Source organism: Rubidibacter lacunae KORDI 51-2 (genome assembly GCF_000473895.1).
Classification (GTDB): domain Bacteria; phylum Cyanobacteriota; class Cyanobacteriia; order Cyanobacteriales; family Rubidibacteraceae; genus Rubidibacter; species Rubidibacter lacunae.
Window position 1 is genome coordinate 1 of the sequence record NZ_ASSJ01000053.1, and the last position, 54,603, is coordinate 54,603.

Here is a 54,603-nt window from a genome sequence, read left to right on the forward strand (position 1 = left end):
CTATCGATGCAGTTCGCGATGTCATTTTGACGGGGGCTGGAGCAGATGACATCGACACCGCTCTGGCTTCTTCCACCGTTGCTGGGGGAAATATCATTCTCTCCGGTAGCGGTGATGACGCCATTGCCATCGGTCGCCGCGACCGGGTCTTCGCCGGTCGCGGCGACGACATAATCACCGCCTTTGAGAGCCAAGGAGGTAATCGCGCCTCAGGTGGTGCTGGACGTGACACCTTTTTTACGGGCGATACCAATGGCTTGGGCGACCGTTTCCTAGGCGGCACCGGCGAAGATACGTTCTTCGTCGGTGCGGGCGGTGGTAATTTGTTTTCTGGCGGGGCTGATGCGGACACCTTCGTTGTCGTCACCGGTGACAACCCGGGGTCGGCCAACACTATCAGCGACTTTACGAGTGGTGAAGACGTGCTCGAAATTGCGGCATCGGCGTTGGGTGCAGGCGACTTGGACCTTACTGATGGCAGCAACGTGATTTTGGGTGGAGATACAATTGCCGTTCTGATCGGAGTATTGGCAGCCGATCTGACCGTCGGGAGTGATATTGTCTTCGTCTAAGCCGCCATATTGACCCGATCCAATCCCTGGAGCAAGTGCTCGAGGCATGTATAATTCGAGATGCTTCGAGCACTGTCCCGGTTGATAGGTATAAGCAGAAAGCCTTTCAATTTAAAGGTTTAAATGGTTTAGATAAAGCGTTGCTGCCTCCACGTCCAGAGCAACCAGGGGGTTCATAAAGAATTCTCCCCCTGCCATGATGGCACCCTGCGACAACGCGCTCGCTGACGCATCTGAAATCGAAAGTTCGGCGAAGGGACGAATACGTTCATAGTCCTGTTGCGTAATTCTTTCATACATGAAGCAAAGGTTTTGCACCGCCGCATTGAGGGCTCGGCGATCGCGCTACCGGTAGAGCGAACAGAAATTTTTCACAAACCCTATAGAAGAATTGAAGAAACATAGGTCAATTTCATACCCTGCCTGCTGTGGAGCCATTCTTTGATTCTCGCTGATGCCACCAGAGCAGTAGCGAGGAAGAGCAGGGAATCCCTTGACAAAGGGGCTTGGGAGCTTCTTAAGGTATAGCTGCTTTTGTCCTTCAGACCCATCCGAACTCAAGCTTATTGCAAAGTCACTGAAGCATGTGTGCCCTCGTAATGTTCGCTGCAGAATCATTGGGTAGCGCAACAATCGCCTCCGTGCATACCGAACTGCTGGCATGAATGCTGTTGGGATCGCTCGGTGACAGAAGTCGAGTGGTTTCAAAGGCTATGCCAACCGAAGGGAGCGTCCGAACAGTCTCCAGTCCGAAAGTCGAGTCTAAATACAACGTCCTTTAAGCATTGAAATGCTCGATGCAGTTCCGCAAAGGTTGAGTATTGTATCGGTTGTGGATTGCCGGGCGGGCAAGCAACCGCATTGAAACCATTCGGAAACAAATTGACGATATTGCTGAAGCTTTTGCAGGTGTGTTTCTTAAGGTCAATTAATTAAGCTAATTAAGCGAGTAAATTGGGTCAGCTCGCGATTGTTCCAAGCAAACAAGCTCGTTCTAAATTAGCTCCATCGAGATCTGCCCCATCGAGATCCGCACAAAGCAGATTGGCTCCCGCCATGTTCGCACCGGTCAGGTTTGCCCCCCGCAGGTCGGCTTCCTCGAAATTGGCCGCATCCAGACCTGCTCCTTGAAGGTTGGCTTGGTAAAGGTTTGCGCCCTTGAGGTTTGCTCCATTCAGATTGGCACCGCGCAAGTCCGCACCGCGCAAATCCACTCCCTGCAAGTTGACGCTGTTGAGGTTGGCCCCATTCAAAAACGCTCCTGCCAGCGACACCTGAAACAAGCGCGCGCCCATCAAGCTCGCACCCCGTAGGTTGCTTCCGCGCAGGTCTGCACCCCTGAGATCTGCCTGCAGCAGGCTCGCCCCTAGCAAGCTCGCTCGCAAGTCAGCAGCCATGAGCTGTGCGCCCAGCAAATTGGCCCCGTCCAGCCGCGCGCCCTTGAGATTGGCGTTAGCGAGATTAACGCCGACCAGCGACGCACCGGCTAGATTGGCCCGCTCCAACTGCGCCCCCGTCAGATTTTCGTCCTCAAGATCGGCTCCTGGCAGCTGCTTGCACTGTCCGGCGCGCACTGCATCTATATCAATTCCCATCGCCGCGATCGCCGTCCTTTCCTGCAATTGTTCTCTTACCATCGCATTTCACCACCGCATCGCTAATGTACTGTGCTCTCAACTGCTGCAGCGGTCGTCCGCCCGTCAAGCAGCCACATGCCAGCCGCGATTTTCGGCTGCGGTGCGTGCAAACTCATCCCCTGCTGCATGCCGAGCACTAAAACTTCCAGTGCCTCGACCAGTTTTGGATCGAACTGCGTGTTGGCTTGCTCCTTGCACTCTGCCAACACGTGTGCCAATACTCGTTGGCGATCGGACGGGTCGCCATTCGCCTGCATCCGCAGTTCATTAACGCGGTGCTGGAAAAATGCAGCGACTTTCAACACCCGCGACTCCAGTGGAATTGCATCGTAGCCGAGTCCGCCGGGTCCGCCGCCGCCGTCCCAACACTCGGTTTGATGGGTAACGATGCGCGCGATCGCGCCCATAGGCGGCATCGCGCGCAGGGACTGCACGCTCGGGACCAAATCGCAGTGGGGTGCTGGTGTATGCTCGGGCACGGTCCGCTGCACGGCGGCAATCCCCAACCCCGTCGGTGCGAGGCGGTGGAGTAAGCTTGCCAGTCGCAGGCGCGTCTGCTGCCATGCCGGCACATCCAGAAGTTGTGCCATGGCTTCAGCCAAGGTCGCAACCTCCGCCGCCGCATTTGGGTTGTTCGCGTCCGCCGCATCGATGAGCTGAGCCATCCGCAAGAATGCTTGCATCTCGTTGGAAACTAAGTTTTCGTCGAGCTTCTGCAGTTGCGGCAAATAGGAATCGCGCGCGTCCTCGCGGAGGCGGGTGCTGGTTGCGTCTTGGTTTTGGCGGAGATATTCGACCACTTGCGACACCACCACGCCGGCGTCCTCGCGCTCTCGACCCAAATCCGTAGCGATCGCCGCCCGCTCGCGCTGCAGCAACGCGGATAAGTCGGTGTCGTATTGGGCAACGTGCGCGATCGCCAAATCTACGGTCTCCAATACCAAGTCAGGCTCGAACGTCCAGAACCCGTAAAACTTGCGCTCTAGATCGGCATCCGGTCGTCCGGTCTCTCCGTAGTCGGCATCGGACAGTTCCTGACACAGAACCATGGCCGTGTATGTCGGTGCGAGGATGACCAAGTGCCACTCCTGGGCAACGGGATCGCTCGGCTTGAGGTCGAGCAAGTGGACGTTATCCCGCTGTCCGGTTGGATGCTCGCGAAACCCTGCATTGGGTGCTGCCATGATTGCAATCTGCCGCGATCGCTCGGCAATCTTGCCGTAGCGATCGGCTTCTTGTAGGTACCACTTCCCCTGCTGAAACGCCGAGATGACTAGCGGTTGGCTCCGTGCGTCCAGAATGAAATCCTCCAATGCATGGCAGAGCGACACCAGGGTGTTTTTGTAGTACACGCCAAGGTTGAGCGGGCGAGGGCCGCCGCGATGGGCGGACTCGAGCTTTTGGAGGATAGAGCCTTCAATCATGGCAGGTGGCAACGAACGGAGTTGTTAAACAGCAGCAAGATTGTGAGAGGCAGACGCAATCGGGGCGGCTAACGCTTCTTCAAGGTCGGCACGGCCGAGATCGGCTTCAAGTAGCCGCAGCACCTCGCGCCCGAAGTCGTTGGGAGCGCGTTCCCACGCCCGCAAGCAAACCTCGCCGAAATACGAACCCAATGGTTCCGGATTCCACAGCAGCTTTTTAGCCGTCCAGGGCATCAAGCTCATAGGGTCGTAGCCGGACTTTAGGATTCCGCGCTCCAGCGCGTAGTCCTCTAGGTGCGTGTGCGGTTGCAGTCCGATAAAGAAAATAGCGGGTTCCACCTTCTCCTCGCCAAAGATGGACTCCAGCGCGCGGTGATAGGCGATCGTTTGGCGGATTGTGTCCGGCCGTTCGTCGAGGACGTTAAAAGAGTAGTTTACCGACACGAGGTGCTTGTAGCCAGCGGCGCAGAGATCGCGGCAGTTTTGCAATACGTTGCGCAGATTGTAACCCATGCGCATTTTGCGAACGAGTTCCTGGGAACCGCTACTGATACCAATTTCGAAGTAGTCCATCCCGGTCGCAACCATCAACTCGCAAATCTTCGGGGTAAGGTTATCGGCACGGATGTAGGCTGCCCAGTGAATGTCGGTCATGCCGGAGTTTGCAATCTTCTGGAGCAACTCCACGACATCGTCGGCAAACTTCTTGGCGGGAATGAACTGCGCATCCGTGAACCAGAACTTACGGATACCGCACTCGTAGAGCTGGCGCATCTCGGCAACCACCTCGTCGGCGGGATTGATGCGAACCTGCTTGCCCTCGATAACGGTATAGATGCAGTAGTAGCAGTTGTGCGGACAGCCACGCTTGGTCTGGACGCCAATGTAAAAGTCGTTCTCCTGCAGGTAATATCTGAACTCCGGCCACATAAGTGCGATGTAGCCGTAGTCGCAAGCCGTCTTCTCGACGGGCGTTGGCGGCTCGTGGATCAGCCCATGGCGTGGATTTGTCTCGCCAACTACGTAGCAGCGCTGGTTGGAAAAGTCTTGTCCGCGCAACATCCGCTCCAAAAGAACTTCACCCTCGCCGACTGAGACAACGGTACCGTGCGGTAACTTGCCAGCCAGCTGTTCGTAAAACACGCTCACTGCCCCGCCACCGACAACGATGCGCGCATCTGGTACGAAGCGTCTCGCCCGCTGCAAGCCGCGCTCGATCAACCCGAGGTTGCGCCACAGCTCGGCATAGTAAGCTACTGTCACGCGCAAGCCGCCGAGAGCCCCACGCAGGCGCCGAAACGGGTTCTTCGCATAATAAAACTCAAAGGCGTACTGCAACGGGTTACCACCGCGCCCACCAACCGGCGCATAAATTTGAATGTCGCGCCACGAAAAGACTAAGAGCGTGGGGCGGTATGCATCAATGCAGGCATCGAGCGAGCGCCCGAAGTCAAGTGGTGCAATAGTTCCCATATCAAAAATGCGCTGTTCGACTTGCGGCAACAATTTATGAACGCCGTCGGCCAAGTAGACGATTCCGATTGGAAATATCGGGTTGCACGGCAGGCGAACATACAAAACTCTTTGGGGCATGGTCTCTGGCACTCACAGAAGAGGAATATATCTATTACGATCGGGGAATCCTTAAGAATTAATTAAGAATTTAAGTTTACTCATGGAGATTTTGATTGATAATTACACCGATTCAACCTAAGCAAGGATGCAGAGTCTGCACGACAGAAAACTGCGGATTGAATTGCAGTTTTCCATGAGTCGATCTTAAGACTATGAACTAAACTTCACATAACTTAACTTTAGCTGGATCCCTAGCATCTGACAATTTCCTGCAGCGGGTTTGGGGCAACGATCGGGGTTGAGTGCGGCTGGCTAAATAAGCCCGAGCTCGAGCGAGTGCTCGCTATCCTCTGCTTAGGTGCTGGCAATCGCCGGGGGTGCCCAGTCTCCCCGCGGGGATCGCCGGGATCGCCTAAGGTGGCGGATCTGATGACAGGGTTGCCGGGGAGTAAAAGATTTGTAGTGGGATTGACAGCTACCCAGGATCGGGAAGTGTTAGCTTGGATAGCGTAACGATAAGTAAATCTTACTGGTGCCCAGTTGTCATGGCTCAGCTCTTAGACTCCGTTCCAAGCAACACCCCAGAGCCGATTTTTTGCTGCTACGTTAATGCAACTAGCAGTATGCAGGTTGCTCGAGTTGCAAATGTCCCGAACTGGTACTTCGAGCGCGTTGTCTTTCCTGGACAACGTTTGGTCTTCGAGGCATTGCCGGACGCGCTGCTCGAGATTCATTCGAGCATGATGGCTAGTGCGATTCTCTCCGACACGATCCCTTGCAATCGCTTGCGAGTGGATGCCGACGGCGGTACCGTAACCCCAGCATATGACTCGGCGCCGGCAGAGTCCAAAATTCCAGCCGCTGCAGCTGTAGATGTCTAATGCATCCCATTCGATAAAAAAATATGATATTTAGCTGTCATTGCTGGGCGATGGCAGCTTTTTCAGCAACACCTGCGGGTTGCGGCCAGGCCGACTGATGGAGCAGCTGCACGATGTGCGTTTTCGCAGTAGTGCACGATCGATGCGATCGCTACGTACATTTCCTGTTTCCGTCACAGCTAAGAAGCCGCGCAATTGATGGACTCTTTCCTTGCTCGGTAGCACCCATGTCGAAGGACCGGAAAGTAAGCGCGTTGCAGATCGCTTTGCCAAAGCTTTCCTCAATCGTCTGACGACGGAGATGTTTTTTGCGGTCGTGCGCCTTAAACTTCACGAAATCCAGCTAAAACCCGGCAGGCGATCGTTTTAATATCTATGGGCAAAGTAAAGCTCGTTGGTTGCGAAAGCAGGCTTGGTATCTCCAGCCACGAAAGGCTGTAAGGCAAGTGAGAGGCGGGTCGAACTCGTTCCTATCCGCAGATGCTGCGCCAGCTGGTGCCTTTCCATCTAAACGATTAAATGTCGGCCTTGCTTTAAAACGCTCTCGAGATCGACGGTCTCGCCGATGATGACATCGCCCGGCACCCATTTCTAAAGCGTCTCGGACCTGGCGTACTCAACAACGCGATCGCACTGACAGATATGCGGGATCCTCTTGACGCTAAAACTTTCCGCCGTCATAGCTCGAGCGAATTGCTGCTCGCTCGGGGATTTATTACTGTTTTGGCAATTACTTGCGCGGTGAGGTGCCGTTCGCTGCTGGTATTGACCCGCTGGGCGGTCGCTCGACTGTCCCCTGGACTAGTTACTGAGACTGTCAGCCCCCGCGAGCTAGCTTCGGCGGCATTCCTATCGCCACTGCGTCATCCCTATCGACCTCGAACGCACGGCGGGAATGCGCTCCAAAAGCTATAGTTCCAAGGGATACAGAAAGTAGCATGAGCCTATAGACACCGCTGCGCGTGGGCTTGCTAATGCACAAGCCCGCCGTTCCATTGCGTCTATGCCTCACTACTCGTTGCTATACAATCACCAGGAGTACCTCCTTAAGTTTTTCAGCGGTCGTACCTACCGTGCTTCCAGTGCGGCAGCAAATCGTTAAGCACTAGGGTGGTCGGCGTTATTAGTTTGTCCGACGTAACACCCCGCACCCTAGCGTTCGTTAATGGGGCAGATGGTGTTCGAGTGCCGTCGACCTTGCACAACCCAGCAACTTCATTGCTGGTTAATCGCTGGCGCGATCGCTTCCCCAAACGGCTTGCAACTTCCGGACGAACTGATAGATTTCGGGTAGCTTCTTGTGGATAGCAGCTGCCTGCAGGTGCAATTGGTGCGAAATTGCCGGATAGCCCGACACTGTTGCCCCCGCTACAACGGATTTTTGTACGCCCGACTTCGCCGTCACGATCGCGCCGTCGCCGACTTCAATCTGGTTACTGATCCCGACTTGCCCTGCCAGCAACACGCCGTTGCCAACGCGGACGCCACCTGCCAACCCAGTTTGCCCCGCGATCGCGCAGTTGGCTCCGATGTGGCAGCCGTGACCGATTTGAACGAGGTTGTCGATTTTCGTGTTTTGGCCGATACGCGTCTCGCCGACTGCCGGGCGGTCGATCGCGCTGTTGCTGCCGACTTCCACGCCGGTCTCGAGGACAACGCGCCCGGATTGCTCCATCTTGATCCAACCCTTAGCGCTGGGCACGAATCCGAACCCTTCCCCACCGATGGCAGCACCGCTGTGGATGATGCAGTCATCGCCAATCCACGTGCGTTCGTTGATGGTGCAGTTGGCGTGGAGGGTGACGCGATCGCCGATCGTGACGTCGGGATAGATCGTGACGTTGGGATGCACGCAGGTGCGATCGCCGAGCACCGTGCGAGCGCCGAGGACAGCATGGGCGCCGATCGAGACGTCCGCTCCGAGCTTCACCGTTGGGTCGATAACGGCAGTCGGGTGTATGCCAGGAGCGGGTCGATAAGGTTGGTAAAACAGCGAGATCGCCTGTGCAAAGGTCAGGCGCGGATTGTGGCAAGCAACCCAGGCAATAGCGCGGGCCGAGGCGCGTGCTTGCATTCGCGCGTCGTCCGGCAAAATCAGCGCGCTTGCTGGGGTGCGCTCGATCCAGTCGGCATACTTACTACTTTCGACATAGCTGAGCGTGTCCGGTGCAGCAGTCCGAATGTCGGCAACGCCTGAAATCTCGGGGTTGCTGCTGAGATCGGTTGCGAGGCAGTTGTCGGCAGTGAATTGCGCGATCGCGTCACTAAACTTCATAGCGGTTCGGAGGCAAATTGGGGGCGCGTGCCCGGTCCTTACCGGTTTCTCAGGGAAATGTCAGAGGTTCATCGTACTCCCTTCAACCAGTATGGCGACTCTAAAACCGATCCCTATCAAGATGTTGTTCCCTTACGATTTGTTGAGAACTTTCAGAGGCTTAGCGAAAGAGCAGTTGCGTTGCCCTGTGGACCGCCCGCGGATCGTTGAATAAGGCCGCTTGCCTCGCGGATCGACTCATATCAAATCCAGGTAATCAATCTCAATTATTAGTTCCTCAAAATAATTAAACTTCTCCCCGCCCGATTATGCAGAACTTGCAACACTCTGGTTGGGATGATGTTCCTCAGAGTTTGGTATCATCCTGTTCCCCATAGCGCCCCATGCGAGACGACATCGTCCTTGTATGCGGGCGCTTTCTTTAATGTTGTTTCGCGGTGGATAGTTGGCTCTGCCTGGTGCACGGTTTCGGACGTTTTGCCCGGGTGATGTGCACATAAATGCTCGGCCAGCAACACTATTGGGTTCCAAAGCGTTGGGGACTGTATCGGACCAAGTCTGGGAGGCTGCTCTCCGGACCTCACTCCTCGTCGCGCAACACATCACAGTTTTGGCATATGGGTCGCGCGCTTGCTGGTGAGTATGACATCAAGCCGGGCTGCGCGCGCTGCTCTCGAGCTGCTTGGCACTGACCCGAATGATGTGCGCAGGTAACTTGGTTCTATCGATGCCAAAAGTTCCAATATTCCAGGGCTTGCCCTATTCGGTGCGCCAACAAATCCAGTCTCCTGCCACTTCTGCCCAAGCGCGTCCGTAGTTGGTGGCCATCGTGGACGAGCGCGTGCGTTGGGGAGCATTAATGGCGCTGACGACGGCATCGATTTGTGCAAAGGTCGGGGCCCGAGCCAGTTCTGTCTGCAGCCACTGCCGCACGACGCGTCGCTGCAATGCCAGCGGTTCTCCCCGCAGGCGCGATCGCCGCAACCCTTCTGGCGCGATCGCCGCGTTCGCGATGTCTGCAGCTTGTGCTTCGAGATAATCCACATCCGCCCGCAGAACTTCCGCTGTCTGTGCCAAGACCGACTCCACTTGAGGGTTGAAGTGCTCGCTGAGATATGGCAGCAGTTCGTGTCGGATACGGGCGCGCGCGAACCGTAACTCGCGATTGGTAGCATCTTCCCAGACGGGCAGTTGGAACTCCTGGCAAAAAGCTTTGATTTCCGTTCGCGTTGCGGTTAACAGCGGTCGCACTAATCGCACGTTCGGGACTAGCGGGCGCTGCCACACCAACGCCTGTAGCCCGTCTGCTCCTGCCCCGCGCATGAAGTTATACAGCAGCGTTTCAGCCCGATCGCTAGCCGTGTGCCCTGTTGCAAGCGCTGCGAAGCCGCGTTCTCGTGCGAGATCGCCCAAAACGCGGTAACGCCACGCTCGCGCTGCTGCCTCGGTTTCCTCAACGCGATCGGCAACTATTAGCCAAAAGGGCAGCCCGAATTCCCGCGCCACGCGCTCGACATGTGTGGCAATGCCGGGGTCGGTAGGCCAGCGGTGGTCGCAATGGGCGATTGCCAGCGTCCAGTTCCACTTGGGCTGCAAGTCCCGGCAGAGCTTCAGCAAGCAGATTGAATCTTGTCCGCCGGATACTGCCAGCAACACCCGAGCGCCGCGAACAAGCAACTGTCGTCGGCGTAATTCCTGATGCACGCGCGCGTGCAGCGGCGTCCAGTCCCGCGACTCATCCCTCACGACCGTCCGCTCAGGTGGTACCCAGATCCTTCCACGTGCCTTCCAGAGAATCCTCGTCGAGATCGACACCGACGGCTATGGTTGCAGGATTATCAGAGGCTAACACGCGATCTAGATCGCCCGGGTCTTCGTTTGCAAAGTTAGTGGGGAATTCAGGAGTGGCAGCAGTTTCGACCGCAGATCCCGACTTATCAGCTCGTTCGAAGCGGCTGAACACGTCGGCCAGACTCAGCTCGGTCTCGGTGTCACGATCGTCGCTTGCGTTGGAATCACTTGTGTTGATGTTGGATGCGTTGGGGTCGGGTACTGGAGTTGCAGGCATCGGCCATCTGCCGAAGACTTCGCTCAGTTCGGTCGTTAAGGTCTGGGCCTCGCTTGCATCGCCACCTGCGAAAGCATCGGCCTCATAGCCGGCAAAACTGTTATCCAAGCCGGGGTTGCTGGAGTCCTCGCTGAAGGGAAATGGATCGACACTTGGCTCCACCTCGGTGTCCGCGTCATCCAATCCCGGAATGGTCTCGGGTAGCTGTCCCCAGGCCGGATAGGTGCTGGTTGCCATCCTTGATGCGGATAGGCCGTCGTCAAAGTCTCGAACTAACTCCAGGTTGAATCCCGTTTCGGACATCCCGGGTCCCTCTGCGTCGGTAACTAGATCCGGAATACCACCAAACGATTGTCCCCAAGCAACATCGCTTGGCTGAGGCGAGATTAACGCTGCAGCCTCACCATCAACATCAAGCACGGCTTGCTCGTCGCAGGTCCGGGCAGCGATCGCGTCGAAGGTCTCACTGAAGGTCACACTAGCCGTCGCAACGCCAGCGCCGTAGCTCAGGTGCACGTGCAGCCGGCCGGATTCCCAAGCATCTGCCCCAACGCGCAGCACAGCCCCGTCAACGCCATCGGCATCGAACCACGCGGCAATCGCGCCCAGTCCGCCGTCGAGCAGGCGACGCTGCAGGATGCTTGCCAATTCGCCAACGCGGAAGGTCCGACAGTCGCCAATACCCGGCACGCTCCCAGCTAGTGAAAAGACATCCACAGCAGCGAGAACGTCATGGCTATCGGCCGGCGGGGTTGCGTTCCTAGCAGCACTCATGACAGATAACTCCAGCGTTCGAGCGGACTCTAATCTAGTACTCGAATCGTGTGGCTGCGATCGCTGAGGATCGAATCCAAAATCGATCCGGTGTCTCGGAATCGGGAGCTGGCTATCGCGCGAAAGCCGAGAGACAGCTAGTGGTTGGAAGGGCGCGCCAGCAAGCGAAGACCTCAGAGAAACCAGCCGTATGAATGCAGGCCACTTCCGAGAAGATTAACCCCAAGATAGCAAACCCAGACCACGACAAAACCCGCGCCGGCGAGAATTGCCGGGCGGCGCCCCTGCCAGCCGCGCGTGATGCGCGCGTGTAAATACGCCGCAAAAACCAGCCAGGTAATCAGCGCCCAGGTTTCTTTAGGATCCCAGCTCCAATAAGTCCCCCAAGCTTCATTGGCCCACACCGCACCGGCAATAATACCGATGGTGAGCAGTGGAAATCCCAGACCAATGATGCGGTAGCTGATGTTATCCAGAGTATCAGCTAGGCTCAAGCGCTGCGGTGACAGGACCGGCTGTTCGGTTGCGACGGTCAGCACTGCCGTCCCGCCGCCCGACTCGATCGCCGGTTGAGCTGAGGTAACCGTCCCGATGCGTCGAAACGAGGCGCGCTCGCTCCCCGTACCGAAGGAACTGCCGCGCAGTTCTACTGCTTGACCGCGCGTCACGATCAAAAACGCGATCGCCAGCAACGAGCCAACGAGCAAGGTTGCATAGCTCAGCATCATGACGCTGACATGCATCATCAACCAATTGGATTTCAGGGCGGGGACCAGCGGGGCGGACGCGCGCATTTCAGGTGGTAGCGTTAGCGCAGCGAACGCGGTGATGCCCATGGCTAGGGGTGTGGCAAACGCGCCGACCAAGCGACTGCGGCTCCACACCTCTACCAATAAGTGAATGGCTGTGACACCCCATGCCAGGAAGAACAGCGATTCATACAGGTTGCTAATCGGGAAATATCCCGCCGACAACCAGCGAGCGGCAAGCAATGCGGCAATGGTTAGATTGGCGATCGCCGTTCCCGCCGTCCCGAGTCCCGGCAACAGCGAGCGTCCAGGAAATGCAACGCTCGACCAATAAACCAGCATAGTCGTGAAAAGTACGAGAAATGCGGCATTGTCCAGATTGCCTTGTAAAGTGACTAAGTCCATGCTAATTAGGTTGAGTCCGTTCGCTTCGTTATTGAATGTGCCGAAATAAAGGGTGTGTTACCTGCCTAGTCGGCAGCAATTCGATCTCCGAAAGGTTGCTCAGCCGTGTAGATTTGGTTGATTAGATTGTATCCATGCCGTCAGCAACCTGTTTGCAAGGTCCTGAGAGGTGAGGGGTGCATGCGGTGACTTTGACTAATAATGGTGCAACCCAGTATTGGGGCTGACAGAACCTCCGGTGCGATCTCCTTAACTCCCAGTTGTTTCGCTCTTCCAGTTGAGGGCTGCGGGCAAAAGACTAGCGAGCTTGCCATTAGATGCTGCGCTCGTTCGGCGCGATCGGCGGGGGCTCGCGTCCTTCAGGTGGGTCGGTCAGTCCCAGGTAACCGAGCAATACAATCAGCCCCCACGCCAGCAAAATCCCTCCAACTATTCCGATGACAGTTAGCCCGATTAAGAACCGCCGAATGGATATCAGGGTTTTGCGAGTCTGCGGACTGTAAGGCGCGGCCGGCACCTCGCGTTCTGCGCGGTCGCGGACGGGCGAATGGGGAGTGTAGCCGTTCTGCCAGTCGTTGTTTTCGGACATCGCATCACAGACCAATTAGTGACCCGTTCCGCCCTTAGCTTACAGCACCAGCTGCGACCGAATGCTCGTCGCTCCTGTCGTTGTCCAGTAGCCTATACAGCGTGTCCCGCTGCCGGTATGGGCGCTGGGTTTGCGCGATCGCCTGCCGTAAAGCTTCTGCGGTCATGCAGGTGCCGCCGCGCGCGCCGGCCATCGACGTGATGTGCTCTTCCATCAGGGTGCCGCCGAGGTCATTGCACCCCCAGGTGAGCGCCTCGGCAGCACCGTCGAGTCCGAGCTTGACCCAGCTCGGCTGGTGGTTGGGAATCCAGTTGCCGAGGTAAATGCGGGCAACCGCGGTCAACAATAACGCATCGGCTAACACCGGCTGGTCTCGCCCGACGCGCTTGCGTAGAGGTGCCGGTGCCTGCTCGCCAACGTAGGGGAGTGCAATGAACTCCGAGATACGAGCGGGGAAGTTGCCGCGCACGGCTGCTTGCTGGAGCGATCGCAAGTGTTCTAGGTGCGAGATTTGCTGGGCGGCCGTTTCGATGTGGCCGCAGAGCATGGTGCTTGTCGTCGAGACGCCGGAGCGGTGAGCCGTGCCGACGATTTCGAGCCAAGTGGCAGTGTCGATCTTTTCCGGGCAAAGGATGCGGCGCACCGCATCGTCAAGGATTTCTGCTGCTGTACCGGGTAGCGACCCGACGCCGGCTGCTTTGAGAGCGGCGATCGTCGCTGCATAACTCAGACCGTCTTCGCGCGCGATAAACTGCACTTCCTGGGGCGAGAAGGCGTGCAGGTGCAAGAACGGAAACTCTGACACGATCGCCTCGACCAATCCTACGTAGTATTGCAGCGAGGAGCTGCCGCGCTTGGCGTAAGGATTCAATCCGCCCTGCATGCAGATTTCCGTCGCGCCGCGGCGAACGGCATCGGTTACTTTTTCGAGGATTTGCGGTAGCTCCAGCCAGTAAGCATCCTCAGCGCCAGCATCGCGGCGGAAGGCGCAGAAACTACAGTGTTGCTCGCAAATATTGGTGAAGTTGACGTTGCGGTTGATGACGTAGGTGACGTTGTCGCCAACTTGCTGGTAGCGCAAGACATCGGCTGTCCTGCGGATTGCCGCGATCGCTTCGGGTTTCTGTTGCTGGAGGAGAACGATGCCATCTTCCGGCGTCAGGTCGTTACCTGCCAGGGCACGCTGCAAAATAGCCGCTAGCTTCCCAAGCAAATGCTCAGCCACGAATTACTCCACTTACCAGGGACCGCACCGCATAACCTTACGTTGCTCTCATCATATCGAGCACGCCGAGCAGATTGCGTCAGGGATGACGAAGAATGGACTTGACAGGCAACTCGGATCCAAGGTGCTAAGAGCGATTGGACATACTTACTAGGTTTCAGCCGTACATGTACTGTCAGTGCCTTAGCAGTATCAAGGATGGGCAACTGGGATGCAGCGCAATGATGTAGGCGCTAAGTATGTCAGCGCGGCAGTTGTGGTAACTGGTTACGGGTCTGGCTGCGCGATCGCCGCGGTTGGTTCTCGAGCAAGTATTACCAATTTTTGTAGATCCGTTCGATCCCAACCGTATTCTTGTCGGAGGTGCGACAGACTTGGGGATATTAATAGTTGGTTTCTTCTTCGTATTCGGGCGTCTTGGCTTTCTCCGGCAACTCGACGGGCTTGGGCTCGTAAGGACCGTCGTCCCACAAATCTGCCTCGACATCGTGATCTCGATAACCCGGTGCAGGCTCGGTCGCTTCGTAACTTGCTTCGGGTACGTCGCTCCAGTTGTCCTCTTCAAGGACGGCTCGCTGTTCGTAGCGTTGGGGTTCGCGGCGCTGGACTAGTGGCTCGGGTTCTGGTTCCCAACCGTCTTCTTCGGTCCAAGCCTCTTGGTATGCCGGTTCTTGCGTCTCAACCGGACGCGCGGTCACGCGCGGTCGGTCGGGAATGCCGGTTCCGAGTTGGTTTTCCGGACGTGCGGTTGGCGTTAAATAATAATCTTCTTCCTCGCGCTCCCAGGGTGGCTTACTAATACCGACGCGTTCCAATATGCCTACGGACAGCTGACGCAAGTGCTCTTCAGCACCCTCAAACACGATGATGCGATCGGGGCTGCTGCTGACGATGTCTTCTACAGGCAGCTCGTAGGTGCTGAGGATTTGATCGGGAATCTGCGGCAATCCGAGCGACGCGATCGTCAAAGACAGCACCTTGCCGTCTTCAAGGCTGAACTGGAAATCGCGGACGCGACCCAGGCGCTGTTCCGATTCGGTTACGACTTCGCAGTTGATCAGGCGGCTGAGAGTGCTGACGTTAACGTCCTCGATAACATCTTCGTTGGCGACGAGGATAACATCGCCGATTTTCTCGATCTCGCTGAGATACATGTAGCGAGGCATTCCGGCAACCGACAGGAGATTGTCTCGCAGCCCCAGTGCCACAACTTCCCGGCGATCGATATCAACTAGTAGTTCCTTGACGACTCCCAGGCGAAAGCCGCTGCTGCGGGCGATGACCTGAGTGTTGAGGAATTCGGAGCGAAGGCGAAGGGGTTCGGTTGTCATCGCAATGGTTCGTACTCGGCTCGCACTCGGCTGTAATAGCTCTCGAAAAGTTTTAGGCTTAACTCCGGTCTCGGGTGCGCAATAGAAGTTGGTTGCGAGCGGCACCGGCACCAACTCGAATGCGACAATCGCCGCACACCTCCATAAGTCACTTCGATAATAGCGTGGCGATAGGCGGGCAACGGCTAGAGGCAGCGGCTAGAGTTTGAGTCCCAGAACCTGGGTGTGTGCCCCACGAGCTTGCGTGACGCCGATGGTGCGGTTGGCAGACTCGATGGTCGGGCGGCGCAAGCTGACGACAATGAACTGTGCCTGCTGCGCTTGATGTCTCATCATTTTAGCCAACCGCTCTACGTTTGCTCCGTCGAGGAACATGTCTACTTCATCGAAGGCGTAGAAGGGTGAAGGGCGATAGCGCTGGAGGGCAAAAATAAAGCTCAGCGCGGTGAGAGATTTCTCACCGCCGGACATGGAATGCAATCTGCGAACCGGTTTGCCTTTAGGGTGGGCCACGAGGGTGAGGCCGGCTCGGCTGCTATCTTCCGACTCTTCAATTTGTAAATAACCGTCGCCGTCTGAGAGGGCGGCAAATATCGTTTGGAAGTTAGCGTTAACGGCATCGAACGCTTCTTGAAAGGCGTGCTGCCGCCGGGTAGTAAATGTTTCGATCCGCAGCAATAACTCGGTGCGTTCGGCTTCAAGCGTGGCGAGTTTGCCGGACAGTTCGTCCAGGCGAGCTTGCGTCCGTTCGAAGTCCTCGATCGCCAGCATATTAACCGGCTCCATGGCCTGCAGGTGTTTTTGGTTGCTGCGGATTTGCTCTTGCAGGGCCGCGAGGCGAGCAGGCACATTCTCGGTCGCGATCGCGGTGCCGGCTGCGTCGGCGATCGGTGGAACCTCCGGTAGCGGGTCGGGCAGTTCGGCAGCACGTGCCTGCAGTTGCTCGCCCAGTCCGACGCGGGCGGCACGATGGGCATCGAGGGTTTCGAGACACTTCTCGCGCTCCCAGGTAAGCTGACGTTCGCGTTGCTGCACGGTCGCGAGTGCAGCTTCAGCGCGATCGCGCTCTTGCTTTGCAGTCCAGAGTTCTTGCGACAGCCGTTTGAGATCGGCTTGAGTTTGGGCGATCTGCTCCTGTAGCTCGCTTTGCTGATGTTGCAAAGTAACTTGTTGCTGCTGGAGGTGTTGTTGCTGCTGCTGCTGGTTGGTGAGGCGATCGCGGGCTTCCTGCAATTTCTCTTGCTGGTGTTCGGTGGCGGTGTGGCGGGCTTGAATTTGTTGGTCGGCAGAGTAAAGCGCCTGCTCGCGTTCCTGCAGCCGAGCTTCCCCGGCGCGAATTTGCCCCTGTAGGGTTTGCCATTCGGTATGGCTGTGAGCGCGTTCGAGAGCCGTCAGTTCGCGGTTGCGGCGCTCGAGGTCGGCTTCTTGAGGCGGGAGTGTTGCGGCAATTGCTTCCAAGCGTGCGGTAACGTCGGTTCGTTCGGCGCGACTGCGATCGCGCTGGGGGACGAGCTGCTGTTGCTGGGCGTCGAGGCGATCGCAGTCCTGACGCAATTGCTGGAGCTGCCAGACTTGCTCTTGGCGGATTTGGCGGGCGCTCCCCAGGGCGTGGGCAAGTTGCTGGCAGAGGGCTTCGGCCTGCTGCAAGCGAACTACCGAGGCGGAGTAGACGCGATCGATTTCCTCCAGACGGCGCTTGAGATCGGCAATTTCGCGCGACTCCTGAGCCGAGGTTTTGCCAAAATGCAGTCCGGTCGAGCGCATTGAGCGACTGCCGCCGCTCATGGCACCACTCGCTTCAAGCAGTTCGCCGTCGAGGGTGACGATGCGCGTGCGTCCGAGGTGCGACCGGGCGGAGGTTAGGGTTTCGAACACCGCCGTGCTGCCGAAGACGTAGCTGAAGATCGCGTCGAAGCGCGAGTCGCAATCGACCAAATTGACGGCGTAATCAACGAAACCCGTTGCGGACTCGATCGCGCGGACGGCGGAAAACCGGGGTTGGTGGATCTTGTTGAGCGGCAAAAAGGTTGCGCGACCGGCACGCTCGCGTTTGAGAATCTCGATGCCGGCAGCGGCAACGCCGTCGTCTTCCACCACAATGCAAGCCAAGCGGCCGCCAGCAGCAGTTTCTAAGGCCACCTGAAAGCGCGGCGCGACTTCCCCGAGTTGGGCGACCAGACCGCATACGCCGGGAATGTCGGCTTGCAAAATTGCCTGGGTCGCATAGGTACCCTGCATCTCGCGCTGGGTTTGGAGGGCAGCTTCGAGTTTGTCGAGCTGGCGCTGCTTGTCGCGTTGCTCTCGCTGGAGGCGCGCTTGGGTGTCTTGCTGGAGGCGGCGCTCGCGTTCGGCAGCGGCGAGGCGTTCGGCGCAATCTCCGATCTCTTGCTCAGTATCGGCAGCGGCAGCTTCCAGACGCGCGATCTCGGCTTGCTTATCGCCCAATTCTGGTACGAGGGTGGTTAGCTGTTCGTCTTGCTCGGTTAACTTGCCCTGCAACTGGGTGGCGCGTTCCTGCAAGCGGGCACGCTCGGCACGCAGAGGTTCTAGTTCTGCTTGCAATGCAGCCGCCTCGCGGCTGAGAGCGGCGTGCTGCTGCATCCAGGTCTCGGAAGCCGAGGCAAGCTCGTCGGCGCGGGCTTTGCTTTCGGCCAGTGCCGCTGCAGCGCGCTCGCGTTCGCCGCTCAAAGCAAGGCGCGTGCGCTCGAGTGCGGCACGCTCGTGACCGAGACGTTCAATTGCCTGTTCGTTCTGGGCAATCTCGGTGCGCGTGCGGTCGGCAGCAGCAGCATTTGCGTGCTTGGCGGCAACGAGTTCGGACGCGCGCGCCTGCAGCTGCTCCAAAGAGGCTTCACGCTTGGCGAGCTCGGAGGCAATCGCGAGTTGTTCGTCTTCGCCGAGGGCTTTGACGCGTGCGTTCAGACGCTCCAGTGTTTCAGTCGCGGCTTGAATTTCGCCAGTGGCATCTCGGATCTTTTCGGCAAGGCGCTCGGCTTGGGCTTCGCCGGCAGCAATTTTCTGGTGGAGCTGGGTTTCCTGCTGCTGCAGCGCTTGCCAGGCGAGCACGAGTTCCCACTGCTGCTGATGTTCGATCTGTTGCTTGAGCTGGCGATATTGTTCGGCTTTGCGACTTTCCGCCGCGGCGCGATCGCGCGCGCGCGCCAGCTCCTGCTCGATGATGTGACAGCGCTCTTCGCGATCGCGGACGGCTTCAAGTGTCTCCTTGGCACGCTCGATCTTGCGATCGTACTCGGCAACGCCGGCAAGCTCGTCGATGATCGTCCGGCGCTCGCGGGAGCTCATGGTAATGATGCGGGTTACGTCCCCCTGCAGCACGACGTTATATCCCTCGGGATAAATCCGCAGCCGCTGCATTTGTTCGTGCAGCTCAGCTTGAGTGCAGGTGCGACCGTTGATGGAGTAAGTCGAGGCGTAATTTCCTTCCTTGGTAACTCGCAAGCGCCGAGTCACACTCCATTCAATTTCGGGGCGATCGCCGTTCCCGCCGGCTAACCCGTGGGCGCGAGCGCCAGCATCCTCGTTGTTGGCATGTCCGTTGTTTGGGTGACTGTTGTTCGCAAGCGCCTCGCGATTGCTGCTGTGCCCGTTCTCATGGGTGTGCCCGTTGCTGTCAGAGCCTTCGTTGGTATGTCTGTGGTTGTTGCTATTGCCATTGCCATTGGCGTGCCCAGTATTACTAGCAACGAGGTGCCCGTCATTCCTGTTGGGATCGGGATCGATTTCAACTACCTCCACACCCTCAAGATCCTCGGCATCCGAAAGATCGAACCACACTGTCACGGTGGTTTCTTGGGTGCGGCGGCCTTTCCCACTGCGATCGTGATTGATCAAATCGGGCAGGCGTTCGGCTCTCATTCCCCGGGAACTCGCCAATCCCAGGGCAAATAACAAGGCGTCGAGAATATTCGACTTTCCCGAACCATTCGGTCCCGAAACCACTGTAAATCCCGGCAAGAATGGAATCTGCGTCGTGCTGCCAAAGGATTTGAAGTGCGAAAGCTCCAGGCGCTTGATATGGACCATGGGCGCTGGCAAAAAGGTTTCTGGTTAGTATAGCTGTATCATGTCGGATGTGCATTCCCACCTGTCGTTCCCAAAGACGGCGATCGAGCGATTGCCCGGTCATTTATTGTTCCGCCACTCGTTATGTGAATTCGAGGTGGCTACTTCGGGCTATGGCAGCACTTCCTAAGTAAAGCTAGGGATCGGTGAAGACAGTTGCAGACACGCTAACAGATACAGACTGCCAGAAGGCAGAATAGTTGCGAAATGTGCACCCAAAATTTTGAAGATATTGAGGCGGGGTGTTTTGATTCATGCGATCGAGCTGATTGAAGCGACCGAGCGTCGGACGGACTGCTCCAGTTGTGCGCAATCAATAAGTTAGGTCCTGCCTGTCTTGCATTAAGGGCTTGTTAGCTGGCTCTAGAAATGTCGGCGATTGGCATCTGCGCGATCGGAGCAGCTCGTCTGGTGTGGCGTAGGCAACAGGTCCAAAGGCAGAGCTTTGATAGCAATCGCGCGGCCGTTTTGCCGTTTCTTGTGAAAATGCTTTAAATCTTCTATGAAAACTCGTAAAGCTGGCTCGATCCCAACCGAGTGCTCTTAAAGTTCTACTATCGACTGAGAAAATGCAAGCATATACAGAAACTTCGCCCATCATGGAAACAGGATGGTGCAACTGGAGACGAGAATGGATAGCGGCAAATCGGCGAAGCTCCTTGCATTGGAGGCAGCTACTTCGGAGCCGCAGGCTGCAGCTGAAGAGGGTTTCAAAGCCGCCAGCTTTCTTAAGAAAGTTCGGCGTGTTGCCGGTTATGTCCCCTTTACGCGCGACGCCATGGCAATGTACTACTGCGCGCTCGACGCGCGCACCCCGGCTTATGCAAAGGGAGTGGCTGCGGCGGCGCTGGCGTATTTCGTGTTACCGACAGATGCTGTTCCCGACTTTATCGTTGGCATGGGTTTCACCGATGATGCCAGCGCGATCGCGGCAGCCTTGGGGGCGATAGGCGCTCACATCAACGAAGATCACCACAATCGAGCCGAACGGTTCTTTGTTGAGGAGGCAACGACACCTCTGGAACACCCCGACTGAGCGGATCCAATACGTCGGGGGAGCGCGCAATTTCTTGATTGCGGCTATTTGGGACTTATCCGGAGGAATCAAAAATATCTTGCAATTTGCCGTTCGGAACTCAATAGTGAGTCCTGGCGCTGCGCTTGCCGAAGGAGCACGATCTACCGAGGTGCATCTTGGCAGCAGGCATGTTTAATGTTTTGAATCTCCACTTTCGCGGGCGAGTGCGCTCCATCAAATAGCAATAATGGACATTGGCGTACCTAAGGAAATAAAAGACCAAGAATATCGCGTCGGGCTGAGTCCCAGTAGCGTGCGAGCGCTTTGCGAGCGCGGCCACCGCGTATCTGTACAGACTAATGCCGGCGCCGGCGCGGGTTTTGAGGATGCGGATTACGAGCGCGCTGGAGCGGCGATCGCTTCGGCGGCAGATGTTTGGGACCGCGAACTTGTAGTCAAAGTTAAGGAGCCGCTGCCGGAGGAGTACGACCGGCTGCAACCCCAGCAACTGTTGTTTACATTTCTGCACCTTGCTGCCGACCGCGGCTTGACGGCTGCGCTGATGGCGTCGGGTGTGACGGCAGTCGCCTACGAAACGGTGGAGCTGCCGAGTGGTAAGCTCCCCCTGCTAATGCCAATGAGCGTGATTGCCGGCCGATTGGCGGTACAGTTTGGCGCGCATTTCCTGGAGCGAGCGCAAGGGGGACGGGGCGTATTGCTTGGCGGTGTGCCGGGCGTTGCGCCAGGGCAAGTTGTGGTGCTCGGCGGTGGCACGGTCGGGACGGAAGCAGCACGGATCGCGCTCGGGCTGGGCGCTCGAGTACAAATCCTCGACGTCAACATCGAGCGCTTATCTGAGTTGGAAACCCTGTTCGGGTCGCGAGCAGAGTTGCTGTATAGTACCTCGGCACAGCTCGAAGCCGTTCTTCCGGCAGCGGACTTGGTCGTCGGAGCCGTGCTTGCTCCTGGCAAGCGTCCGCCCACGCTTCTAACCCGCGATCGCGTTCGCCTGATGCCGCCAGGTACAGCAATCGTCGACGTGGCAGTCGATCAAGGTGGCTGCGTTGAGAACCTGCGTCTCACATCGCACTCGCATCCCACCTACCGCGAAGACGACGTGTTGCATTGCGGCGTCCCCAATTTACCTGGAGCTGTTCCCCGCACGGCAACGCAGGCGCTCAATAACAGCACGCTGCCGTATGTGCTGAGGCTGGCGCAACATGGTTATGAAGCGCTGAAACTCGATCTAGCGCTTGGGAAAGGTCTCAACGTACGGGAAGGTCGCCTCGTGCATCCCGCCGTAAAGGAAACGTTCCCAGACCTGTAATCCGGGCGTCGGGCACACTGCGCGCCACACCACTCAGTCAAGTACTCGGTCGATAGGCTGGGGTGTGCTTCCACGCTCTCGTGTACCCCAATCCGGGAGTCTTTACCATCACTAAACTCCTCCAAACCTATCCTGCGGGACTTTCAGCAGTTTGCTTAAAACGACCTTTCCTCAAATTTGTTTATGACGTTTTGTATCGCGACTGCACTATCGTCTCAAAACCGGCCGACAGCCGGCCGGTTCTAGATTTCCAAACCAATTGCCTAGCGATCGCGCGAGTCGGTCCGAACGCGCCCCAAACCCTAAAGTCCTGGCAATTGCAAGCCGCTGGTCAGTTCCTCCATGCGGCCTTTCATTGTCTCGGTGGACTTAACGTAGGCGTCTTGCATCGCTGCCGTCACCATCTCTGAAAGGGCATCGGCACCGCGCTCGAGCGCTTCTGGAGAGATTTCCACGCGTCGGGGTTCTTGGTTGCCACTCAGCACGACTTTGACGGAACCGTCTTCGCTTTGGCCTTCGATCTCCATTTGCTCCAACTCTTCCTGGAGCTTCTGCGCGCCTTGCTGCACTTGGCGAGCTTTGTTCAGAATGTTACCAAAGCCGCCAAAGCCAAATCCTCGTCCTGCCATTGACTGTCTCTCAACAAAGGGATGCAAATCTCCCCTAGTGTATCGACTCGGTGAATCGCCGCGCGCGCCGCGCCGGCCGATCCCGAGGCAATTTGGATCGCACGGACCTAAAACTCGCCTATCAACTTAACTTCGGGATGCAACATGACACTCCAGTGTCGCTCAACAGCATCCTGTACGTGTCGGATGAGGTGATAGATATCCCCAGCCGTTGCTCCACCGCAATTAACAATGAAATTGGCGTGTCGGTGCGCCACTTCGGCGGCACCGATACGATGGCCTTTAAGCCCGAGCTGCTCGATCAGCCAGCCAGCCGAATTGAGCTCGGGGTTGCGAAATACACTGCCGCAGCTCGGCAGGTGATAAGGCTGCGTTGCCCGGCGGTGGTTAAGATTTGCCCGACTCCCTGCAAGCACTACCTCGCGATCGCAATCGGGCTGCAATTGCAGCGTTGCTTGCAAGACCAAGCGCGAGTCGCTTTGCAACTTCGAGGTTCGGTAGCCGAATTCTAGATCTGCTGGCGTCACGCGTTCCACGCGCCCGTTTGGTGCCAGGACCAACGCTTCGGATAAAACTCCTGCCAGGCAAGCACGATGCGCGCCTGCATTCATGACCACTGCACCGCCCACCGTCCCGGGAATGCCAACTGCCCACTCCAACCCGCTCCAGCCGCGCTTGGCAGCTTTCCATGCAGCCGTCGCAAGCGGCATACCAGCCGCCGCTGTCAGCCGTCCCGGCTCCCTCTCAATCTCCAACGAGCGCAAATAACGCGTTGCCACAGTCAGTCCGTGTACGCCGCGATCGCTGACAAGTAAATTCGAGCCTGCTCCTAGAACGGTAAGCGGCTCGCCCCGTTGTCGAGCCCAATCAACGCTCGCTTGCAGCTCCAGTGAGGTTCGCGGCGCAACAAACCATGCTGCCGGACCGCCTACTCGGTATGAGGTAAACTCGGCGAGGTCCACGCGCGATCGCAGCGGGCATTGGGTTCCGGGTAGGAAATCGGGCATGAGCGATAGCTGAAGTCAGCAATCAATGGTGGTTGGAACTCAGGCAGCTTCGCGATCCCCTCCGAGCAGGGCGATCGCCTTGGGGATAGTTTGGTTGAGATTACCGGCACCGAGATACAGGACCAGATCGCCCGGCTGCAGCAACTGCACTAAAAAGACACTCAGCGCCTCAAGGTCCGGCTGATAATGGACCTGAGGGTGGTGAGCGGCGATCGCGTCGGCCACTGTCTGCCCGCAGATAGCGCGAGCGGGTTCTCCAGCACTGTAAATATCAGTCGTGATGACAATATCGGCATCGGCGAATGACGTTGCAAACTCGTCGAGAAATGCTTCCGTACGGCTATAACGATGGGGTTGAAAAATGGCTAACACGCGCCGAGCGCGGTTGGTAGCTGTCAGAGCGGAAACTTGACACAATCGCGCCGCTGCCAGTGTTGCCCGCACTTCACTGGGATGGTGGGCGTAGTCATCCACGAGCGTCACGCCCGCGACTTCACCGCGGATTTCGAAGCGCCGCTTCGTGCCCGTGAAGCGTTCTAGCCCGCGCGCGATTGCCGCGAACTCTACATTCAGCGATCGTGCCGTCGCGACTACCGCCAGCGCATTGCTGAGATTGTGAGGACCGAGCAGCTGCAACCGGAGCGGACCCAAAGATTGCCCGTATTCCCAAACTACCGCTGTTGAGCCCCAGGAGTGATAGCTGGCTTCAGTAACGGTGTAGTCGGCATTGCGGTCGGGATCGAGGCTATAGGTGATATCGGGTTTCAGATCGACAACCGTTTGCCAGTCAATACAGCCGACCAGCGTCGGACACTGCCGAGCAAAGGTACGAAAAATATTCATCACCGCATCGAGCGATGTGAAGTAATCGGGGTGGTCGAGTTCGATGTTCGTCACGATGCCGATGTGAGGCACCATCTTAATCAGCGAGCCGTCGGATTCGTCGGCTTCGGCAACCAAGATTTCGCCGCCACCGAGGTGTGCGTTCCCGTCCCACGCATCTACCTCACCGCCAACAACAATGGTTGGATCTAACCCTGCCTCTAACAACACATAGGCAAGCGCGCTGCTCGTAGTCGTTTTACCATGAGTACCGGCAACGGCAATGCCGCGAGGCGATTCACTCATTAGGGCCGCAAGTAAGTCAGAGCGATGGAAAATCTTGCAACCCTGCCGTACTGCAGCAGCGTACTCGCAGTTCTCCTTAGTAATAGCTGTCGAGCAAATCACCTGGGGTAAGCCCTTTGATGGCGGTGTCACCATTGCGATCGCCGGCGTCTGTTGGTGCTGGATAGAGTCGGTAGTTTGGTCATCGCTACTCTTTGACTCGACCGCGCTCGGGGTAGAGAAATACTCGAGATTTTTTGCGGCTTGCTGGCTGAAAATATGAGCACCCGCGGCATGCAAGCGCTGAGTGATATGGGTCAGCCTCAAGTCTGAACCCGATACGGGCAATTGACGCTTAGCCAGTACATAGGCCAGCGCGGACATACCAATCCCGCCAACTCCAATGAAGTGAAACGGCTGGCCGCTCAGATCGACGGATTGTAAATTCGACATCAAACTTCCTCTCACACCACGCAGAACGCAAGTGGGTCGGCTCCGAACTCGCGCTTTATGATATCAGGGTTTGCTATTGCCCGCCGGTCCGATATTACCGGCTCCAGAAGGGTGAAGCCCGCTGCCGGGCTAAACAGCGATAGCATTAACCGTCTCACAACAGATGGGACAGAGCACTATAGATTTCTTGCTGCTGCTCGATCGAACGACGCCTCTGCGCTAGCGATGACGGCTATTGCTTCAACCGTTAAAGGGATAGTCGCGCGAGCCGGGCTGGAAGTTCCGCCGGGCAGGGAACGTGTCGCTTTTCGTTACCAGTCCATCTCTATATGGTCGGAACAATGGGGAACAATCAGGAGCCTCAATTCGAGTTCCTTCACCCGCGCCACCCGACCTGTCACCAGTCGTGTAAGTTGGACCGGCCATACCGGTTGGGAGGGGAATTCAACGTCCATGCGATATCGCTCCCGCGTCCGAAAGCGTTTCCTGCGGAAGTGAAGCGATCGCCACTAGCTCCGTCGCTACAATCGCGCGATCCCCTGGTAAGATTTTGAAGCTAGGAAGGGACCCAGCTTTAAGATATGTCGGGGTCACTAACAAAAATTTAAGGAACGAATCAAACGCAGGGAGCTTGGCACAGTGGTAAGAGTGGCAATTAACGGTTTCGGACGCATCGGCCGCAACTTCTTGCGGTGTTGGCTGACTCGAGAGAACAGCCAGCTAGAACTTGTTGGGATCAACGATACCTCCGATCCCAAGACCAATGCTCACCTGCTCAAGTACGACTCCATGTTGGGGACGTTGGATGCAGATATTGGAGCAGATGAGGATTCCTTGATCGTTAACGGCAAAACCGTCAAGTGTTACTCGGATCGCAATCCACTCAATTTGCCTTGGGACTCCTGGGGTATCGACCTCGTGATCGAGTCCACGGGGGTGTTTAACTCCGAAGAAAAGGCTTCTCAGCATATTGCTGCTGGTGCGAAGAAAGTCTTACTGACCGCACCTTCCAAAGGCGGAAATGTTGGGACGTTTGTGGTCGGCGTGAACGATGGCGACTACGCGCACGATCGCTTCAACGTTGTGAGTAACGCCAGTTGCACGACCAACTGCCTTGCCCCGGTCGTGAAGGTGCTGAACGACAATTTCGGCATTGTCAAGGGCACCATGACCACGACCCACAGCTACACGGGCGACCAGCGCATCCTCGATGCCAGTCACCGCGACCTGCGTCGAGCGCGGGCCGCTGCCATGAATATTGTGCCGACGAGTACGGGTGCAGCGAAAGCCGTAGCGTTGGTGATTCCCGAGCTGCGAGGCAAGCTCAATGGCATTGCCATGCGCGTCCCGACCCCAAACGTGTCAGTGGTGGACTTCGTGGCACAAGTTGAGAAGGGAACGATTGCCGAGCAAGTGAACGAGGCGATGAAGACTGCTGCTGAAGGTCCGCTTCAAGGCGTATTGGAGTATAGCGACCTGCCATTGGTTTCCAGCGACTACCGCGGTCGCGATGCGTCGTCAATTCTCGACGCCAGTCTAACGATGGTGATGGGCGGCGATCTAGTTAAGGTCGTTGCTTGGTATGACAACGAGTGGGGTTACTCGCAGCGTGTTGTCGATCTCGCCGAGGTCGTTGCCAAGCACTGGCCGCAGTAGCACTACTTAAGCTAGCGCCGCTGCTTGCCGCCGATACCTCCATCGGTTGCTACTCCCAAGAATTTGCTCCTACAGCGAGCAGCTTTCTTGGGGGAGTTTTTTCGCGGCAACCTCGCCGAGCGGGCAGTTAGATGCCTCTCCCCTACCCGGCTTTCCCATCAAGCCCTCTGGTATTGCAGTGAGCGAGGACAGTTAATTTCCTGACTATGACACTCAGCGCGATCGTTGCCCGTTCCGCAATCAAACTACTCGACGCGATCGCAATAGGAGCAACGCGGAGCACATCGGGTGCGCTCCAGTCGTAATTTTCCGAACACACGTAAGCCTCATTAGAGAGGTAAATAGGATCGATCGAACAGAATCACTGTAGGAGGTTAGCTTTAAAGCGCATTTGTCGAACCATACAGAGTCGCCGACCAGTAAGCGCCAAGCGAACATTTCGAGAACTCTGGGCTCGATGTCGCGCTCATTCCAACCTGTGCGCCAAACTACCACAACACCCAAATTTCCTACTGAAATAGTGCCGCCATTAACTCCGAACCAAGCCGCGTCCGCCGCAGAATCACAGCCCTTGCTGCCATAGCCGCGCGCCAGTCGTCTAGGCATCGGTAGTTTAGCGGTCGGGAGGCATGAGCAGTAGGCTCATTTCGCAGCGCTAACGGCCCATTACTATTTCGCTTATTTCACATCTAAATGCTTTTCAGTCGAAAAGTTAGCTGCAATAACTGCAATAACCCTTTGCCAGGACCTAGGGTAAGGTTAGAGACCAGTCGGTCTGGGGTTGAGGCTGGCTGAGAAGGGCCATGCACTCCAGCGAGCGCAGTACGCGATCGCTGAGCAAAGCAAGGTTTACGGTCTCGCGCTCTAGCAGTTGGTCCATCTGGCGCAATTTGATCTCCATATCGCCTGAGAGGCTCGCAAATGTTGAATCGTCCTCGGGTTCGCCGGGACCTTGATGTCCGTCCCTACGTCCAGCGCTGGACCGGGTAAGTGAGTGAGGGGACAAGTCGGAAACTTTAACGAAGTCAATCCAACCTAGCTCCCAATATCGGGCGATCGCGGAAGCAACTTGAGAAACTGGCCGACGATGGTGATATGCCAAGTCCCAAAAGGTACGCCGACCGTCGAGCCAGGATTGCAGGTTGCGGAACGCTCGCTCCGAGAGGTTGCGATGCAGGTAATCAGGCCGAACGAGGACGAACGCGAGGCGCGGCGAATAGTTTTGAAGACCCAGTTCGCACCATTCTTGCCACGTAGCGGTCGATCGCCGCTTTAGGGATTTTAGGGAGATCGTCGGTAAGTTCTCAACGGGCAAACCGGCAAGCGTTTCGCCAGGGAAGCTCCGAACCTGAATGCGGTCGGAAGCCAAACCCTTGCTAGTGGCATTCATCTCGCCAGCTTGCATGATGTCAAAAAGACATTCCTCTAGCGCCATGCGCACGAGGTATCGACTGCAGCGCGTCCGACCCGCATACTCGTCGAGGGCGGCGCGAGCCTTTTGCTCGTCTCCTGCCACGCGCCGAGCGAGTTTAGTACGCTCTGCGGGATCGGCAACAGCCAGCTTGAGCTGACGCCGCCAGCGCTGCTGTGGATGGCTGCCGCCCATGGCCCACACCAAGCGGCCGGTCGCAAAGTATAGGTGCCATGGGTGGCAGCTGCCGGCACAGAATTCGAGGCGGCCGCTAAAAGCGTCGCGGCTGCAGGCTAGCAGGCTGGCAAATGTGGCGCTCTTAAGATGACAGGGCTCCGAAATCATTACTGCCAGATCCGGGTGTAGACCACAATAAAATTTCTGAATAATACCATATCGAACTACCTAAAACCGAGCATGGATAGCTGTCATTGAAGGTAACGCATAGGACTGCGTGGAGCAAATCCGACCGAGACAGACACTATTGCGGCAACCTTCAGAAGTTGTGGAGTTCGGACCAGTGTTGGGATTAGACGCGTACTTAAGTGTATCAAAAGTGCGCCGAAAATCCGTGATGGCGATCGTGTTCTAAATCAAAAAATATCACATCATAAATATCCCATCATTATTGAGGGCGGTGGAAGCAATGCAGAGGAATGCGGGCAGATGTCCCGGTGGTGTTTTGAAGTGAAGTTCAGATGCTAGCGCGAGCTACAAGCGGTTAGGGCAGGCGATGGCTTTATGAAGGTGCCATACTTGTCGTCGTTGCAGTTCTCCTTAGGGAACGCCAGCAGTTGTTAAAGACAGCGCAGCCAGAATTTCCGGGCAGTCGGCGTGTAAAGACGGATAGCGCAGTAGGACCGATCGCGATGAGTTATAGTGTGCGGATTGCTGATTTGCCGACTCACGAGCGCCCGCGCGAGCGCTTGCTGGACGTCGGTGCGGCAAATTTGGCAACGGCAGAGTTGCTGGCAATTTTGTTGGGAACGGGGCAGGGTCGGGGCAAGTTATCAGCCGTCGGGTTAGGGCAGTACGTCCTCAGCGAACTCAGCCGGCACCAGCGCGAACCATTAGACGTGCTTCGCGACGTAACGCCAGCGGAGCTGATGAGCATTCCGGGAATCGGACCGGCGAAGGCAACGACGATCCTGGCAGCAGTGGAATTGGGTAAGCGTTCGTTTCGCTCGCGCCTCGAGGTGCGAGCACTTGTCGATAGCCCGCAAGCAGCGGCCTCGGCACTGAGTGCGGATTTGATGTGGCAGTCGCGCGAGCGTTTCGCCCTACTCCTGTTAGATGAAACCAACCGGTTGCGGGGTACGCAGGTGCTGACCGTGGGCACGGATACGGCAACGCTTTCCAGCCCGCGCGATATTTTCCGCACGGCGATCGTGCAACGTGCCACGCGCACGATCGTGGCACACAACCACCCGACAGGCAATTTAGAGCCCAGCACCAATGACTTGTATTTAACCCGTCAGCTCTTGCAGGGCGCGCAATTACTCGAGTTGCCGTTGCTGGACCATCTCATTCTGGGCAACGGAGATTTCCGCAGCCTGCGCGAAACAACCGATCTCTGGCAGCAGTTTCCCCAAGGCGACATGGGATAAAGCGATCGCGCTTCCGACCTCCAACGGAGTTGCCGGACGTTCGCGCTACGGTGGTCGTGTTAACCATGCAAGTGCATAGTATCCCTAGACCAGCCCCCGTTATCGACCTCGCCAAATGGCATCAGCAACACGCGCTACATCTGTCATTGCTGCGACGTCGTGAACGCGCAGGATATCAACACCGCCAGCGATCGCGGCCGTGCAAGCCGCTGCTGTGCCCCACGCGCGGTCTTTCGGGTTTGGGTGGTTCAGGATCTTGCCAATGAAGCTCTTGCGCGAAACGCCGACAAGTACCGGTGCGCCCAACCCGCGTAGCTTCGGTATGCACCGCAGCAGTTCCAGATTCTGTTCGGCGGTTTTTGCGAAGCCAATGCCCGGATCGAAGATCAGGTGCTCGGGGGGAATCCCCGCTGCTATTGCTGCTGCCCGGCGAGCGCGAAGAAACTCGAGAATATCGCCGATGAGGTCTTCGTAGTCTGTTTGCGACTGCATCGTTGCCGGCGTTCCGCGCAAATGCATCAGCGCGATCGGGACGTGGAGTCGCGCTGCTACGGCAAGCATCTCGGTGTCATACGTTGCGCCGGACACATCATTGATCAGATCGGCGCCAGCGGCAACGGCTGCTTCGGCGACAGCCGCCCGCGTGGTATCTACGGAAATCGGCACAGACGACATTGCCCTTATGGCTGCGACAATCGGGACGACGCGACGCAACTCCTCTTGAAGAGCAACTACCTCGGCACCAGGCCGAGTCGATTGTCCGCCCACATCGACCATGTCAACGCCAGCGGCAATTGTCTGACTGGCTTGCGCGATCGCCGCGTCAGAATTGAAAAACTCTCCGCCATCGCTGAAGCTATCGGGGGTGACGTTAAGCACGCCCATAATGTAGGTGCGGCTACCCCACGCAAACGGGCGATCGCGCAACACGAGCGGCGGCAAAGAGGTCATCGCGGCCATCGACTGCAGCTATGCCACTGAATCAACGGACGGGATGTAACGATCACGATTCGTAGTTGGCGATGCGGGCGAAGGATTCGGGCTTGAGACTGGCACCGCCGACGAGTGCCCCGTCGATTTGGGGTTGAGCCATAATCTCGTCGATATTCCCCGGTTTCACCGAACCGCCGTACTGAATCGGGACCTCGGGGTTGTCGAGTTGCTTGCGGATGATACCGATAACGCGATCGGCTTCGATGGCATCGCAGGTGTCGCCAGTTCCAATCGCCCAAATCGGCTCGTAAGCAATCACGAGCCGCGTTTGGTCTACGTCTACTAAGTCGCGCAGAAGCTGCTCGACGATCACCGCTTCAGTTTCGTCCGCGTCGCGCTGTTGCTTGGTTTCGCCAACACAAAGAATCGGCGTTAGCCCGTGGCGTTGGGCGGCAAGCGTGCGGAGGTTAACAGTCTCATCCGTCTCGCCGAAGTATTGGCGGCGTTCGCTGTGACCGGTGATGACGTAACGCGTTCCGATTTCGGTTAGCATCTCGCCGGAGATCTCACCCGTGTATGCTCCCGAATCTTCCCAATGGAGGTTCTGAGCGCCGAGGTGGATGCGAGAGCCGTGAAGGGCTTTCGACATCGCGACGAGCGAGGTAAAGGGAGCGCACAGAACGATCCCGCGCGCTTCAGGTGTGTTTTCCAACTGTGGCAAAAACGCTTGCAGGTACTCGCGCGAGTCTGCCTGCGTCTGGTGCATTTTCCAATTTCCGGCGATGACAATCTTCCGCACGTCCGACCCGTTTCACCTCATCAATCACGCTTGTGCCGGGTGCGTCGGTACCGGGTGCGCGACACGAGCGCACTCAGCCAGTGCTTTCAGCTCCCGGCAAACAAAGTTTTAGTGTAAACGTCGATGTACCCCTTGGCAAGCGCTCCAAGAGGTGAAACCCCTGCAGCTGCGACACTCGCGCAATCGGGGATCTGCACTCGCAACCCCCTAGAAAAACAGCCCAGGCAAACATCACCGGTGATGCTATGTGGCGACGCGTTCGAGCAACTGCCAGCGTTCGTGGGCGGAGATCGCGTTTTGGACGCGATCGGATACCAATCGGCAATGGTTGTCTACCTGGAGCGGCAACTCTTCATTTTTGATTACAAGATTCACTTGGACATTATCGGCAGTTGCCTTGGTGCGGTCGATCAGTGCTTCGACGGTGACCAACTTCGCAAACGAAACTTCGCCAGGCGTTTCGCGAGCCATCAAATAATCGCCGGTGTTGTAAATAACGTCAAAATGGCACCCCCGCAGCAACTCTCCCAGCGACGACTGCAGCTCCTCAAGAGAAATGGCGACGGCAAACGAGCAGGTATAGCGAGCCATGGCAGCGGATGCGTGAAAGGTCAGCAAGGTATTCGATTCCATAATATCGAACCCGAACCCGCCTTGACTGCGTGGTAAAGGCTGTCAGACTGCAATAGCTCGGCTAGGCTGGTGAAGGTTGCAATGCGACAGCTGCGGGCGCTCATAGGAGCTTGACTGGGACCGGGCAGTTAGTGTTCCGCGCAGGAGCTATGGTATGAATCGACGCTGTCTTCCACACCAAGTAAAGCTCGCGCTGGCAGATTGCGATTTTGGCAACGCGAGGGGTTACAGGGTATTCTGGCGGCTCGGAGAGGGTAATTCGGATGGAGACAGGCGATCGACGCGGCACGTTCATTGTCTTTGAGGGCACTGAAGGGGGCGGCAAGTCCACCCAGCTGCAGCTCGCTCGCGACTGGCTGGAGCGATCGCGCCTGCTGGATAATTCGGATATCGTCGTCACGCGCGAGCCAGGCGGAACGGCACTCGGACGGGCATTGCGCCAATTGATTTTGACCGATGGCGACACGGCACCACACGATCGCGCCGAGTTGCTATTGTACGCAGCCGATCGCGCCCAGCACGTTGCCACGGCGATCTTACCGGCACTCGAACGCGGGGCGACAGTACTCTGCGATCGTTTTACGGGGTCGACGATTGCCTACCAAGGCTACGGTCGCGGCCTCGACCTCGATACGATCGATACCCTCAATCGCATTGCAACCGTCGGGCTGAGAGCAGATCTGACGTTGTGGCTCGACGTAAGTTTAGAGGTGGGACGGGAACGCGCGCGTGCGCGGAGCAGCCCCGATCGAATGGAGCGCAACCAGCAAGATTTTTATGCGCGCGTACGTCAAGGTTACGCGCATTTTGCTGCGACCGATCCCGAGCGCGTGGTTCGCGTGGATGCAAACGGCGGGATTGATGACGTACACGCTAGAATCCGTGCCATCCTAAGCGATCGCCTGGCGCGCAGGCCGCTCTAAAGATCTATCGCAGAGGGAAACCGTGTGGCAAACGCGACCGAGTGGACGACCGCCAGGATCGCACGGCACTGGCGGCGGCGATCGCGACGGCACTCGAGCAGGATTTTAGGTGCTGGTCTCTTTCCACGACTACCACTCGGGCATACACTGGTCGTGATGAAGTCGAGGCAGTGAGAGGCACAGCCAGTGAAACGAGTACTGGGAATCATACTTGGAGGTGGAGCGGGCACGCGCCTGTATCCCCTGACGAAGTTGCGCGCCAAGCCTGCCGTCCCGCTCGCAGGTAAGTATCGCTTGATCGATATTCCGATCAGTAACTGCATCAATTCTGACATCCACAAAATCTACGTTCTCACGCAATACAACTCGGCATCTCTCAATCGCCACATTAGCCGCGCTTACAACAACTTCTCGCCCTTTTCCGATAGCTTTGTCGAGGTTCTAGCCGCCCAGCAAACCCGCGAAAGCCCCAGTTGGTTTCAGGGAACAGCGGACGCCGTGCGCCAATATCTCTGGCTGATCGAGGAATGGGATGTCGACGAATACATCATCCTCTCCGGCGATCACCTATACCGCATGGATTACGCGCACTTCATCCGCCATCACCGCCAGACAGGTGCAGACATTACCCTGTCGGTCGTTCCGGTAGATGAGCGCCGCGCGTCAAGCTTTGGATTGATGAAAATCGACAACTCCGGTAGCATCGTCGATTTCAGCGAGAAGCCTAAAGGCGACGCCCTTCGGCAAATGCGCGTCGATACAGCATTGCTCGGACTCGATCCCGACGAAGCGCAGAAAAGCCCTTACATTGCCTCAATGGGCATCTACGTTTTTAAGAAAGAAGTGCTGGCTTCGCTGCTGCGGGACAATTCGGAGCAAACGGACTTCGGGAAGGAAATCATTCCTCAGGCAGCAGCGAACTTCAACGTGCAAGCGTACCTTTTCAAGGGGTACTGGGAAGACATCGGTACGATCGAATCGTTCTACCGCGCCAACATCGGGTTGACCCAGCAACCGATGCCACCCTTCAGCTTCTACGACAAAGACGCGCCAATCTATACGCGATCGCGCTTCCTGCCGCCGACGAAGCTGCTTAACTGCCAGGTGACGGAGTCCATCATTGGCGAGGGCTGCATTCTGAAGGACTGCCAGATCAGCCACTCGGTCTTGGGCGTGCGCTCGCGGGTTGAGTCGGGGTGCTCGATCGAAGATACTTTGCTCATGGGCAACGACTTCTACGAGACCTCTGGCGAGCGCGATTCGAGCGCGCAAGCTGGTACGATTCCGGTCGGGATCGGGCAGAACACCACCATCCGCCGTGCAATCGTCGATAAGAACGCTCGCATCGGCCGCGATGTGCTGATCGTGAATAAGGATCGTATTGAAGAATCCGCTCGCGAGGATGAAGGATTCTACATCCGTAGCGGTATCGTTACGATTCTGAAGAACGCTGTCATTGCCGACGGTACGACGATCTAGTCAATCTAAAGGCTAGGCATTCTAATGCCTCGCGCCCTTCTAGCGCGATTGCTATTGGCTAAAACATGATGGAGGCGAACACTTCCATCTCGATAGGGGCGATCGCGCCCCTTTTTTGTTGCCTGGGACTTTGTTAGTCGTAACCGTCCGAGGATGGCTAATCGAGATTGCAATCGTGTCTGCAATCGATCGTGCCTACAATATGGTGCGACGCTCTGCCTGCCGCGATGACGCTCGCGATCGCCTACCATCCAGACTACGTGGCACCGCTGCCGGATGCCCACCGCTTCCCGATGCCGAAGTTCTCGCTGCCATGTGAGTTCCTGCTTGCTGAGGGTATCGCTCGCTTGCAAGATGTTCGCGCCCCGGAACCGCCCCCACGCGCGTGGCTGGAACTCGTGCATACACAGGCTTACATCGATGCTTACTGCGAAGGCACCCTCGACGCGCGATCGCTGCAGCGTATCGGCCTGCCCTGGAGCCCGAACTTGGTCAAGCGCACTTGCACGGCGATTGGCGGAACGATCTTAACGGCGAAACTCGCACTCAGACAGGGCATTGCCTGTAACTCGGCTGGCGGCACGCATCATGCGTTTCCGAGTTACGGCTCGGGATTCTGCATCTTCAACGACATTGCCGTGGCTGCGCGCGTCGTGCAGACGCTGGGACTGGCACGGCAGATCCTGATTGTCGACCTCGACGTGCATCAAGGCGACGGCTCTGCATACATTTTTCGCGACGATCCCAGCGTGTTCGCGTTCTCGATGCATTGCGAGAACAACTTCCCGGCGCACAAGCAACCCGGCGACTTGGACGTGCCGCTTCCCCTGCGGTCTCAACGACGATGGCTATCTACAATTCTTGGCGCAGCATTTACCCGACCTGCTCGATCGCGTCCCTCCCGACCTAGTTTTTTACGATGCCGGCATCGATACGCATGTTGGCGATCGCCTGGGCAAACTAGCCTTAACAGATAGCGGACTCTACCGTCGCGAGCGGTTGGTTTTGAGTACCTGCGCGGCCGCAGGCTAACCGGTTGCCTGCGTCATTGGCGGTGGGTACGATCGCGATCTGAAGGCACTGGTAAGGCGTCACCCACAACTCCACCGTGATGCGTTCGATGTTATCCGCAAGTATCGACTTTAGCGTTGTTTTTTAGCTTGAGGTCTTGCTTCATCAGTGCGCACTACTGGGCAGCAAAGCTAGTTGTTTTCGCGCAGCACGCTTGCCTCGAACTGCAGCCTAGCGATGCAGAAATACCTCTCCGAGGCTTGATAAGCTTGAGTTGCGCGCATTTGCCACGAGGAAGAACCGCCGTGCTGCTCTCCAAGGGCTTCGAAATCGAAATCTATACCGGTACGCCTGCTGGCGAGATCGTCGGGCTCTCCGATCGCATCGTCGCCGGCCTCCCGGGCTTTGTTCGCGAGCCGGATAGCCGCAATGTCGAATACACGACTGCCCCGCTTTACGACTACGATCGCCTGCTGTGTGCCTTAGTGCGCCCGCGCATGCATCTGCGCTCTTATTTGCAGCACCTCGGCAACTACACGCTGGTACCCGGCAGTACCTTGTCCCTCGGCAGCAGCGATCGCTTCTATCGCTCCGACCCCAGCAATCCTTACCACGAATATATCGAACGCACGTACGGCACCCGCGTCGTGACCGCGAGCGTGCACATGAATATTGGCGTTGCCGATCCCGAGCAGTTGATGCGTGCCTACCGGCTCGCGCGCGTGGAAGCTCCCTTATACTTAGCACTGAGCGCGTCGTCGCCTTTCCTAGACGGTCGAGCTACCGGCTATCACTCCACTCGCTGGGGTCTGTTTCCCCAAACCCCCGCCCGCGTGCCGCTGTTTGTCAGCCACCAACATTACATCGACTGGACCGAGGAGCAACTGGTCCTCGGCACCATGCAAAACGTGCGCCATCTGTGGCTGTCGGCGCGCCCGAACGGCGACTGCCGTCCTTACAAACTCAACCGTTTGGAACTGCGCATTTGCGACTTAGTTGTCGATCCGATTGCGCTGCTGGCGATCGCGGCATTACTCGAAGCTCGCGTCGTTCAACTGCTCGGCGAGCCCGATTTAGATCCCCTGACGGCGAGCAAATTCGACGCCGATGCAATCCTCGACCTTATTGCCGCGAACGAACAGGCAGTCGCCCGTGACAGCCTCGATGCCGATCTCCAGCACTGGCAGGACGGTCGCTACCTCAGCGCTCGCGACTGGATTGCCGAGCTGTATCCGCAGGCCGCCGAAATCGCTCGCCAAGGCGGTTACCTGTGTTTTCTGTCTCCCCTGAAGAAACTTCTGCGCGAGGGGAACGCTGCCCAACGGTGGCTGCACCAATACGCCAGTGGTAGCGCGCCGCAAGCAATTGTCGCCGGCGCTATCCGCAATGCCGAGCAACACGAGCGGGAATTGGAAAGCAAGCTCTGTCCGCAGCTAATGGCTGCCTAGCGCAATCGCCTGAGTTAAATTCGGACAAATTTGGATCTGGTTTCCACAACCCGAAATCCAGTTGCGGAACCTCGGCGGCGGAATCTCGGTCCTCCAAAACGTGTGTGACAGTTAGGCGTGTGGCAACTGAGGTTGCCGCAAGACCAAATGGGTGGCGGTGATCGCTAGACTGGGGAACGTCCCGTCAATGCGCGCTTTCGTGCCTAGAGTCGTCCTCGTTCATCCGCAGATTCCCCCCAATACGGGCAACGTCGCTCGCACCTGTGCGGCGATGCGTACGGAACTGCACCTCGTCAGTCCGCTTGGCTTCGAACTCAGCGATCGGTATCTTAAACGTGCTGGGCTGGATTACTGGCCCTTCGTAGAACTGTACTGTCACGACAACTGGGAAGCATTCCTGGCTGTCAGTCGAGTGCATGGCGGTCGGCTCATTGGCTTCAGCACCTCGGGTCGGCACTTATACACTCACATCGCGTTTCGCGACGATGACTGGCTGCTCTTCGGGAGCGAAAGTTCGGGTTTGCCCGCCCGCACGCTTGCTATATGCGATGCCACTGCTTATATCGCCATGGCCGAGCCAGGCGTCCGCAGCCTCAATCTCTCGGTCAGCGCTGCTGTTGGCTTGCTAGAAGCACGGCGGCAGCTCGGGCATCTCGACGCGCGACCGCCAGCGGATAACGATTAAGGGTTCTACGCAGTCTTGGGATGCGTCCGCGATCCCTAGATGGCGCGACTCAGTGATTCCTACTGAAGATTTGTTACTTTCCCCTTGCGGCGGCGAATCAACTTGTCCTCAATTTTGAAGGCGGACTTGTCTAAACGGCGAAACCGGGTTAGTCTTGCAAGGAAATTTTTCGCTGGACCTACTAGGGGTTTGTGATTTGGGTCAGGATCCCTAGAAATTTCTTATATATGTCCTGCGCTTTATCTATCGAGTGAGTTCGCTTGCGGTCGCTCGGGGCCGCTGGTTGGGTAGTTGGATCGGTCAAAACGGGTTGCATCGGAATCGGACGGTATCGAACCGAAACCGGCAACGCCCTCGTCATTGAATCGGGAGGTTCCTGTTGAAACGCGCACCTGAAGCTCGAACTCGCGCTCTCCCCTCGGAGACTGCTTTTGCTGTCAGTACTCGTGCTGGTAATTCCTTAGCGGTATTAGGACTTGCGCTGTCTGCAGGCGCGATGGTTCCCCAGCCAGGGAGTGATGCCCTTGCAGTCGGGCGGCTGCCCGATCGCTCAGTACTGGGGGACGTGTCGTCTGAGTCAGATCGCGAAATCTACATCGAGCCGCTTCAGGCGATCGCGAGCCCCAACAATCCGGTTGACGCGCGCCGCTTTGCGTCCTACCGCGTGCGACCTGGCGATACGCTTTGGGGGCTTTCGCGGCGATACGAGATCGCCCCTGCCACCCTAGCAGCCGTTAACAATCTCGACGCTAATGCGCTACTGCGGATCGATCAGGTATTGCGCATACCTGTCTCCACCACAGCGTTAAAGGACTTTCCGACGGTTTCAGCAACGTCAGCGCTTTCGCCACAGGTGCTGCCCTCGCCGGAACGATCCCAGTCCGTTGAGGTTGCCTCGCAGTTGTTGAACGAGTCGCAAGTGTTGCCGCCGCTGGCAAACCAAGATGCCCTCGCATTGCTGCCGACACTACCGTTGTTTGCCGCTCCCGAAAATGCCTTTGGACCCACCGCACCTGGATTGCCTATTTCTGGAGCGAGCTTCACGGTTGCACCAACGCTACTGCCTGCCGAGTCGCCGCAATTGCTGGAACCCGAGGTTGCCGAATCAGTTGCACGTTCGATTGCTCCTGCACCCATCACAACGGCTGACGATACCCTTGCGGCACAGATAGTACATCGCGTTCGCCGCGGCGACACTCTTTATGGCATTGCCCGGCGTTATGGTGTTTTGCCCAACGAGATTCTTGCCCTCAATCGCCTGAGTAACCCCAACCAGCTAATCGTCGGTCGCGAGTTGCGAATTCCGTCGCGCGCAATCGCCCTCAATGCAGCGGTTGCCGGTGGCGATCGGACTTGGACTGCAATTCAGTCGCCGGCCGTCGATTCGGCACCCGAGCAGCAAACCTTTCATGTGAACCGCTTGCGCGCTGACATCACGCGTTTGCGCCAGGAATACCGCTTACATCAGGTCCGCATCCGCGAAAGTGCCTCGGCTGTCGAGCCAAAGGCTAGCGGTCTCTCCACCCCGACAAGCTTGGTGAACCTGCCCACGGGCCCGGTCGCCGTTGCTCCAGTAGAGATAAATGCGTACAATCGTACGTTGGATACTCCCGTCGGTCGGTCGGTATCGCCCGATTTGCCGCCACTGTCCTCCCCGGACGAGCACCTACCGGATGGAGCGGATGCTTTCGCAGGCTATATCTGGCCGGCCAGAGGCGTTCTTACCTCGGGCTATGGCATGCGCTGGGGTCGGATGCATCGCGGCATCGATATTGCCGCACCGGTCGGGACGCCAATTTTTGCTGCCAGCAGTGGTGAAGTGGTTGTAGCAGGCTGGAACGCCGGCGGTTATGGCAACATAGTGAAACTGCGCCACGGCGACGGCAGCGTAACGCTATACGCCCACAACAGCCGTATCGTGGTCCGACGCGGGCAGCGCGTGCGTCAAGGTCAGCAAATTGCAGAAATGGGGAGTACGGGACGCAGCTCGGGTCCACACCTCCACTTCGAGATTCACCCGGGCGGTCGGGGTGCAACCAACCCAATTACATTGCTGCCTCGCAATAAGTAGCTCTTTCGGTTGAAGGGGAGCCTTGCCCTGGGGATGTCTTGACCTCGTTGACTTGTCAAACAGTGTTCTTCACCACTCGCCCGTACTTGTTGCTGGTGGGTTTTGCATCTGACTACCCCTGACTGCTAACCCGACTCCGAGCAACAGTACGATCGCACCGAAAAGCACGGCAGGGGCGGGTACTTCCCCGAAGACAACAAACCCGAGAAGGCTCGAGCCAACCGGCTCGAACAAAATTGCCAGAGCCACCAACGTCGGTGAAATCCAGCGTACGGCCCAGTTGAAACTGGTGTGACCGCCGATTTGAGAGACAATTGCCATGGCCAGAATGTAGAAATACACTGAGCTGGGGTGCCCGGTATATCTGCCGCCAAACAGCCAGGGCAGCGGCAGCAGCAACAGAGCTGCTGTGGAGTAGGCAATCGCAACGTAGTTGCCAATGCCCAAGCCGCACCGCTGTGCCTCGCGCCCGAGCAGGAAATAGGCGCTAGCCGCCCACGCGCCGACCAGTGCCAACAGGTCCCCAAGCAGCGGGTTGCTGCCAGCCAAACCGCTATCGGCGTCGCCATAGGCAATAAGAGCGCCGCCCGCGATCGCGATGGCGATGCCCAGACCGGACGCGCGCGTCGGTTTCTCGCCGAGAAACGCCCAGGCCAGCAGCGCAACCCAGATGGGATTGGTGGTTACGAGAGTCACCGAAGCAGCAATTGAAGTAAAGGCAAGCGAAGTAATCCAAGTTGCGAAGTGGACGCACAGACACGCGCCGGCCGCGATCGCGTACCTGGTGGCGCGGGACGTAACGGATGGTTGTCGGATGCCGCTCCAGGTAGGGAGAACGAGCAGGGCGGCAAAGAGTAGGCGCGTGGCGGAGACGAACAGGCTGAAGCCGATGCTGGTGTTGGCAGCTGCCACCATACTGAGGCGGATGAAAATAGCGGCAGTTGAGACGGCGAAGACGCCGAGGGTCAAGATGGCAACGACGATTGAGGTAGCAGGTGGGGACGAGGGACGGTGCATTCGGCGTCAAGTTTGCCTGAATGATGTCAGGTTTCGCCAGCACAAAACCTGGATATCGCCGCTCGGACACAACATCCACCAGACGGTTTCTTATACTAGCGGCAGTATTTGATTTAGTGTAGCGACTGGCGATCGCGCAGACCAATGAGTCGATCGACCGGTGGAATCTAGAGTCGAATGCCGTGACTGAAGGAGCGTCGAATCCGTAAGAACTAACTCAGGCAAGGTTTTTAGCCTGGATTATTCATGAACTCTTATGCGGAGACCCTTAACCTTTTGCCCTGCAATGCTTGCAGTCATTTTCGCTCAATGACAGTACGTTTCTACACACGTAGATTTGAGCCTAGTCAGAGCAAGGGCTTAAGGCTTCGTCAAAATCTTCGTGAATAATCCAGGCTAGTCGTATTGGATAGTCTACGCGCAACCGCAGCAGTGACTTTGGGATTGACAACAAACCCAATTGCCTTGTGTCTCGGTTCGTGAGACCCTTGCCCGATGAGCTATATCTCCTAACAGCACTTCCGCTCCTGGCAGCAATCATCACCTACTGAGCTTGGACTGAGGTGGTGACATGACCGACTCAAATGTTTGCAGTTATGGCTTCCGGCTGCCACCCTCGTTTGCCCTTTACCACGAGCTGCTGTCGATGCAGCTCCTGGCAGTTGGTGGCGGCTCCAGCAGCATTTGTGCCGCAAGTGCCATTGCTGCCTCAAAATGGTGGATTGGAGTAGCTGTGTCGACTCTGTTGCAAGAGCCCGAACGACTCTGGCGGTCATACACCTACTACAATCCCCTCTACACTTGGATAGCCGCACTTCAGGGTTTCGTCTTCATAGAATGTCCGAGACGCTGCCCCACCAGCACCCCAGTCACTGCGGTACGGCTAGACTCGACGCGTCCCGAACATCAGCAAATTAGTCCGGCGATCTAGAGCTGAACGGCGCCAACAGTGTCGTAGTAGATAACACCTGCAGTCTCGAGGATCCCTGGCCAGAATTCATCGCCTTTGGCAATCTTGCCCGGCACGTCCTGCAACCATTCTTCTTGGGCTTCCATGCTGTAGTTGAGATACAGCTTGCCATCGACAATCTTCCACGCTTCGGGAATCGACGAGGCTAGGTTGTTATCGCTCAAAGCTTTGGCACAGTAGCCACCGTACTGCGGTGCAAAGGCTTCCGGGTTAGCCGTGAATTGCGCGAGATTTGCTTCGTTAGCAAATTGCCAGGTTGCACCATTCCACTGGTACTGCAGAGAGCTTTCGCCTTCTACCGGCTTGCCCTCGACGAAGTACGCCACGGGGTCGTAACCGCGAATCGCCAGGTTGTCCCCCGCTTCGGGGTCGGTATAAATGGCGGGGGCTGTTGCTGATGCTGCTGCACACGGATTGGATGCAGCACAGGGATTGCCCGCACAGGGATTGGCCGCGCACGGATTCGATGCACAAGGATTGGCTGCGCAAGGAGATGCACAAGGATTGGCTGCGCAAGGAGATGCACATGGGTTCGCCGCGCAAGGCGACGCACAAGGATTGGCTGCGCAAGGCGACGCACAGGGATTGACCGACGCACAAGGATTTGCCGCACAAGGATTCGAGGTGTTTTGCGAATCGGCAAGGGAACAACCAGAGCCCAAGCTTAGCATTGAGGCTAGAGCCAAAGTTGTAAAAAACTTAATCTTCATGGCGCGATCGCTCCACAGGTTGAGTTACAGGTGATACGAAGATAATGAAAATCCAGCTACCTGAAATTTTCATTAACAGATGTGGCAACGAAACCAACCCAGACTGAGAGATTGCTGAAAAAATGCTGAGCATGGTCTGAGATGTCGTGGCTACAATCGCTCGAAAACCTTCGCAAAACAATCCATTGCATACGCGCTCGCGCACAGTGGGTTAGGTTAAAACTTCCAACTCTGCCTGCAGAAAGTCTACAAACTGTCGCGCACTGCGACCCGAACGCCCGTTGTGCCGTGTCGCCCATTGTTTGGCTCGCGCGTCGAGTTCTTCGGCCGGCAGCAAAATCCCACTCAGCTGTGCCAGATGGCGTACGATCGCTAAAAATGCGTCCTGGTCCGGCGGCTCGAAGGTCAGCGTCAGCCCGAAGCGATCGCCAAACGACAGCTTCTCCTGCATCGTGTCCCAAGCGTGGATCTCGTCACTATCGGCAGGACGCGGGCGATCGGCAAAGAATTCGCGGATCAGGTGACGGCGGTTTGACGTCGCGTACACGACGACGTTTTGAGCTATTGCCGTCGCGCTACCTTCCAGAGCAACTTTCAGTGATTTGAACGCATCGTCATCTTCTTCGAACGATAAATCGTCTACGAAAACGACGAAAACCTGCGGTACCGACCGCAACTGCTCGATGACGAGCGGTAGGGCATTCAAGTCGGCTTTGGCGATTTCTACCAACCGTAAACCGCGATCGCCGAATTCTCTCGGTAACGACTTCACGAGTGATGACTTCCCCGTACCGCGGCTGCCGTAGAGTAAAACATTCAGCGCCCGATATCCCGACAGTAGCGCTTCTGTGTTTTGCCGAAGAGCCTGCTTCTGCCATTCGTAGCCGACAATCTCTTGCCAGCGTACCGGGTCGGGATGGGCAATGCCAACCAACTGCCCGCCAAGGTCATGCGCCCCCAGCCGATCGCGTGACGGTGCTGACTGCCACCTCAGAACGCGGTAGCGCGCGAAAGCACCCGTGCCATGACAGCGGTAGTGCTCGGCTAACCTGACTAGCGCCCCCGACCAATCCTCACGCTCGCCCAAAACTTGGCTTGGGTCGGTGGTTACGGGAACCGTCCAGGCAGCTGGAGGACTTGGCAGCTCGCAAGCTTGCTGCACCCAATGCGAGATCGCCTCGGGCGGGCAGGACGCAACTCCCTTTAGGGTTTGCAAATCGCTACGGGCAGCCCTGACGAGTGACGTCGGCAAGTCACTCAACGGTACGTGCTGGACGCGGCGAGAGAAAGGATTATCGTCGTGAAGTACGCAATCTCGCAGGTGGTCGAACCAGCTTTGCTCGGCATCGGCGAGGGCTGCAAACCACCGACCATACGCCCGGATGCAGTCCAGACGGTCGCCCGCTGCCTGCAGAATTTTCACTAACTCTTGGAAAGCCAGTCCAGGCTGGGTTTTAAAGGTGTCGCCGTAGAGCAAGAGCCCGGCAACAGCGCTCGCGATCGCCGCTAGTTCGGGTGCTTTGTCAGGAGTATGTCGGTCAGGGATGGCACTACCCGACGATGTGGTGGGGTCGGACATGAAAGACTATCGCGGGTGATTTTTTTGGATGGACGTATGTGCAGCAAGCTTAGGTTCGAACAGCGGTTGGCGCTGACACTCCGTCCGCTCGCTACAGGCACACTTTAACGGACGCCTGAACCAATTAGTGTCGCTCAGTCCACAACGAGAAAACCCTCTTCTGGCATTGGTTTCAACTATTGCGAATTCCATGTTGAGCTTCTGCTGTTAGCTTGATGCTTAACCAATTGCGTGTTGTTTTCAGATATCAGTCCGTATCAGTATTTGCCTTAAAGGAATCTTGAGGTGAGGGTAATGCTGGAATTGTTGCAATCTGACTCGGGAATTGCTCTAGCGGATTTGGTAGTAATCGTGCGGAGAGTCTCCCTCAGCACTTGCTCGGATAAATTTTAAGCAAGGTGCACTTCCAATCGAAGCAAGAAAAGGCTCATGACACCGAGCCATTGGTCTAACCTTGCCATGTCCTTCACTGCCCCAGAACGAGATTATTTCTCAGGGCATCTTGATGAGGGCACCCGGTCAGCCCTCCTCCGCAGCTGAGACTGATGGTTTCGGCTCGACCACGACTTCGGCCCAGCCTCGGCTGCGATCGCTCTCCGAGTCTATGGTGTCCATCGCCTCAAACATCATAGAGACGGGAAGCCAGTGCGGAGGATATTTGTATCTTGCCGTATCTAGTAGCAACAGCTTGTCGTGCTCTTCCGAATAGGCGGCAACCGGCGAAATGTGACCGCCCCCCTCCTGTCCAACAACCTGTCGGTCGTAGTTGACGATAAGAAAATCCTCGGCGTTGCTGGCGTTTGCCCGAAGCACCGCGCGAAAGTCATCCACAGTTGCGGTGGAGGCGTGGCGGACAGTGACATCAGCCTGGTGAGCTACCAGCATCTCGCCTAAGTCTTCCAGTGGCATCCCTGCAAAAGTAGTGGCTACCCAAGGTCGGACCTCTCGCACCGCCTCCGTGAAGAAGCTATTTTGAGACAAGCTTCTACCTCCAGCGTTGAGGACAGTGACCGCGGAGGCAACTCCACACCAGCTCAGCTTCTCCTGCCATTGAAACGCCTCGGTCAGCGCAGAACGGTCCGCAGCAAGAGCCACCTCCAAGAGTTTTTCACCGCGATCGCTGTCGCCCTCAACTAGGTGCGCTGGCAAGGAGCGAGCCTCTACTTTCTCGGGACTCGAAATCGTCAAGTAAGCTGACCATGCCGACAGCCCGGCGAACGCAGCCGAGGTGACACCGATGCCGATTCCAATTTGGGTCAGGACACGCCGCATAGGGATTGAAAATGATAGGTCATCATTAGTTTATTGGACACTTCGATTAATTTGCTCAAGACCGAAGGTCGGCACGGCAGTAGGCCATTTCAACCGCCGGTAACCCACAACCTAGCAATTTCTCGAGGTGGCCTTTAGGCGATCGTCAGGATCTTCTCATCTCGAACTCATCTGCGGTCAGTCTAATAGCTCCAATGTTGGTAGGTATAAAACAACAATGATGATGGGAGCTGGGACTTTTAAATCGTGTGAAGTCGGCTCGTGTTGGCTTCATGTTAAATGCGAAGCTTGCAATTCGAAGCTCGCTTATCGAGCTGCAGCTAGCGTACAGTATCATCTCAAGCTGGATGACCTGGCGTAATTTTGGGGATCTGAGCCAGGTATCAGGTCTCATTTCAAACTTCAACGCGATCGCAACAGATCGCACGCACGAGGAGGCGCGATATCTGTGGAGTATGACGTAGTAGTGATTGGCGGTGGTTCTGGCGGACTGGTAGTTGCAAGCGCAGCAGCTCAGCTTCACGCCAAGGTTGCCCTCGTCGAAAAGGATCGCCTGGGCGGCGACTGTTTGTGGTTTGGCTGCGTTCCGAGCAAGTCCCTCCTCCACGCCGGCCGTGCCGCTTACGAGGTCCGTAACGGATCGCGATTCGGCATCTACACCGATCCACCACGCATCGAATTCGCGGAAGCCACGCGTCACGTCCAGCAAGTCATTGCCAACATTCAACCCCACGACTCGCCGGAGCGCTTTCGCAGCTTGGGCGTCGAGGTGATTTTTGGCGAAGGGAAGTTCAGCGGTCGAGACACTTTCGCCGTCAACGGCCGGCAACTGACGGCGCGGACGTTTGTCGTTGCTACAGGCTCGCGTCCTGCCCTGCCGCCGATTCCCGGCTTGCAGGCAGCAGGCTTCCTAACCAACGAGCAGGTGTTCTCCTTGCAAGAGTGTCCGCAGTCGTTAGCTGTCATCGGAGCCGGACCGATCGGTTGCGAACTCGGACAGGCACTGCACCGATTGGGCTCGCAAGTCACCATCATCAGCAGCCGCGATCGCATCATGCCTAAGGAAGAGCCCGAGGCTGCGGATGTAGTCGAGCGTCAGTTCGTCGCTGAAGGCATTCGCATCATTCACAATGCTCGTGCCGAGAGCGTTGAGGTGGCGGGCAATAAAAAGATTGTGTGGGTGGGCGGGCAAAAAGTCGTTGTCGATGAAATTCTCATGTCATCGGGACGCGTTCCGAATGTACATTCGCTCAACCTAGAAGCAGCCGGTGTTGAGTTTTACAAGACCGGTATTAAAGTCAACCAAAAGCTGCAGACAACTAACAAGCAAATCTATGCCTGCGGCGACGTCATCGGCGGCTACCAATTTACCCATGTTGCCGGCTACGAAGCCGCCGTTGTAGTTGCAAATGCACTATTCCTGCCTGTCAGCAAAGCCGACTATCGCGTAATTCCTTGGGCGACTTTTACTGAACCCGAGCTCGCCCGCGTCGGGTTGACCGAAGAGCAGGCCCGCGATCGCTACGGCGACAAGGTCTGTATTGTCAAGCAAGACTTTGCCAACGTAGACCGCGCTCAAGCAGAAGCAGCAACGGACGGCTTTGCGAAATACGTTCTCGATCCGAAAGGTCAAATTCTGGGGGCGCACCTCGTCGGTTCCTCTGCCGGCGAGTTGATCCACGAAGTTATCTTGGCAATGAAAAATAAGCTACCCATAACAGCGCTTTCTGGGTACGTTCACATCTACCCGACGCTTTCAGAGATCAATGGCAAAGCCGCCCTCGCATTCAAGAAACAAGGATACGCGGCGAACAAGACGCTCCAAAACCTTTTGCGTGGATTCTTCAACTTCCGACGCGGTAAGTTCTAAGTTTTGTGCCCATGCCGTCCTCACGCGAATTTAAATTACTCAGGTGGGTTTTGCAGTACTCGTGGGTGGCGCAATATTTGACTGAGTAGCTTTAACTTTTACGCCAGCTTGCGTGAAAAACATGCTTCGTGGTGAATGTGCGCCCTGCAACGAAACCTCGCAATCTCGAGCCAACAAAGAGCTGGCTTGCTAGCGGCGGCGGTGACCCAGGTACTCGGCATATTCGCCGATGATGCGATCTCGCATGAAGCGCCCTTTTGATTCGGACGCTAGAAGAGCATCGTATACTTCTTTGGGAACTTCCTCGTATGTATAGGTTTTACCGCTTGTAAATACAACTTTAAGTGTGGCAGTTTTTTGATTGTAGCCAACTGCCCTAATCATCCTCGATTCGACCGCGACCAGTTCCATGATAGAGACCTCTTGCAGGTAGGGAAGCGAATAAATCACAAACGAATTTTATGCTACCAGCTGGGCGCGCATCTGTCGTCGTTGCAGCCATTGTTGCCAAGGATCTTGCGAACGGGCAACAGCGGCATCCAAACGATCTCAGCCCCTTACCCGTTTGCGACATCGACTGCGGTCCGGAGCGCGATCGGTAAATCCTACTCCGTACTTGCGAACGAGCAGCACGGCCCCCTCAAAATTTATGCGCAAATTTCTTCCGGGACATTACACTTGCCCCCGGTTCTGGTGGAGTTCATCTAAGAGTATCCACGCAACCCAAAGTCTGACTAACGTCGAACGCCCGGAACGTGGATCTGCTGCAAGAAGACTTAGTTAACACGGTCCGGATTGCCGAACTACTTGGCAAAATGAGTTTAGAGGTCCCCCCACTTGCTCCAACACCCGGTTGTTTTGCAATGCCTTGACTTACTAACAAAGGCGCGGAACCATCGCGTATCCTCAGAGCTCTGCCTGTATAGCTACCTGCACATCAAAAACCTGAAAACAGTAGGGATTTGTAACTTAGGCGGACCGGATGGAGAGCACGAGGATAGAGTCTGAGGTATACTCTGTTCCAAAAATGCTGAAGTCTTAAAAAGTTGCTGAAGAGGGTGGATTGGGAATTAATGCTGCCTTCATTTGTTAGCGCTTAGGGCACTGCAACAAGGCCATCTACAAATCGCACTTCCCGAGACTTCGATCTGCACGATCTAATCACCCAACAGGCATCTTTCCGTCAAGATCCAAGTTTTTCGGGAATTCCTCCAGGAAGGGTTGCCTCAAGCATCACCGACAATGGAACTTGAAATAAGCCCGTGACGAGACTTGAACTCGTGACCTCACCCTTACCAAGGGTGTGCTCTACCGCTGAGCTACACGGGCGGAAAAACCGGGCTTGGAGATCTTTTGCACCGGTTCGACATTACTAGAATGCCGCGTGGTGGGCCGGGCTGGATTCGAACCAGCGTAGGCGTAGCCAGCGGATTTACAGTCCGCCTCCATTAACCACTCGGACACCGACCCTCGTTCCACGCAGTTACTAATCATAACAGACAGTCATGGCTACCCGTCAACGAGATCGTCAAGACTCTCATCAGTGACAGTTGCGCGATCGCTGCACCACCGATCGCCGCAGCCGTGCTGCTGGCCCCCTTGCCTGCAATTGCTCGAATTGCAGCAGCATTTTGATGACAATACCGTCAATTGCCGAACGCGTCACCGAGCCAGTCGCCTAAAGCTTTCCACCATCGCAGCCAGGCAATCGTGACCTTCTTGGCGGCAGGCGGGAGCGGCACGGATAGAATCCTCACACCCGAGGGTGGGTTCAGACCGGCGAGCACGTCATACGTGGGGCTTTTTGCGGTCGTGGTAGGGAGCTAGCAGCTGGTGGTAGCCTATCACAGTTGCGTTTTGGCAGTAGAACGCACGAACGAACTTGCCGTAATGGAAATCCTCGGAAGCAAGTAATTCGCAAAGCTGCCTTTTGGCAATGCGAGCGGGTTATGCATCGAACAGGCAACCTCTCTCTCGACCGCCCGATCGAATCGGTAGCCTCTGCGAGTGCGGTCGACTCTGAGAAATCGCGCCCTGCAACAACCTATACAAGGACTTTGCCCTATATCCTGGCGACTCGGGCGGTTAATGCTCGACGGTCGCGGTCGGCCGAACACCGTCAACAAAGCCATTCTCGCGAATGAAGCTCTGGTATGCGCTCTGGAGAATGCGGCGGCCGAGCGTTCAGTTACCCTGGCGTTTGGCTACACAATTTGTTGACGTTCGGGACTCCCGCGACCGCGTCCGCGCCGGAAGAGTTACTCCGTTGAACAGTCACTCCGTTTTTCGCTCCCACCCTTCGCGTCCTGGGAATTACGGTCGAACCGGGCAATCTGACGATCGCTTCTATCGTCCCCACTCTCTCGCAGCGGCTTGGGGGCTGCAGCCGGGCAGATCGCCTCCTGGGGCTCAATTGCGAGCAGTTGCAGTCTCTAGAGCACCTCGAAGCAGACATTCGCCAGCGGTCGTCCAAACTTCTGCCGACTGTTGCCCCCTATGAGTACCGATAGCACTTGCGCGTGCGGCTCCGAGCAGCAGGGTTTCGGACCGGCTGAGAATGGCCAGCTCGCATAAACCCCTCATACCCTGCAAACAACACCCCATTCGCCCGGCGCGAAAGGGATGTTATTGTGCTGGTTGGTGCAGGAAGTTCGATACTAGGCTTCGACAGGTGCAGATTCCTTGGGACGAGGCGAGAGCAACGTCATAAAGCGCATTACCTCTTCGCTCAGGCGCATCGCCCGTTCCATAGGCGCGATCGCTTCGCCCGTGACATCAAAATTCATCTGAACGTAGATGCCGTCCTGAAATTTTTGAATCGGATACGCAAGACGGCGTTTCCCGCGATTCTGGATCTCCATCGCCGTTGCTCCATAGGATTCGAGCAACTCGCGGTATTTGAGAATCTGGTTGCCGACGCGCTCCTCAGCGAGATCGGGTCGCAGGATGTACATCGTTTCGTAACTCTGTATCATGATGGCAATTCTCCTTTCGGACTAAGCGGCTTTCCGTCGCGCGGAAAGCAAGGATTTACTATCCTACTACCTTTGTTGCGATCCGCACCCACGCGGTTGCCACTCCCCATCCCGATGGTGCAACGTTACGTCCGCGTCCGCACAATTCAAGGTCAAACCTGTTACGGCTTGCTAGAAGCTGACCGTAGCGTTCTGGTGCTAGATGCACCGCCATGGATTGGCGGACAACCGACCGATCTCAAACTCGATCCCGACAGCTATCAGTTGCTTGCCCCTTGCGCCCCGACAAAGATCGTTGCCGTTGGCAAAAACTATCGCGATCGCGCTGCCGAAATGGGCGCGGGCGTCCCAGAGCAACCGCACTTGTTTCTCAAGCCCCCGACAGCAGCTACTGCCGATGGAGAACCGATCTATTACCCGTCTCAGTCCGAGCAGATCGACTACGAAGGCTCACTTGCTCTCGTCGTCGGCGTGCGCGTCAGCCGTTGCTCGCTCGAGCAGGCGCGCAAGAGCGTGTGGGGTTACACCATCGCCAATGATGTCACCGCCCGCGACTTACTGGAACAGGACAAGCAGTGGACGCGCGCGAAAGGCTTTGATAGCTTCTGCCCTCTCGGTCCATGGAGCGTACGCGACCTCAGCGCCAGTGCCAGAATCCAGACATTCGTGAACGACGAGGCAGAACCACGTCAGTCTGCATCGATCGGTCAGATGGTCTTCGGAATCGATACGTTAATTGCCTATATATCGGAGATCATGACGCTGCTGCCGGGCGATATCGTCTTAACCGGCACGCCACCGGGCGTGGGTCCGCTCGAGATCGGCGATCGCATACGAGTCGAAATCGAAGGGATCGGTCAGCTTACCAACCCTGTTGTTGCCCGCCCAGATTTGCCCGCATAAAGACGCAATCTTCGACGGTTAACCCTTTGAATGTATTCCCGAGGGGCTGCTATCTAAGGGGGGAGTCTGAGACGGATCCCTAACGCACTTGCGCGTAAACAGCTTGGGAAATTCCAGGGATCTCGGCGTAGAGACCGCGCGCACACTGCACGAAAGCGAAGATAACGGCAGCCAGCGCGCCGATAAAAATTACGTTGTAGAACGTCTCGATAATGAAACTGCCCGGACCGAGCGTTCTCACGAACAAGCTTAAAACCAAATGCAGCAGGATCAAAAAGATATCTAGCAAAAGCGCCTGCATCGTATTGAAGCGAATGAAGTGGTTGATGCGCTCGTTGCGGACGACTAAGAAGAGCAAAGCAAAGAAGATAATCAGTCCAAAAGGAAACTGACCGTAAAGAATTGCAAACGGTATCAGCGGTAGGAAAAGGGGTCGCAAGAAGGGCAGCTGTTGGAAAACGAATACCCCAAAGGGTAAGGCTACAACAAGGGGCAACAAGTAAGCCAATGCCGAGAATGCTCGATCCTTATAGTCGGTTGAACCGCGCCAGGTCATTTACGTATCCTCTCTCTGATGTCGGCACCGAGCCGGTCTCAAACCCCGGAAGGTGCGCGCTTGCATTGCCCGCACCAGTCCAGAATAACGCAGTCTTCAGATGGATCTCGCGTCTTGGTTGAAGGCCGCACGTGCTTTGTCTCTCGTGTAATAGTTGCCGCGCGCCCTAACCTCTCACGGTTGGCTGACTCTAGGCATCTCCATCGGAGTCGAGATGGGCAACGCGAAAGCCCATCTGACACTCGTATAGCTCGTACGAGTTGGGGTTGCCCTCGCGCAAACGCCGCCCACAGATCAATTGCCCGCCACGCCAACGGGGCTGTCCGGCGCGATCGGCAAACAGACAGCTTTGGCAAACACCTTGAGGTGCAAAGACGCGATTGTCGGTCAGCATCACCAGCATGGCGCTCTCCTCCCGCTAACGCGTTTGATTAGGCTTATTCTAAGCATAGATCGCTAGAACGGCAGCATGGCTGAGATTGCAGCAGGCTGATGGCGATCGCAAGCGGCGTGCGGTTGCTCGCGTGCGGCTCGACAGCAGCGATTCCGAATGTAGGGGCAAAACCGATGCAAACCCTTGTAGTTGCGACTAGTAATCCCGGCAAAGTCGAAGAAATGCAAGCCTACCTTGACGGGTTGGCATGGCACTTGCAGCTCAAACCGCCGCAACTAGAGATCGAAGAGACTGGCAAAACCTTTGCCGAGAATGCTTGCTTGAAAGCAACGCAGGTAGCACGAGCCTTAGGAATGTGGGCAATTGCCGACGACTCCGGACTGGAAGTCGCTGTATTGGGAGGGGCGCCCGGCCTGCATTCTGCACGTTACGGCAAGACGGACGCCGAGCGCATTGCCCGGTTGCTGAAGGCTCTCGGGGATCGTTCCGAGCGGGCCGCCCAGTTTGCGTGCGCGATCGCGTTGGCACGACCGGACGGCACGGTCGCGTTGCAGGCAATGGGCATCTGTCCCGGCACAATCCTGGACGCGCCACGCGGCACGGGTGGCTTTGGTTACGATCCGATTTTCTACGTTCCGGAAGCCGGACGAACGTTTGCCGAGATGTCGCCAGAGCAAAAACATTCGCTCAGCCACCGCGGGCGGGCGTTTGCCGAGTTGCTACCGCAACTTGCCGCGCTCTCGGCAGCACCCCTCTAGATACTGCTGGTCGGTCTCCGCGCGATCGCGAGAGCCCCCCTCATCCCGCACACCAACAGCGCTCCGCAGGAGCGGGACGAGTCGGCAAGTGTGTTAGTCGGCCTCGAGGTATAAGTGTTTTAGACGGCCTCGAGGTTTTTCTCGCCCGTGCGAATCCGGACGATTTCGTCGACTGGATAGATGAAGATTTTGCCGTCGCCGATTTCGCCGGTACGCGCAGCACCCACGATCTTATCGACAACGATTTGGACTTGATCGTCTTCAACAACGACCTCGACTTTGAGCTTCTGCAAAAATTCGACCGTGTACTCGGAGCCGCGATAGCGCTCGGTTTGCCCTTTCTGGCGACCGAAGCCGCGCACTTCGGAAATGGTCATGCCAACTACACCAGCATTGACAAGGGCAATTTTAACTTCGTCGAGCTTGAACGGACGGATAATAGCTTCTACCTTTTTCAAGGGTCTCTCTCCCAGTTGTGTGAAGGCTTCATTATCTATATAAATCCAGCAAGCCTCTTTCTAGCACTGGGTAGGGTCAAAATTTTGTAACTTTGGCTACGTGTACTCTCCGCGCCGGGCGATCGCAAGTGGATTCGAGCTCGAAGGCCCGCGCGGATCGGAGAAGAACTGAGGTCGTTAGGTTTTAGGACTGTATCAAGTGCCCGAACCCACGAGACCCGTGCTGGTTTTTCCGACTGGTGCCAACATGTTTTGTGCTTCACGCACTCCACTGGCCCGCTGCTTTAATGTCCGGTGCTAGTTGCTCGCCCCTGTCGTACTACAATTGAGGACACATTCTGCACCCGTACAGAGGGATTTTAACGATGCCGATCGCGGTGGGCGTCATTCAGACGCTTGGGTTCCCGGCAGTTCTCGCATCTGCAGATGCAATGGTGAAGGCAGCGCGGGTGGCGCTGGTCACGTTCGATAAGGCCGAACGCGGTCAGTTCTTCGTGGCAATTCGCGGGAATGTTGCCGAGGTGAAAACGGCAATGGCGGCTGGTATTGAAGCAGCAGAAGCATCCTTCGGCGGCGAGGTTCTGACCCATTACATCATTCCCAATCCGCCCGAGAATCTCGAAGCAGTCATGCCCATCGACTACACCGAACAGTCGGAACCCTTCCGTCTTTAAAAGAGAACGCGCTGGTATACCCATCCAGATTGGCGAACTCTCATCAGTAAAGGGTGCGGTCGCCCTCTCGGCCCCAATAGCCTTGTGGCATGGGAAAAAATCCAGCCATCCTGTACGCTGATTCGCAGCGTTCGGGCAATAATGAGCTGGAAGACGAACCAATTAACAGTTGAATCACCGCTCGACTGGATTGACCATTAACCATTGACTTAATTCGTAGGGAGAAGCAAGACTCATGTCACAGGTTGCGGTCGGAACGCTTGAAACGAAAGGATTTCCCGGCATTTTGGCAGCAGCCGATGCGATGGTGAAAGCAGGCAGAATCACCGTCGTCGGCTACATTCGTGCGGGCAGCGCGCGCTTCACAATTATCATTCGCGGCGATGTTTCTGAAGTCAAGCGCGCGATGGATGCCGGTATGGAAGCTGCCGAGCGCACGTTTGGGTCGACGTTGGAGACATGGGTGATCATCCCGCGCCCACACGAAAACGTGGAATGCGTGCTCCCGATTGCGTTTAACGAGAAAGTAGAGCGTTTTCGCGATTCCATCGAGCGCCCGCCGACGATCGCAGCTGCGCGACCGGGCGCATAATCCCGGCTTGCCCCCCGCAATCGCGACAATCGTTTCTCCAACGCTCGACAACCTGGCGCGAGGGAGTGACATCCTCCCGACGCTGATGCT

Annotated in this window: 48 protein-coding genes, 2 tRNA genes and 1 pseudogene; 21 read left to right on the forward strand and 30 right to left on the reverse strand. The window is 56.8% G+C overall.

Annotated features, from left to right (window positions below; all coding sequences use genetic code 11):
• On the forward strand, positions 1-572 hold a 572-nt coding region (locus KR51_RS20220), incomplete at its 5' end, for a calcium-binding protein (RefSeq protein ID WP_022607336.1).
• 959 nt (positions 573-1,531) lie between these two features.
• Here KR51_RS20220 and KR51_RS09940 read toward each other — a convergent pair.
• From KR51_RS09940 to KR51_RS09950, 3 genes are read right to left on the reverse strand one after another with little or no spacing between them, the layout of a single operon-like run.
• A complete protein-coding gene (locus tag KR51_RS09940) occupies positions 1,532-2,209 on the reverse strand; it encodes a pentapeptide repeat-containing protein (protein WP_022607340.1) in 678 nt (225 codons plus the stop codon).
• Positions 2,210-2,229: 20 nt separating this feature from the next.
• On the reverse strand, positions 2,230-3,633 hold the full coding sequence (locus KR51_RS09945; protein ID WP_022607342.1) for a DICT sensory domain-containing protein: 1,404 nt from the start codon (positions 3,631-3,633) through the stop codon (positions 2,230-2,232).
• A gap of 24 nt (positions 3,634-3,657) precedes the next feature.
• Positions 3,658-5,226: a photosystem II high light acclimation radical SAM protein gene (locus tag KR51_RS09950; RefSeq protein WP_022607344.1), complete on the reverse strand. Its 1,569-nt coding sequence runs from the start codon at positions 5,224-5,226 to the stop codon at positions 3,658-3,660.
• 527 nt (positions 5,227-5,753) lie between these two features.
• On the opposite strand from KR51_RS09950, the gene KR51_RS09955 reads away from it, so the two are divergent.
• Together KR51_RS09955 and KR51_RS19680 are read left to right on the forward strand one after the other, a co-directional pair.
• Positions 5,754-6,089 carry a DUF1830 domain-containing protein gene (locus KR51_RS09955; RefSeq protein WP_022607345.1) on the forward strand — a complete coding sequence of 112 codons (336 nt, stop codon included), beginning with the start codon at positions 5,754-5,756 and terminating at the stop codon, positions 6,087-6,089.
• Between the two features lie 211 nt (positions 6,090-6,300).
• Entirely contained in the window at positions 6,301-6,459 is a 159-nt protein-coding gene (locus tag KR51_RS19680; protein WP_156915074.1) for a hypothetical protein, read from the forward strand.
• Between the two features lie 855 nt (positions 6,460-7,314).
• Here KR51_RS19680 and lpxD read toward each other — a convergent pair.
• The 8 genes from lpxD to smc form a co-directional block, all read right to left on the reverse strand.
• The gene (lpxD, locus tag KR51_RS09960) at positions 7,315-8,364 is read right to left on the reverse strand and encodes a UDP-3-O-(3-hydroxymyristoyl)glucosamine N-acyltransferase (protein ID WP_022607347.1); all 1,050 of its coding nucleotides are present in this window, start codon (positions 8,362-8,364) and stop codon (positions 7,315-7,317) included.
• 759 nt (positions 8,365-9,123) lie between these two features.
• Positions 9,124-10,110, reverse strand: a complete 987-nt coding sequence (gene tilS, locus KR51_RS09965; protein ID WP_022607349.1) for a tRNA lysidine(34) synthetase TilS — start codon at positions 10,108-10,110, stop codon at positions 9,124-9,126.
• Positions 10,111-10,120: 10 nt separating this feature from the next.
• Positions 10,121-11,206, reverse strand: coding sequence for a hypothetical protein (locus KR51_RS09970; RefSeq protein ID WP_022607351.1), 1,086 nt, complete (start codon positions 11,204-11,206; stop codon positions 10,121-10,123).
• A 173-nt stretch (positions 11,207-11,379) separates the two neighbouring features.
• Positions 11,380-12,360, reverse strand: a complete 981-nt coding sequence (gene ccsB / locus KR51_RS09975; protein WP_022607353.1) for a c-type cytochrome biogenesis protein CcsB — start codon at positions 12,358-12,360, stop codon at positions 11,380-11,382.
• A 313-nt stretch (positions 12,361-12,673) separates the two neighbouring features.
• On the reverse strand, positions 12,674-12,949 hold the full coding sequence (locus tag KR51_RS09980; protein ID WP_022607355.1) for a hypothetical protein: 276 nt from the start codon (positions 12,947-12,949) through the stop codon (positions 12,674-12,676).
• Between the two features lie 34 nt (positions 12,950-12,983).
• Positions 12,984-14,174 carry a 7,8-didemethyl-8-hydroxy-5-deazariboflavin synthase subunit CofH gene (gene cofH, locus KR51_RS09985; RefSeq protein ID WP_022607357.1) on the reverse strand — a complete coding sequence of 397 codons (1,191 nt, stop codon included), beginning with the start codon at positions 14,172-14,174 and terminating at the stop codon, positions 12,984-12,986.
• Positions 14,175-14,557: 383 nt separating this feature from the next.
• Positions 14,558-15,505 carry a PRC-barrel domain-containing protein gene (locus KR51_RS09990; protein WP_022607359.1) on the reverse strand — a complete coding sequence of 316 codons (948 nt, stop codon included), beginning with the start codon at positions 15,503-15,505 and terminating at the stop codon, positions 14,558-14,560.
• A gap of 198 nt (positions 15,506-15,703) precedes the next feature.
• On the reverse strand, positions 15,704-19,549 hold the full coding sequence (smc, locus tag KR51_RS09995) for a chromosome segregation protein SMC (RefSeq protein WP_022607361.1): 3,846 nt from the start codon (positions 19,547-19,549) through the stop codon (positions 15,704-15,706).
• A gap of 670 nt (positions 19,550-20,219) precedes the next feature.
• Between smc and KR51_RS10000 the strand changes: the two genes are divergently transcribed.
• Both KR51_RS10000 and ald read left to right on the forward strand, forming a co-directional pair.
• Positions 20,220-20,624 carry a YkvA family protein gene (locus KR51_RS10000; protein WP_022607363.1) on the forward strand — a complete coding sequence of 135 codons (405 nt, stop codon included), beginning with the start codon at positions 20,220-20,222 and terminating at the stop codon, positions 20,622-20,624.
• A 229-nt stretch (positions 20,625-20,853) separates the two neighbouring features.
• Positions 20,854-21,933 (forward strand): alanine dehydrogenase, encoded by a 1,080-nt coding sequence (gene ald / locus KR51_RS10005; protein WP_022607364.1) that lies wholly within the window; start codon positions 20,854-20,856, stop codon positions 21,931-21,933.
• 302 nt (positions 21,934-22,235) lie between these two features.
• Here ald and KR51_RS10010 read toward each other — a convergent pair whose 3' ends face one another.
• The 3 genes from KR51_RS10010 to murC all read right to left on the reverse strand — a co-directional run bounded on the left by KR51_RS10010 (position 22,236) and on the right by murC (position 25,129).
• Positions 22,236-22,562 carry a YbaB/EbfC family nucleoid-associated protein gene (locus tag KR51_RS10010; protein WP_022607368.1) on the reverse strand — a complete coding sequence of 109 codons (327 nt, stop codon included), beginning with the start codon at positions 22,560-22,562 and terminating at the stop codon, positions 22,236-22,238.
• A 107-nt stretch (positions 22,563-22,669) separates the two neighbouring features.
• The gene (gene murB, locus KR51_RS10015) at positions 22,670-23,569 is read right to left on the reverse strand and encodes a UDP-N-acetylmuramate dehydrogenase (protein WP_022607370.1); all 900 of its coding nucleotides are present in this window, start codon (positions 23,567-23,569) and stop codon (positions 22,670-22,672) included.
• Between the two features lie 39 nt (positions 23,570-23,608).
• On the reverse strand, positions 23,609-25,129 hold the full coding sequence (murC, locus tag KR51_RS10020) for a UDP-N-acetylmuramate--L-alanine ligase (protein ID WP_022607372.1): 1,521 nt from the start codon (positions 25,127-25,129) through the stop codon (positions 23,609-23,611).
• A 639-nt stretch (positions 25,130-25,768) separates the two neighbouring features.
• Here murC and KR51_RS10025 point away from each other — a divergent pair.
• Positions 25,769-26,785, forward strand: coding sequence for a type I glyceraldehyde-3-phosphate dehydrogenase (locus KR51_RS10025; protein WP_022607378.1), 1,017 nt, complete (start codon positions 25,769-25,771; stop codon positions 26,783-26,785).
• A gap of 748 nt (positions 26,786-27,533) precedes the next feature.
• On the opposite strand, the gene KR51_RS10030 is transcribed toward KR51_RS10025, so the two are convergent.
• Entirely contained in the window at positions 27,534-28,541 is a 1,008-nt protein-coding gene (locus KR51_RS10030; RefSeq protein WP_022607382.1) for a hypothetical protein, read from the reverse strand.
• A gap of 524 nt (positions 28,542-29,065) precedes the next feature.
• On the opposite strand from KR51_RS10030, the gene radC reads away from it, so the two are divergent.
• Positions 29,066-29,803 carry a RadC family protein gene (gene radC / locus KR51_RS10035; RefSeq protein ID WP_022607384.1) on the forward strand — a complete coding sequence of 246 codons (738 nt, stop codon included), beginning with the start codon at positions 29,066-29,068 and terminating at the stop codon, positions 29,801-29,803.
• A gap of 99 nt (positions 29,804-29,902) precedes the next feature.
• On the opposite strand, the gene folP is transcribed toward radC, so the two are convergent.
• The 3 genes from folP to KR51_RS10050 all read right to left on the reverse strand — a co-directional run bounded on the left by folP (position 29,903) and on the right by KR51_RS10050 (position 32,168).
• A complete protein-coding gene (gene folP / locus KR51_RS10040; RefSeq protein ID WP_040655881.1) occupies positions 29,903-30,754 on the reverse strand; it encodes a dihydropteroate synthase in 852 nt (283 codons plus the stop codon).
• Positions 30,755-30,806: 52 nt separating this feature from the next.
• A complete protein-coding gene (gene tpiA / locus KR51_RS10045; protein ID WP_040655872.1) occupies positions 30,807-31,535 on the reverse strand; it encodes a triose-phosphate isomerase in 729 nt (242 codons plus the stop codon).
• Positions 31,536-31,778: 243 nt separating this feature from the next.
• Positions 31,779-32,168 carry a hypothetical protein gene (locus KR51_RS10050; protein ID WP_232214587.1) on the reverse strand — a complete coding sequence of 130 codons (390 nt, stop codon included), beginning with the start codon at positions 32,166-32,168 and terminating at the stop codon, positions 31,779-31,781.
• A 263-nt stretch (positions 32,169-32,431) separates the two neighbouring features.
• Here KR51_RS10050 and tmk point away from each other — a divergent pair, with 263 nt between their 5' ends.
• From tmk to KR51_RS17535, 6 genes and pseudogenes are all read left to right on the forward strand, one after another.
• Positions 32,432-33,091: a dTMP kinase gene (gene tmk / locus KR51_RS10055; RefSeq protein WP_022607392.1), complete on the forward strand. Its 660-nt coding sequence runs from the start codon at positions 32,432-32,434 to the stop codon at positions 33,089-33,091.
• A 186-nt stretch (positions 33,092-33,277) separates the two neighbouring features.
• Positions 33,278-34,570, forward strand: coding sequence for a glucose-1-phosphate adenylyltransferase (locus tag KR51_RS10060; RefSeq protein ID WP_022607393.1), 1,293 nt, complete (start codon positions 33,278-33,280; stop codon positions 34,568-34,570).
• A gap of 293 nt (positions 34,571-34,863) precedes the next feature.
• Positions 34,864-35,602: pseudogene (locus tag KR51_RS10065) on the forward strand (histone deacetylase family protein).
• 284 nt (positions 35,603-35,886) lie between these two features.
• The gene (gene gshA, locus KR51_RS10070) at positions 35,887-37,029 is read left to right on the forward strand and encodes a glutamate--cysteine ligase (RefSeq protein WP_022607394.1); all 1,143 of its coding nucleotides are present in this window, start codon (positions 35,887-35,889) and stop codon (positions 37,027-37,029) included.
• Positions 37,030-37,216: 187 nt separating this feature from the next.
• Positions 37,217-37,714: a tRNA (cytidine(34)-2'-O)-methyltransferase gene (locus KR51_RS10075; protein WP_022607395.1), complete on the forward strand. Its 498-nt coding sequence runs from the start codon at positions 37,217-37,219 to the stop codon at positions 37,712-37,714.
• A gap of 496 nt (positions 37,715-38,210) precedes the next feature.
• Complete coding sequence (locus tag KR51_RS17535) at positions 38,211-39,785, forward strand: LysM peptidoglycan-binding domain-containing M23 family metallopeptidase (protein WP_022607396.1); 1,575 nt, start codon at positions 38,211-38,213, stop codon at positions 39,783-39,785.
• A gap of 69 nt (positions 39,786-39,854) precedes the next feature.
• Here the strand turns inward: KR51_RS17535 and KR51_RS10085 are convergent, their stop codons facing one another.
• Complete coding sequence (locus tag KR51_RS10085) at positions 39,855-40,802, reverse strand: DMT family transporter (RefSeq protein ID WP_022607397.1); 948 nt, start codon at positions 40,800-40,802, stop codon at positions 39,855-39,857.
• Positions 40,803-41,373: 571 nt separating this feature from the next.
• On the opposite strand from KR51_RS10085, the gene KR51_RS10090 reads away from it, so the two are divergent.
• Positions 41,374-41,733 (forward strand): hypothetical protein, encoded by a 360-nt coding sequence (locus tag KR51_RS10090; RefSeq protein ID WP_022607398.1) that lies wholly within the window; start codon positions 41,374-41,376, stop codon positions 41,731-41,733.
• Here the strand turns inward: KR51_RS10090 and KR51_RS20225 are convergent.
• Positions 41,730-42,152 carry a YHS domain-containing (seleno)protein gene (locus KR51_RS20225; RefSeq protein ID WP_269634909.1) on the reverse strand — a complete coding sequence of 141 codons (423 nt, stop codon included), beginning with the start codon at positions 42,150-42,152 and terminating at the stop codon, positions 41,730-41,732. The two genes, KR51_RS10090 and KR51_RS20225, sit on opposite strands and share 4 nt — an antisense overlap.
• 11 nt (positions 42,153-42,163) lie before the next feature.
• On the opposite strand from KR51_RS20225, the gene KR51_RS20230 reads away from it, so the two are divergent.
• The gene (locus KR51_RS20230; RefSeq protein WP_232214588.1) at positions 42,164-42,361 is read left to right on the forward strand and encodes a hypothetical protein; all 198 of its coding nucleotides are present in this window, start codon (positions 42,164-42,166) and stop codon (positions 42,359-42,361) included.
• Between the two features lie 332 nt (positions 42,362-42,693).
• Here the strand turns inward: KR51_RS20230 and KR51_RS10100 are convergent, their stop codons facing one another.
• Both KR51_RS10100 and KR51_RS10105 read right to left on the reverse strand, forming a co-directional pair.
• Entirely contained in the window at positions 42,694-44,061 is a 1,368-nt protein-coding gene (locus tag KR51_RS10100) for an ATP-binding protein (RefSeq protein ID WP_022607400.1), read from the reverse strand.
• Positions 44,062-44,580: 519 nt separating this feature from the next.
• Complete coding sequence (locus KR51_RS10105) at positions 44,581-45,333, reverse strand: phytochelatin synthase family protein (RefSeq protein ID WP_022607401.1); 753 nt, start codon at positions 45,331-45,333, stop codon at positions 44,581-44,583.
• A gap of 442 nt (positions 45,334-45,775) precedes the next feature.
• On the opposite strand from KR51_RS10105, the gene KR51_RS10115 reads away from it, so the two are divergent.
• A complete protein-coding gene (locus KR51_RS10115) occupies positions 45,776-47,203 on the forward strand; it encodes a dihydrolipoyl dehydrogenase family protein (protein ID WP_040655874.1) in 1,428 nt (475 codons plus the stop codon).
• Positions 47,204-47,392: 189 nt separating this feature from the next.
• Here KR51_RS10115 and KR51_RS10120 read toward each other — a convergent pair whose 3' ends face one another.
• Entirely contained in the window at positions 47,393-47,587 is a 195-nt protein-coding gene (locus KR51_RS10120; protein ID WP_198016749.1) for a KTSC domain-containing protein, read from the reverse strand.
• 77 nt (positions 47,588-47,664) lie between these two features.
• Between KR51_RS10120 and KR51_RS19685 the strand changes: the two genes are divergently transcribed.
• Positions 47,665-47,805 carry a hypothetical protein gene (locus KR51_RS19685; protein WP_156915076.1) on the forward strand — a complete coding sequence of 47 codons (141 nt, stop codon included), beginning with the start codon at positions 47,665-47,667 and terminating at the stop codon, positions 47,803-47,805.
• Positions 47,806-48,460: 655 nt separating this feature from the next.
• On the opposite strand, the gene KR51_RS10125 is transcribed toward KR51_RS19685, so the two are convergent.
• From KR51_RS10125 to rpsF, 4 genes are all read right to left on the reverse strand, one after another.
• Positions 48,461-48,532, reverse strand: a tRNA-Thr gene (locus KR51_RS10125).
• Positions 48,533-48,588: 56 nt separating this feature from the next.
• A tRNA-Tyr gene (locus KR51_RS10130) sits at positions 48,589-48,673 on the reverse strand.
• Between the two features lie 70 nt (positions 48,674-48,743).
• Positions 48,744-48,869 (reverse strand): hypothetical protein, encoded by a 126-nt coding sequence (locus KR51_RS20980; RefSeq protein WP_269634908.1) that lies wholly within the window; start codon positions 48,867-48,869, stop codon positions 48,744-48,746.
• Positions 48,870-49,860: 991 nt separating this feature from the next.
• Complete coding sequence (gene rpsF, locus KR51_RS10135) at positions 49,861-50,178, reverse strand: 30S ribosomal protein S6 (protein WP_022607406.1); 318 nt, start codon at positions 50,176-50,178, stop codon at positions 49,861-49,863.
• Between the two features lie 114 nt (positions 50,179-50,292).
• Here rpsF and KR51_RS10140 point away from each other — a divergent pair, with 114 nt between their 5' ends.
• Positions 50,293-51,081 (forward strand): fumarylacetoacetate hydrolase family protein, encoded by a 789-nt coding sequence (locus KR51_RS10140; protein WP_022607407.1) that lies wholly within the window; start codon positions 50,293-50,295, stop codon positions 51,079-51,081.
• Positions 51,082-51,160: 79 nt separating this feature from the next.
• Here KR51_RS10140 and KR51_RS10145 read toward each other — a convergent pair whose 3' ends face one another.
• The gene (locus KR51_RS10145; RefSeq protein WP_022607408.1) at positions 51,161-51,637 is read right to left on the reverse strand and encodes a Tic20 family protein; all 477 of its coding nucleotides are present in this window, start codon (positions 51,635-51,637) and stop codon (positions 51,161-51,163) included.
• Between the two features lie 190 nt (positions 51,638-51,827).
• Positions 51,828-52,040 (reverse strand): hypothetical protein, encoded by a 213-nt coding sequence (locus KR51_RS10150; RefSeq protein ID WP_022607409.1) that lies wholly within the window; start codon positions 52,038-52,040, stop codon positions 51,828-51,830.
• Between the two features lie 164 nt (positions 52,041-52,204).
• Between KR51_RS10150 and rdgB the strand changes: the two genes are divergently transcribed.
• Positions 52,205-52,789, forward strand: coding sequence for an RdgB/HAM1 family non-canonical purine NTP pyrophosphatase (rdgB, locus tag KR51_RS10155; protein ID WP_022607410.1), 585 nt, complete (start codon positions 52,205-52,207; stop codon positions 52,787-52,789).
• A gap of 119 nt (positions 52,790-52,908) precedes the next feature.
• Here the strand turns inward: rdgB and KR51_RS10160 are convergent, their stop codons facing one another.
• On the reverse strand, positions 52,909-53,247 hold the full coding sequence (locus tag KR51_RS10160) for a P-II family nitrogen regulator (RefSeq protein ID WP_022607411.1): 339 nt from the start codon (positions 53,245-53,247) through the stop codon (positions 52,909-52,911).
• A gap of 365 nt (positions 53,248-53,612) precedes the next feature.
• Between KR51_RS10160 and KR51_RS10165 the strand changes: the two genes are divergently transcribed.
• Positions 53,613-53,921, forward strand: coding sequence for a carbon dioxide-concentrating mechanism protein CcmK (locus KR51_RS10165; protein ID WP_022607412.1), 309 nt, complete (start codon positions 53,613-53,615; stop codon positions 53,919-53,921).
• A gap of 235 nt (positions 53,922-54,156) precedes the next feature.
• A complete protein-coding gene (locus KR51_RS10170; protein ID WP_022607413.1) occupies positions 54,157-54,513 on the forward strand; it encodes a carbon dioxide-concentrating mechanism protein CcmK in 357 nt (118 codons plus the stop codon).
• Positions 54,514-54,603: the final 90 nt, after the last annotated feature.

Excerpts from the sequence above, each read along its gene's own strand:
- KR51_RS09950 (WP_022607344.1), bottom strand. The coding sequence starts at position 5,226 with ATGCCCCAAAGAGTTTTGTATGTTCGCCTGCCGTGCAACCCGATATTT.
- KR51_RS09980 (WP_022607355.1), bottom strand. The coding sequence starts at position 12,949 with ATGTCCGAAAACAACGACTGGCAGAACGGCTACACTCCCCATTCGCCC.
- KR51_RS09940 (WP_022607340.1), bottom strand. The coding sequence starts at position 2,209 with ATGGTAAGAGAACAATTGCAGGAAAGGACGGCGATCGCGGCGATGGGA.
- KR51_RS10050 (WP_232214587.1), bottom strand. The coding sequence starts at position 32,168 with ATGGAATCGAATACCTTGCTGACCTTTCACGCATCCGCTGCCATGGCT.
- KR51_RS10170 (WP_022607413.1), top strand. The coding sequence starts at position 54,157 with ATGTCACAGGTTGCGGTCGGAACGCTTGAAACGAAAGGATTTCCCGGC.
- KR51_RS17535 (WP_022607396.1), top strand. The coding sequence starts at position 38,211 with ATGGTTCCCCAGCCAGGGAGTGATGCCCTTGCAGTCGGGCGGCTGCCC.
- KR51_RS10105 (WP_022607401.1), bottom strand. The coding sequence starts at position 45,333 with ATGCGGCGTGTCCTGACCCAAATTGGAATCGGCATCGGTGTCACCTCG.
- KR51_RS10010 (WP_022607368.1), bottom strand. The coding sequence starts at position 22,562 with ATGGCAGGACGAGGATTTGGCTTTGGCGGCTTTGGTAACATTCTGAAC.
- ald (WP_022607364.1), top strand. The coding sequence starts at position 20,854 with ATGGACATTGGCGTACCTAAGGAAATAAAAGACCAAGAATATCGCGTC.
- KR51_RS10165 (WP_022607412.1), top strand. The coding sequence starts at position 53,613 with ATGCCGATCGCGGTGGGCGTCATTCAGACGCTTGGGTTCCCGGCAGTT.
- ccsB (WP_022607353.1), bottom strand. The coding sequence starts at position 12,360 with ATGGACTTAGTCACTTTACAAGGCAATCTGGACAATGCCGCATTTCTC.
- rpsF (WP_022607406.1), bottom strand. The coding sequence starts at position 50,178 with ATGATACAGAGTTACGAAACGATGTACATCCTGCGACCCGATCTCGCT.
- radC (WP_022607384.1), top strand. The coding sequence starts at position 29,066 with ATGAGTTATAGTGTGCGGATTGCTGATTTGCCGACTCACGAGCGCCCG.
- folP (WP_040655881.1), bottom strand. The coding sequence starts at position 30,754 with ATGACCTCTTTGCCGCCGCTCGTGTTGCGCGATCGCCCGTTTGCGTGG.
- KR51_RS10145 (WP_022607408.1), bottom strand. The coding sequence starts at position 51,637 with ATGACCTGGCGCGGTTCAACCGACTATAAGGATCGAGCATTCTCGGCA.
- rdgB (WP_022607410.1), top strand. The coding sequence starts at position 52,205 with ATGCAAACCCTTGTAGTTGCGACTAGTAATCCCGGCAAAGTCGAAGAA.
- murB (WP_022607370.1), bottom strand. The coding sequence starts at position 23,569 with ATGCCCGATTTCCTACCCGGAACCCAATGCCCGCTGCGATCGCGCGTG.
- lpxD (WP_022607347.1), bottom strand. The coding sequence starts at position 8,364 with ATGAAGTTTAGTGACGCGATCGCGCAATTCACTGCCGACAACTGCCTC.
- KR51_RS10075 (WP_022607395.1), top strand. The coding sequence starts at position 37,217 with ATGCGCGCTTTCGTGCCTAGAGTCGTCCTCGTTCATCCGCAGATTCCC.
- KR51_RS10085 (WP_022607397.1), bottom strand. The coding sequence starts at position 40,802 with ATGCACCGTCCCTCGTCCCCACCTGCTACCTCAATCGTCGTTGCCATC.
- KR51_RS10090 (WP_022607398.1), top strand. The coding sequence starts at position 41,374 with ATGACCGACTCAAATGTTTGCAGTTATGGCTTCCGGCTGCCACCCTCG.
- KR51_RS09945 (WP_022607342.1), bottom strand. The coding sequence starts at position 3,633 with ATGATTGAAGGCTCTATCCTCCAAAAGCTCGAGTCCGCCCATCGCGGC.
- KR51_RS10030 (WP_022607382.1), bottom strand. The coding sequence starts at position 28,541 with ATGATTTCGGAGCCCTGTCATCTTAAGAGCGCCACATTTGCCAGCCTG.
- murC (WP_022607372.1), bottom strand. The coding sequence starts at position 25,129 with ATGTCGAATTTACAATCCGTCGATCTGAGCGGCCAGCCGTTTCACTTC.
- KR51_RS10140 (WP_022607407.1), top strand. The coding sequence starts at position 50,293 with ATGGTGCAACGTTACGTCCGCGTCCGCACAATTCAAGGTCAAACCTGT.
- KR51_RS10000 (WP_022607363.1), top strand. The coding sequence starts at position 20,220 with ATGGATAGCGGCAAATCGGCGAAGCTCCTTGCATTGGAGGCAGCTACT.
- KR51_RS09955 (WP_022607345.1), top strand. The coding sequence starts at position 5,754 with ATGGCTCAGCTCTTAGACTCCGTTCCAAGCAACACCCCAGAGCCGATT.
- KR51_RS10120 (WP_198016749.1), bottom strand. The coding sequence starts at position 47,587 with ATGATTAGGGCAGTTGGCTACAATCAAAAAACTGCCACACTTAAAGTT.
- KR51_RS10100 (WP_022607400.1), bottom strand. The coding sequence starts at position 44,061 with ATGTCCGACCCCACCACATCGTCGGGTAGTGCCATCCCTGACCGACAT.
- KR51_RS19685 (WP_156915076.1), top strand. The coding sequence starts at position 47,665 with ATGCTACCAGCTGGGCGCGCATCTGTCGTCGTTGCAGCCATTGTTGCC.
- smc (WP_022607361.1), bottom strand. The coding sequence starts at position 19,549 with ATGGTCCATATCAAGCGCCTGGAGCTTTCGCACTTCAAATCCTTTGGC.
- tmk (WP_022607392.1), top strand. The coding sequence starts at position 32,432 with ATGGAGACAGGCGATCGACGCGGCACGTTCATTGTCTTTGAGGGCACT.
- KR51_RS09990 (WP_022607359.1), bottom strand. The coding sequence starts at position 15,505 with ATGACAACCGAACCCCTTCGCCTTCGCTCCGAATTCCTCAACACTCAG.
- KR51_RS10150 (WP_022607409.1), bottom strand. The coding sequence starts at position 52,040 with ATGCTGGTGATGCTGACCGACAATCGCGTCTTTGCACCTCAAGGTGTT.
- KR51_RS09970 (WP_022607351.1), bottom strand. The coding sequence starts at position 11,206 with ATGAGTGCTGCTAGGAACGCAACCCCGCCGGCCGATAGCCATGACGTT.